The 57671-nt window shown below is 59.9% G+C and carries 45 protein-coding genes (2 of these 45 cut by a window edge); 26 read left to right on the forward strand and 19 right to left on the reverse strand.

Features of this window, described 5'->3' with window-relative positions:
- The 4 genes from CGA21_RS09735 to CGA21_RS09750 form a co-directional block, all read left to right on the forward strand.
- Positions 1-272: the 3' portion of a GlpM family protein gene (locus CGA21_RS09735; RefSeq protein ID WP_177411659.1), read on the forward strand. 58 nt of this gene lie to the left of the window's left edge; only the last 272 of its 330 coding nucleotides appear in the window; the start codon falls outside the window, past its left edge; its stop codon occupies positions 270-272.
- Between the two features lie 143 nt (positions 273-415).
- A complete protein-coding gene (locus CGA21_RS09740) occupies positions 416-1336 on the forward strand; it encodes an arginase (protein ID WP_188264109.1) in 921 nt (306 codons plus the stop codon).
- A complete protein-coding gene (locus CGA21_RS09745; RefSeq protein WP_110752733.1) occupies positions 1333-1707 on the forward strand; it encodes a transporter in 375 nt (124 codons plus the stop codon). The genes CGA21_RS09740 and CGA21_RS09745 overlap by 4 nt, the downstream gene beginning before the upstream one ends.
- Positions 1700-2116 carry an EamA family transporter gene (locus tag CGA21_RS09750; RefSeq protein WP_110752731.1) on the forward strand — a complete coding sequence of 139 codons (417 nt, stop codon included), beginning with the start codon at positions 1700-1702 and terminating at the stop codon, positions 2114-2116. Before CGA21_RS09745 ends, CGA21_RS09750 begins: the two co-directional genes overlap by 8 nt.
- Before the next feature lie 115 nt (positions 2117-2231).
- On the opposite strand, the gene CGA21_RS09755 is transcribed toward CGA21_RS09750, so the two are convergent.
- Positions 2232-2987 carry a MipA/OmpV family protein gene (locus CGA21_RS09755; RefSeq protein ID WP_188264110.1) on the reverse strand — a complete coding sequence of 252 codons (756 nt, stop codon included), beginning with the start codon at positions 2985-2987 and terminating at the stop codon, positions 2232-2234.
- A 218-nt stretch (positions 2988-3205) separates the two neighbouring features.
- Here CGA21_RS09755 and CGA21_RS09760 point away from each other — a divergent pair, with 218 nt between their 5' ends.
- Genes CGA21_RS09760 through CGA21_RS09785 form a run of 6 tightly spaced genes read left to right on the forward strand, consistent with a single transcriptional unit; the run spans position 3206 to position 10470 of the window.
- Positions 3206-3904, forward strand: coding sequence for an MtnX-like HAD-IB family phosphatase (locus CGA21_RS09760; protein ID WP_188264111.1), 699 nt, complete (start codon positions 3206-3208; stop codon positions 3902-3904).
- Positions 3897-5291: an aspartate aminotransferase family protein gene (locus CGA21_RS09765; RefSeq protein WP_110752725.1), complete on the forward strand. Its 1395-nt coding sequence runs from the start codon at positions 3897-3899 to the stop codon at positions 5289-5291. The genes CGA21_RS09760 and CGA21_RS09765 overlap by 8 nt, the downstream gene beginning before the upstream one ends.
- The gene (locus tag CGA21_RS09770) at positions 5288-6178 is read left to right on the forward strand and encodes an alpha/beta hydrolase (protein ID WP_411157066.1); all 891 of its coding nucleotides are present in this window, start codon (positions 5288-5290) and stop codon (positions 6176-6178) included. The genes CGA21_RS09765 and CGA21_RS09770 overlap by 4 nt, the downstream gene beginning before the upstream one ends.
- A gap of 14 nt (positions 6179-6192) precedes the next feature.
- On the forward strand, positions 6193-7320 hold the full coding sequence (locus tag CGA21_RS09775; RefSeq protein WP_188264181.1) for a GNAT family N-acetyltransferase: 1128 nt from the start codon (positions 6193-6195) through the stop codon (positions 7318-7320).
- Entirely contained in the window at positions 7317-9089 is a 1773-nt protein-coding gene (locus CGA21_RS09780) for a sensor histidine kinase (protein WP_110752721.1), read from the forward strand. The genes CGA21_RS09775 and CGA21_RS09780 overlap by 4 nt, the downstream gene beginning before the upstream one ends.
- Positions 9079-10470, forward strand: a complete 1392-nt coding sequence (locus CGA21_RS09785; protein WP_188264112.1) for a sigma-54-dependent transcriptional regulator — start codon at positions 9079-9081, stop codon at positions 10468-10470. Before CGA21_RS09780 ends, CGA21_RS09785 begins: the two co-directional genes overlap by 11 nt.
- Here the strand turns inward: CGA21_RS09785 and CGA21_RS09790 are convergent.
- Positions 10467-11501, reverse strand: coding sequence for an alpha/beta fold hydrolase (locus CGA21_RS09790; protein WP_188264113.1), 1035 nt, complete (start codon positions 11499-11501; stop codon positions 10467-10469). The genes CGA21_RS09785 and CGA21_RS09790 overlap by 4 nt on opposite strands.
- Positions 11502-11705: 204 nt before the next feature.
- Between CGA21_RS09790 and CGA21_RS09795 the strand changes: the two genes are divergently transcribed.
- Positions 11706-16928 carry a dermonecrotic toxin domain-containing protein gene (locus CGA21_RS09795; protein WP_188264114.1) on the forward strand — a complete coding sequence of 1741 codons (5223 nt, stop codon included), beginning with the start codon at positions 11706-11708 and terminating at the stop codon, positions 16926-16928.
- A gap of 41 nt (positions 16929-16969) precedes the next feature.
- Here the strand turns inward: CGA21_RS09795 and metE are convergent, their stop codons facing one another.
- Positions 16970-19282, reverse strand: coding sequence for a 5-methyltetrahydropteroyltriglutamate--homocysteine S-methyltransferase (gene metE, locus CGA21_RS09800; protein WP_188264115.1), 2313 nt, complete (start codon positions 19280-19282; stop codon positions 16970-16972).
- A gap of 109 nt (positions 19283-19391) precedes the next feature.
- Here metE and metR point away from each other — a divergent pair, with 109 nt between their 5' ends.
- Positions 19392-20309 (forward strand): transcriptional regulator MetR, encoded by a 918-nt coding sequence (gene metR / locus CGA21_RS09805; RefSeq protein ID WP_020800752.1) that lies wholly within the window; start codon positions 19392-19394, stop codon positions 20307-20309.
- Between the two features lie 46 nt (positions 20310-20355).
- Here metR and CGA21_RS09810 read toward each other — a convergent pair whose 3' ends face one another.
- The 3 genes from CGA21_RS09810 to CGA21_RS09820 all read right to left on the reverse strand — a co-directional run bounded on the left by CGA21_RS09810 (position 20356) and on the right by CGA21_RS09820 (position 22364).
- Positions 20356-20994, reverse strand: a complete 639-nt coding sequence (locus tag CGA21_RS09810; protein ID WP_020800900.1) for a LysE family translocator — start codon at positions 20992-20994, stop codon at positions 20356-20358.
- A gap of 24 nt (positions 20995-21018) precedes the next feature.
- Positions 21019-21444, reverse strand: a complete 426-nt coding sequence (locus CGA21_RS09815; RefSeq protein WP_188264116.1) for an NUDIX hydrolase — start codon at positions 21442-21444, stop codon at positions 21019-21021.
- Positions 21445-21542: 98 nt separating this feature from the next.
- On the reverse strand, positions 21543-22364 hold the full coding sequence (locus CGA21_RS09820) for a carbon-nitrogen hydrolase family protein (protein ID WP_188264117.1): 822 nt from the start codon (positions 22362-22364) through the stop codon (positions 21543-21545).
- A gap of 118 nt (positions 22365-22482) precedes the next feature.
- Here CGA21_RS09820 and CGA21_RS09825 point away from each other — a divergent pair, with 118 nt between their 5' ends.
- Together CGA21_RS09825 and CGA21_RS09830 are read left to right on the forward strand one after the other, a co-directional pair.
- Complete coding sequence (locus tag CGA21_RS09825) at positions 22483-23286, forward strand: helix-turn-helix transcriptional regulator (protein ID WP_188264118.1); 804 nt, start codon at positions 22483-22485, stop codon at positions 23284-23286.
- 224 nt (positions 23287-23510) lie between these two features.
- Positions 23511-25130: an FMN-binding glutamate synthase family protein gene (locus CGA21_RS09830; RefSeq protein ID WP_188264119.1), complete on the forward strand. Its 1620-nt coding sequence runs from the start codon at positions 23511-23513 to the stop codon at positions 25128-25130.
- Positions 25131-25154: 24 nt separating this feature from the next.
- On the opposite strand, the gene CGA21_RS09835 is transcribed toward CGA21_RS09830, so the two are convergent.
- From CGA21_RS09835 to CGA21_RS09845, 3 genes are read right to left on the reverse strand one after another with little or no spacing between them, the layout of a single operon-like run.
- The gene (locus CGA21_RS09835) at positions 25155-26663 is read right to left on the reverse strand and encodes a glucosyltransferase domain-containing protein (RefSeq protein ID WP_188264120.1); all 1509 of its coding nucleotides are present in this window, start codon (positions 26661-26663) and stop codon (positions 25155-25157) included.
- Positions 26664-27605, reverse strand: coding sequence for a glycosyltransferase family 2 protein (locus tag CGA21_RS09840; RefSeq protein ID WP_110751715.1), 942 nt, complete (start codon positions 27603-27605; stop codon positions 26664-26666). It abuts the gene before it with no gap.
- The gene (locus tag CGA21_RS09845) at positions 27602-27976 is read right to left on the reverse strand and encodes a GtrA family protein (protein ID WP_020800893.1); all 375 of its coding nucleotides are present in this window, start codon (positions 27974-27976) and stop codon (positions 27602-27604) included. Before CGA21_RS09845 ends, CGA21_RS09840 begins: the two co-directional genes overlap by 4 nt.
- A 249-nt stretch (positions 27977-28225) precedes the next feature.
- Between CGA21_RS09845 and CGA21_RS09850 the strand changes: the two genes are divergently transcribed.
- Positions 28226-29350: an OpgC family protein gene (locus CGA21_RS09850; RefSeq protein ID WP_110751713.1), complete on the forward strand. Its 1125-nt coding sequence runs from the start codon at positions 28226-28228 to the stop codon at positions 29348-29350.
- A 139-nt stretch (positions 29351-29489) separates the two neighbouring features.
- Here CGA21_RS09850 and CGA21_RS09855 read toward each other — a convergent pair whose 3' ends face one another.
- Entirely contained in the window at positions 29490-30911 is a 1422-nt protein-coding gene (locus CGA21_RS09855) for an amino acid permease (protein WP_188264121.1), read from the reverse strand.
- A 556-nt stretch (positions 30912-31467) separates the two neighbouring features.
- On the opposite strand from CGA21_RS09855, the gene CGA21_RS09860 reads away from it, so the two are divergent.
- Both CGA21_RS09860 and CGA21_RS09865 read left to right on the forward strand, forming a co-directional pair.
- Positions 31468-31926 carry an REP-associated tyrosine transposase gene (locus CGA21_RS09860; protein ID WP_188264122.1) on the forward strand — a complete coding sequence of 153 codons (459 nt, stop codon included), beginning with the start codon at positions 31468-31470 and terminating at the stop codon, positions 31924-31926.
- A 148-nt stretch (positions 31927-32074) separates the two neighbouring features.
- On the forward strand, positions 32075-35200 hold the full coding sequence (locus tag CGA21_RS09865; RefSeq protein WP_188264123.1) for a transglycosylase domain-containing protein: 3126 nt from the start codon (positions 32075-32077) through the stop codon (positions 35198-35200).
- 74 nt (positions 35201-35274) lie between these two features.
- Here the strand turns inward: CGA21_RS09865 and CGA21_RS09870 are convergent, their stop codons facing one another.
- The 7 genes from CGA21_RS09870 to CGA21_RS09900 form a co-directional block, all read right to left on the reverse strand.
- Positions 35275-36492 carry a hypothetical protein gene (locus tag CGA21_RS09870; RefSeq protein ID WP_188264124.1) on the reverse strand — a complete coding sequence of 406 codons (1218 nt, stop codon included), beginning with the start codon at positions 36490-36492 and terminating at the stop codon, positions 35275-35277.
- 38 nt (positions 36493-36530) lie between these two features.
- Complete coding sequence (locus CGA21_RS09875; RefSeq protein WP_188264125.1) at positions 36531-37778, reverse strand: hypothetical protein; 1248 nt, start codon at positions 37776-37778, stop codon at positions 36531-36533.
- A 24-nt stretch (positions 37779-37802) separates the two neighbouring features.
- Entirely contained in the window at positions 37803-38303 is a 501-nt protein-coding gene (locus CGA21_RS09880; protein WP_188264126.1) for a CS1 type fimbrial major subunit, read from the reverse strand.
- A gap of 3 nt (positions 38304-38306) precedes the next feature.
- Entirely contained in the window at positions 38307-39047 is a 741-nt protein-coding gene (locus CGA21_RS09885) for a molecular chaperone (protein ID WP_188264127.1), read from the reverse strand.
- 41 nt (positions 39048-39088) lie between these two features.
- The gene (locus CGA21_RS09890; RefSeq protein WP_188264128.1) at positions 39089-40372 is read right to left on the reverse strand and encodes a hypothetical protein; all 1284 of its coding nucleotides are present in this window, start codon (positions 40370-40372) and stop codon (positions 39089-39091) included.
- Positions 40372-42894, reverse strand: coding sequence for a TcfC E-set like domain-containing protein (locus CGA21_RS09895; RefSeq protein ID WP_188264129.1), 2523 nt, complete (start codon positions 42892-42894; stop codon positions 40372-40374). The genes CGA21_RS09890 and CGA21_RS09895 overlap by 1 nt, the downstream gene beginning before the upstream one ends.
- 110 nt (positions 42895-43004) lie before the next feature.
- The gene (locus CGA21_RS09900; RefSeq protein WP_188264130.1) at positions 43005-43490 is read right to left on the reverse strand and encodes a CS1 type fimbrial major subunit; all 486 of its coding nucleotides are present in this window, start codon (positions 43488-43490) and stop codon (positions 43005-43007) included.
- Positions 43491-43980: 490 nt separating this feature from the next.
- On the opposite strand from CGA21_RS09900, the gene CGA21_RS09905 reads away from it, so the two are divergent.
- Together CGA21_RS09905 and CGA21_RS09910 are read left to right on the forward strand one after the other, a co-directional pair.
- Entirely contained in the window at positions 43981-44556 is a 576-nt protein-coding gene (locus tag CGA21_RS09905) for a PadR family transcriptional regulator (RefSeq protein ID WP_110751694.1), read from the forward strand.
- Positions 44553-45344, forward strand: a complete 792-nt coding sequence (locus CGA21_RS09910; protein ID WP_188264131.1) for a siderophore-interacting protein — start codon at positions 44553-44555, stop codon at positions 45342-45344. Before CGA21_RS09905 ends, CGA21_RS09910 begins: the two co-directional genes overlap by 4 nt.
- Positions 45345-45482: 138 nt before the next feature.
- Here the strand turns inward: CGA21_RS09910 and CGA21_RS09915 are convergent, their stop codons facing one another.
- Entirely contained in the window at positions 45483-46118 is a 636-nt protein-coding gene (locus CGA21_RS09915; protein WP_223194090.1) for a Pr6Pr family membrane protein, read from the reverse strand.
- Position 46119: 1 nt separating this feature from the next.
- Positions 46120-46350, reverse strand: a complete 231-nt coding sequence (locus CGA21_RS09920; protein WP_110751689.1) for a VF530 family DNA-binding protein — start codon at positions 46348-46350, stop codon at positions 46120-46122.
- A 232-nt stretch (positions 46351-46582) separates the two neighbouring features.
- Here CGA21_RS09920 and CGA21_RS09925 point away from each other — a divergent pair, with 232 nt between their 5' ends.
- The 7 genes from CGA21_RS09925 to CGA21_RS09955 all read left to right on the forward strand — a co-directional run.
- Positions 46583-47950 carry a carbohydrate porin gene (locus CGA21_RS09925; RefSeq protein ID WP_188264132.1) on the forward strand — a complete coding sequence of 456 codons (1368 nt, stop codon included), beginning with the start codon at positions 46583-46585 and terminating at the stop codon, positions 47948-47950.
- 188 nt (positions 47951-48138) lie between these two features.
- Positions 48139-50547 (forward strand): glucose/quinate/shikimate family membrane-bound PQQ-dependent dehydrogenase, encoded by a 2409-nt coding sequence (locus tag CGA21_RS09930; RefSeq protein ID WP_188264133.1) that lies wholly within the window; start codon positions 48139-48141, stop codon positions 50545-50547.
- 328 nt (positions 50548-50875) lie between these two features.
- Complete coding sequence (locus tag CGA21_RS09935) at positions 50876-52927, forward strand: putative bifunctional diguanylate cyclase/phosphodiesterase (protein WP_110751683.1); 2052 nt, start codon at positions 50876-50878, stop codon at positions 52925-52927.
- A gap of 231 nt (positions 52928-53158) precedes the next feature.
- Positions 53159-54514, forward strand: coding sequence for an imelysin family protein (locus CGA21_RS09940; RefSeq protein ID WP_188264134.1), 1356 nt, complete (start codon positions 53159-53161; stop codon positions 54512-54514).
- Positions 54515-54774: 260 nt separating this feature from the next.
- A complete protein-coding gene (locus CGA21_RS09945; RefSeq protein WP_188264135.1) occupies positions 54775-56202 on the forward strand; it encodes a di-heme oxidoredictase family protein in 1428 nt (475 codons plus the stop codon).
- Between the two features lie 26 nt (positions 56203-56228).
- Entirely contained in the window at positions 56229-57293 is a 1065-nt protein-coding gene (locus CGA21_RS09950; RefSeq protein WP_188264136.1) for an imelysin family protein, read from the forward strand.
- A gap of 14 nt (positions 57294-57307) precedes the next feature.
- On the forward strand, positions 57308-57671 hold the start of the coding sequence (locus CGA21_RS09955) for a DUF1513 domain-containing protein (RefSeq protein WP_110751676.1). 737 nt of this gene lie beyond the right edge of the window; only the first 364 of its 1101 coding nucleotides appear in the window; the start codon lies at positions 57308-57310; its stop codon lies off the right edge, out of view.

The following is a 57671-nucleotide window of genomic DNA, read 5'->3' on the forward strand; positions in this document are numbered from 1 at the left end:
CCAGAAATTATTACATCGCCGGATTGGTGCCACTGTTTCCAACCTTTGCACTGATTGCCCATTACATTGTCGGCAAGGGTCGTTCGCTGGAAGACTTGAAGACCACCATCGTGTTTGGCATGTGGTCGATCATTCCTTATTTCATCTACCTGGCAACCCTCTATGTGCTGGTCGATCGCATGCGCCTCGAGGCATCGCTGGCCGTGGCGGCGGTGGCGTGGTTGATCGCGGCGACGGCGCTGGTCAGCGTCTGGGTTCGCCTGCACGGCTGATCAAAACCTCTTGTTACAGCTGCTCAGGATTGCCCGCAGTTGCTGGCCCGTCCCTTGCACCTACCCTCTAAAGCCCCTCGGCCGGCCCTCATAATCGATGAAGCCGGTGTCCGGGAGGGGTATGGCAAGGGTAGATTCCGACCTTGAACATTCTAGACCTCGACCACAGCCTGACTGCCCAAGCACCGATTGCGCGGTTGCTCGACAGCGGCCGCGCCAATCGCCTGGACCTGCTCGACCTCGGCCCCAAACTGCGGCTTTGGTCCAGCGAGCGAACCTGGCGCCGTTTTTGCGAACGCTTGCGACAACGCCCCCAACACAGCGGCCCGCAGCCGGAAATCTTCTTCGTCGGCTCCGGCGACTACCATCATTTGACCCCGGCCTTTCTCACCGACTTGCCGGAACCCATTAGCCTGATCCACTTCGACAACCACCCCGACTGGGTCCGGTTCGCGCCGCGCCGGCATTGTGGCTCATGGGTCAACCAGGCACTGAAACTGCCGAACATCCAGCGTATCGTCACCCTCGGCCCCTGTAGTGACGACCTGAAAAGACCACAACTCAAAGGCGGCAACTTGCGCGCGCTGCGGCGCGGCGTGCTGCAAATCTTTCCCTGGCAGCACGAGCCGTCCCGAATCTGGGGGCTGATCGGCGATGGTGCCGGGCATCGTCAACAGGGAAACCTGCTGCATTGGCACAACCTGGCCGGGCTGGACTGGTCGGCGTTTCTCCAGCAACTGATTGCCAGCCTGCCGACACCAGTGGTGTGGATCACTATCGACAAGGATGTACTGGCCAGTGAGGACGCCGCGACCAATTGGGACCAGGGCGCAATGCGCCTGACCCATCTGCTGCAGGCGATTCGCATGCTGGCCGCCGACAAGCGCATCCTCGGCATCGACGTCTGCGGCGATTACGCCAGACCGGGCTTCAGTAATGCCCTGAAACGCTGGGAAGCCAGGTCTGACCAACCCCCGGCCGAGCGCTGGAGCGAAGCCGACCTGCTGCGCAATGCCGCGACCAACCAGGCCTTGATCGAGTTGTTGGAGGAGCTGTTCCCATGACCTTCACTGTGATCGTGCTGGTGGCCATTTCCATTGTGCTGGACGTGATTGGCCAGCTCTGTTTCAAACTCGGCCTGGACCGATTGCCGGCGCTCGAAGGCGGTTTTCGGCTGAATGCATTCTGGGGCCAGGTGTTCAGCGCGCGACTACTGTGGTGCGGAGTCGGCGCCTACGTGATCGAGTTTTTCATCTGGCTCGAAGCCCTGTCCAGGGCACCACTGAGTTTGTTATTTCCGGCGGCGGCGCTGGCCTATTGCGGCGTGGTGCTGGCGGGCAAGCTGATCCTCGGCGAATACGTCAGCCGACGACGCTGGCTCGGCACGCTGGTCATTACGGCGGGCGTCATGCTCGTGTGTGCCGTCCATGCATGAAGAACCCACGACGATCCGTATCAAGACCGACTGGCTGCATGAACGCCTCGGCACTCTTGTCCTGTGGGTGCTGTTGATCGGGTTGGAAAGCGCAGGCCAAATCGCGACCAAGGTCGGCGGCGATGAACTGGGGCAAATGGACTTCAACCTGCAGTGGCTGGTGGCTGTGGCAGGAAACACCGGGGTCTGGCTGGCAATTGCCTGCTACGTCTGTGCGTTCTTCGTGTGGATGCTCATCCTGCGCCGCAGCCAGTTGTCCCTGGCGTTTCCCTTGAGCTCGCTAGTGTTTGTTGGCGTATTGCTGGGTTCCTGGCTGTGGTTGGGGGAACACATCAGCGTGCTGCACTGGGTAGGCGTGGCGGTGATCATGGCAGGGATCGTGATGTTGGCCGCAGGTGAGGAAGCCTGATCCCAACCATTGTCATCGCCCCTGCAGGAGCTGACTTGCCCGCGAAAGCGGCGTGCCTGATACGGCGTGTCGTAGGGTTCGCCGGCAAGTCTGGCTCCTGCAGGCGATACGGGATTCACTCGAATTTATAGGCAAGTGCCGCCTGAACTTCGCCCTGACGTCGGGCGCCAACGGCCTTGACGATACTGCTTTGCGCTGCACTACCTTTCAGGTGAGTCCAGCCGGCGCTGCTCAGCAGCGACCAGTCCGGCGCCAGGGGAAACTCGAAGTTCTGGCTCAGGGTCACTTTCTGCAAGCCGCCACCGGCGCTATACGGGGCAATCCCCGAGGCACGAGCCTCATCGTCATCGACGCCAAAAAATGTCTGGTTGTGCCGGGCATTGGCGAAGTGCGCGGTCAAGTTATTACTGCCGATCATTGCACCACCCAGTGGATAACCCACTTCGCCCCCGACCCTTCCCAACACTCCCCTGCCACGCCTGCCCACCGTCTGACCGACAAAAGCGAATACCCGCCAGAAATCAGCCGGGGCGTATTGCACAAACCCGCCCGTCACCGCCCTGTCAGGCACATCGCGCAAACCCTGCAATTGGCCGTTGGCGGTGCGGCCAGGAAGGTAATTGACGAATGGACCGACGCTCAAACCGCTGGCGCTCAACGCGTCCCAGGTCATCCCGTCATCGCTGCCCAGGCTGAGTTCACCCCAATCCAGATCGAGGTACGGCACCGGGCGGGTCTGGTACCCACTACCACTCGGTTCGCGGGGCTGATAGCTGAAGCCAGGACCGGCTTCACCGGTGACGCCATCGGCCATGACGCTGCCAGAAAGGCAGGCCAGGGTGTTGATCAATACAAAAGCAATCCTCGACATGAGGCAATTCCTGGTGCGGGACATGCGCGCATCAATCCCCGGATTGCCCTGGCCACGCAAGCACTCATGTTGATTGTAGGGACCTACAAAAATTGTAGCTGCGCCCACCACAAAACCTGGCAAACCCCCTATGCCACGGGGCCGGGCACGATTGGCACAGTCCCTGCTCTACCCCTTGGAAAGCGCGCAGAGCGCACCCTGCCCAATAGGTACAACAGATGATTGACTGGCATATCGTGTGTGATTTCGACGGGACCATCACCCGCACCGACGTGATCGACAGCATCCTCCAGCGTTTCGCCGACCCGAGCTGGGAAGCGATCGAAAATGCATGGCTCGCGGGCGACATCGGCTCCAGGGAATGCCTTGGCCGCCAGCTTTCGCTGGTCAAGGCCACGCCAAGCGAACTGCTCAACCTCTTCGACAGCATCGAAATCGATCCGCACTTCCCCGACTTCGTCGACCACGTCATTGGCCTGGGCGCATCCTTGGAAGTGGTCAGCGACGGCATCGAACAAGCCATCGCAAGGATCCTGGCGCGCCACTACGTCAGTCTCCTGCCGATCCTCGCCAACCGCTTGCGCCAGGTCGACCACAGCCACTGGCGCATCGACTTCCCCCATGCCAATGACGCCTGTCGCGCCGCGGCCGGCAATTGCAAGTGCAGGTCTGCACCCGTGGCCCGCCGGATCCTGGTCATCGGCGACGGCCAGTCCGACCTGTGCGTGGCTGCCACCGCTGACTTCGTGTTCGCCAAGGATCGCCTGGCCGAGCACTGCGAACGTCACGACATTGCTCACGCACGCTTCGACAGCTTTGCCGAACTTCCAGCCCTGCTGGCCCTGCTGCCCAGCGTCAGCGCCGCCAACGCCACCTCTTTCAAATTCGACGCACAGGAACTCTTCCACCATGTCTGATATTCGCATCGCCACCGCCGAAGACCAGGTCCTTCTGCATAAAGAAGCCCGCTATTGCTCCTACGGCGACACCGTTCACTACATCGAGCCACCGCGTATTTTCAGCCGCTGCCAAGGTTCCTATGTCTGGGACACCAGCGACCAGGCCTATCTCGACCTGCAGATGTGGTACTCGGCGGTCAACTTCGGCTACGCCCACCCGCGCCTGAACAATGCGCTGAAACAGCAGATCGATGCTCTGCCGCAAATCGCCAGCCAGTATCTGCACAAGGGCAAGATCGAGCTCTCGGAGATGATCGCGGTCGATGCAAAGAACAAATTCGGCCTCGACGGACGTGTGCACTTCAATGTGGGAGGCTCGCAGTCCATCGAAGACTCGTTGAAAGTCGTACGCAACGCCTCCCAGGGCAAAAGCCTGATGTTCGCCTTCGAGGGTGGTTATCACGGCCGCACGCTCGGGGCTTCGTCGATCACTTCCAGCTACCGTTATCGACGCCGCTACGGCCATTTCGGCGAACGCGCCAGTTTCATCCCGTTTCCGTACCACTTTCGCGGCCCGAAAGGCATGACCAAGGAAGAGTACGGCAGCCACTGCGTGAAGCAATTCGCCCGGTTGTTCGAGACTGAATACAACGGCGTCTGGGACCCGAAAGTCGGTCAGTGCGAATACGCGGCATTCTACGTCGAACCGATCCAGGGTACCGGCGGCTATGTCATTCCGCCGATGAACTTCTACAGCGAACTCAAGCATGTACTGGACCAACACGGCATCCTGCTGGTGGTCGACGAAATCCAGATGGGCTTCTACCGCACCGGCAAGCTGTGGTCGATCGAACATTTCGACGTCAAACCGGATGTGATTGTCTTCGGCAAGGCCTTAACCAACGGCCTAAATCCGCTCGGCGGCCTGTGGGCCAGGGAAGAGCTGATCAACCCGACGATTTTCCCGCCGGGGTCGACCCATTCGACTTTTGCTTCCAACCCGCTGGGCACGGCAGTCGGCCTGGAAATGTTCAAGATGACCCGCGAAGTCGATTACGGCGCGATGGTCATGAACAAGGGCAAATATTTTCTCGACGGTTTGAAAGATTTGCAGAAACGATACCCGATCATTGGTGATGTCGATGGTCTCGGGCTGGCCCTGCGTTGCGAAATATGCGGTCCGGACGGTTTTACACCGGACAAGGAAACCCTGGACTTCATGGTCGAGGAAGGCATGAAGGGCGACATCGAAATCGACGGCACACGGCTGGGCCTGATCCTCGATGTGGGGGGCTACTACAAGAACGTGATCACCCTGGCGCCATCGCTGGAAATCAGCTACCCGGAAATCGACCTGGCCATCGCCCTGCTCGATCGCCTGCTGCATCGGGCGATGCACCGATGAACGCCACGCTGTCACCCGCAGCGATCGACGTCGGCGAAGGCAACCTCGGTTACATTCTCGGTAGCGGAAAGGTCGCGGTGTTGCTGATTCATGGCCTGACCGGCACCCCGAGGGAGCTGCGTCGCGTGGCCATGGGCCTGGCGGAAGCGGGATATACCGTCTACGTGCCGACCCTGGCCGGCCACTGTGGCAACAACGCCGACCTGCAAGCCACGCGATGGCACGACTGGTACGAGAGTGCACGCAACACCTACCGCGGCATGCGCCATAAACACGAACGGGTTTTCGTCGGTGGTTTGTCCATGGGCGCCGTGCTGTCGATGTACCTGGCGGCCGAACACCCGGGACAGATCGAAGGCTTGCTGCTGTACTCGACGACCTTGCGTTACGACGGCTGGAACATGCCCAAGGCGGCTGTCCTCACGCCGTTGCTGATGGCGATCCCCTTTGGTGTACACCTGTGCCGCTTCAATGAAAAATCCCCCTTCGGCATCAAGGACGAACGCCTGCGGGCAATCGTCGAGCGGCAAATGAAGGCAGGCGAAAGTGGGAATGCCGGGCTGTTGACCATGTCCGGGGTCAGTGTTCGCGAATTGCACCGATTGGTCGCGGCAGTGAAAAAACGCATGCCGCAAATCACCACCCAGGCACTGGTGGTGCATTCGCGCGAAGACGATATCACCAGCCGCTGGAACGCCGACTATGTGGAACGCAAGCTCGGTGGTCCGGTGGTGAAAATACTCCTCGACGACTGCTACCACATGATCACCGTCGACCTGCAGTATCGACGGGTGGTGGAGTTGAGCGTGGATTTCATCCAGCAACGTTTCAAGCAGCAGTCCAGCACTGCGCTTGCCACGGGCCAGGCTTTTCGGCCATGGGTATGAGGCAAGCCCCCCCCGTGATCACCGGCCATGCCTTTTCGACCATTGAGGACATCGACCGTGGTGCGTGGAACGACTGCTTCCCTGCCGAGCTGGAGGACTGGGATTACTACCGGGCCGTTGAACAGGCAGGCATTGCCGACTTTCAATGGCGCTATCTGGTTTTGTATGAGCACCAGAGCGTGGTTGCAGCAGCGGTGGTGTTCACCACCGCCTATTCACTGGACACCACCGTTCAAGGCCTGGGCAAACGCATCTGCGAGCGACTGCGCCGCTGGCGCCCGGGACTGCTCGATATCCCGCTCTACGCCTTGGGCTCACCGGTCTCCGAGCGTTGCCATGCGGGCACGGCCCGGCATATCGAGCCTGCCCGGCGCCCCGCCCTGCTCGGACAATTATTGATCCTGGCCCGTGACGATGCGGACAAGGCCGGCATTGGCCTGTTGGCCGTGAAGGACGCGTCGCACAGTGACCCGCAGTGGTTGCAGGCTTGCCAAGACGCAGGCCTGCACAGCATGCCCGGCTTGCCCGGCGCCGAACTGCCCATCTCCTTCAACAGCCTCGATGCCTACCTCGGCACCCTCGGCAAATCCACCCGCAAGGACCTGCGCCGCACCTTGCGCACCCAGGGGCCCAGTATCGAGTGGCGACGGGAAGTGGAGGACTTGCTGCCGGTCATGATGCAACTCTACGAAGCCACATTGAACCGCAGCGACCTGAAGTTCGAACGCTTGCCTGCGGCCTATTTCCGCCAGGTGCTGGAACAACTCGATGAACGAGCCGCCTGCGTACTCTACTGGCTTGGCGAAGACCTGGTCGCGTTCAACCTGGTATTGCTGGATGGCCAGCGACTGGTGGACAAGTTTTTCGCCCACGACCTCAGCCGCACCCGCCAACACAACCTCTACATGCGCAGTTGGCTGGCCAATGTCGACTACTGCATTGAACATGGCCTTACGATCTATGCATGCGGCCAGGCCGGCTATGCCGGTAAGCTGCGCCTGGGTTGCTCGTTCACCGGAAACACCGTGTTTTTTCGCCACCGAAACCGCTGGATCAACGGCTTGTTGCGCGGGTTGAAAGTGTTTATCCGTCCTGACCGATCCGACCCTGCCATGGCTGCTGCGATAAGCGAAACCCGATGACCAAAGCCCCACGCCCCACCCCCCGAACTTTCGCCCTTTCCGACTGGAGCCTGCAGCGCAAACTGGTGCTGGCTTTCTGGCTGGTCAGCGTAATACCGACAATGATCGCCGCCGAACTCGCGGCCACCACGTTGTCGCAGATCTTCGACAGCAACGTGCGGATCTGGCTGCAGGAATCGACCCGGATCGTCGAGGACGAAATCAGCGAGATCCTGCGCGACCATGCCCGGGCTGCGCAGTTGTTCTTGCGCTATACGCGCCCGCCCACCGACCGGCTGTCGACCCGACACGACAAACTGACCACTGACATCGCCGAGTCAATGGGCATCGACGTGGTGGCGCTGGTTCGCAGTAACGACCACCAAGTGGTGTTCAGCAGTGTCGCCGACGATGTGATTCGCCAGATCAGCACCGCCCCCAGAGCCGTGCTGCAAACCTTGCAAGTCGCAGGCGTAGCGACCGGCACCGTGGTTTCGACCTTCGAGACCGAGCAGGACGGCCTCCAATACCAACTGGTGATCGCCACCTACCTGGACAACAGCTTCCTCACCAGCGTGGCCGATGTTCATTCCCTGGACCTGCGCCTGTACCTGGCCAAGGCCGATGATTTCCCGGAAATTTTCTCGACCCAACGCTTCCAGGATCATCCCCTGAAGGTGCCGGCAAAAATCGAACAGTCGATGCGCCTGAGCAAACAGCCCATCGAGCAATTCACCAGTCGCTACAGCGGAATCTACCAACCGATACTCAATGATAACGGCGAGCTGCAAGGCGTGATCTTCAGTGGCTTGTTGCGCCACAGCAGCCTGGTCGGGCTGGTGAACCAGAGCAACCTGTTCATCCTGATTTTCCTGCTCAGCTCGGCGGGCTCGCTGGCGGTCGGCTGGCTGGTTTCGCAGCGTCTGACCAAACCCCTGCGCGGTCTGTCCAAGGGCGTGCAAGCTGTCATTGCCGGGGATTACCGCCAGCGCCTGGTCGTGACCGGCGGCGACGAACTGGCGGAATTGAGCAGCACCTTCAACCACATGAGCGAACGCCTTGGCCAGCTGCAACATCTGGAATCACAGCTGCGTCGCCGCGACCGACTACACGCCCTGGGCGAAGTAGCCATGGGCCTGGCCCATGAAATCCGCAACCCCCTGGGCATCATCAAGACCGCGACCCAACTGCTGCATCGGCGCGCCGATCTGCCGGAGGCCGACAAGCGCCACCTGGAATACGTCGTCAGCGAAGTCAGCCGGATCAACGACCTGATCACCGACTTCCTCGATTTCGCCAAACCCGGCGCGCCCCTGCGATCCATGCAAGCGGCACGGCCGCTGGTAGAGGAATGGATGGGTTTCTGCGCGCCAGAGCTGGCCAACCACCAAATCGACGCGCACATTGACGATCAGGCCCCCGGCGCCACCCTTTACGCCGACGCGCGGCAACTCAAGCAGGCCGGCCTTAACCTGATCGTCAACGCCATCGACGCCATGCCCGACGGTGGGCACCTGACGCTTGCGATCAGCAGCGATCCGCCATACACCGTGATCAGCATCCGCGACACCGGCCCGGGCATCGAACCGGACATGCTCGAGCGTATCTTTACGCCGTTCGTCACCACCAAGGCCTCGGGTACCGGCCTCGGTCTGGCGAAGGTGTACTCGATCATGGAAAGTCATGACGGGCGCATCGAGTGCAGCAGTGGAAAAAACGCCGGCGCTACATTCAGCCTCTACATTCCGGGCAATGGCGACGAGTCCGATGAGGCCAGCGATGACGCATAACGTACTGGTGGTCGACGACGAACCCAAGCTCTGCGACCTGCTGGCGTCGGCGCTGGGTCAGAACGGCATCACGGTGTTCACCGCGGGCAATGGCTTGCACGCCCTGAAGGTACTGGAGGTCGAAGACATCGACCTGGTCATCAGCGACTGGCGCATGCCCGGCATGGACGGTCCACAGTTGCTGGGGGAAATCAAAAACCGCTTTCCGCAGCTGCCGGTGATCGTCATGACGGCCTATAGCACCGTGAAAAACGCCGTGCAGTCGATGCGCAACGGGGCATTCGACTATATTGCCAAACCGTTCGACATCGATGAGCTGGATATCACCGTCAGCAAGGCCCTGCAATTTCGCGACATCCTCCAAGACAACCAGCGCATGCGCGCCGAACTCGACGAACACCAACAGATCGACAGCCTGATCGGCGACAGCCCGAGTTTTCGTCGGGTGTTGCAGGCGATCGATTCGGTGCGTGAAAGCAATGCGACGATTTTGCTGACCGGCGAAAGCGGCACCGGCAAGGAAATGGTCGCCCGGGCAATCCACAAGCACGGCAATCGCGCCGACAAGCCCTTCGTCGCGGTGAACTGTGCGGCCATCCCCGAAGGATTGCTGGAAAGCGAAATGTTCGGCCATCGCAAAGGCGCGTTTACCGGAGCCGTCGCCGACCGCGTCGGACGCTTCCTGCAAGCGGACAAAGGCACGCTATTTCTCGATGAAATCGGCGAAATGCCGCTGGCCTTGCAGGCGAAGATCCTGCGGGCGCTGCAGGAGCGTGTGATCGAGCCGGTGGGCGATCCTCGCGAGCGCAAGGTGGATGTACGAGTGATTGCGGCAACCAACAAAAACCTGCTGGACGCGGTGGCCAACAAGGAGTTTCGCGAAGACCTCTATTACCGCCTCAACGTCTTTCCCATCCCCCTCCCCGCCCTGCGCGAACGGGTTGAAGACATCGCCCCGCTGGCCCGGCATTTCGCCCAAATCCTGGGTGCCACGGCCGGCAAGCGCATCAGCGGTTTCAGCCCCGCGGCGTTGCAGGCCATGGCCCATTACTCGTGGCCTGGCAACATTCGCGAACTACAAAATTGCGTGGAACGCGCGACCATCGTCGCGTCTGGGACGGTCATCGACGACGACGATCTGCCGGCGTACCTGTTTGCTGCATCGGCGGCCACCTGCAGTGCCATTCCCAATGAAGGCATGGGTGTGCCGTCAGACCTCGAAGCCGCACTGGCGCAAGTCGAAAGGAATTACATCCTGGCAGCCCTTGAGCAGAGCAACGGTGTGCAGGCCGCGGCGGCGCAGTTGATCGGCATCTCCGAGCGCAGCTTCTGGTACCGGCTGAAGAAACTGGGCATTCACGTGGACAAGATCGTGCGTTAAAGCAGGTTGTGATCAGACACCGGCTCAATCTGCGCCCAATGCGAAGTGTCCTCTCGATGCGCCCGTAGATATGGCAACACCGCCGCCAGCAACGGCGCCTTGAACGCTTCCTGAAACCGATGAGCCAACCCCGGTATCAACTTCAACTGGCTGCCACGCAGATGCGCCGCCAGGTGCACGCCGTGCATCACCGGCAATAATGGATCGGCCGTGCCATGCACCACCAGCGCCGGCACCCGTAGCTGGTTGAGCAGTGCCACTCGGCTCGGCTCGGCCAGGATCGCCAGGATCTGCCGTTTGGCCCCCTCGGGATTGAATGCCCGGTCATACGCCAGTGCCGCCTGATGCAGCAGTGCCTGACGATCATCGGTTACCGACGGACTGCCCAGTGCCGCCAGCAGGTCCGCCTGTTGCTCAAGTGCGATTTCACGGTTGGGCGCCCCCCGGCGCGCCAGCAACTGCAGCAGCGCCGCACTGGGTGCGGGTAAACCTTCGGCGCCGGAAGTACTCATGATCAGGGTCAGGCTTTCCACCCGCTGTGGCGCCATCGCCGCCATGTGCTGGGCAATCATCCCACCCATGCTGGCGCCCAGTACATGAAATTGCTCGATGTGTAACGCATCCATCAGGCCCAGGGCATCATCTGCCATATCGATCAGGGTGTAAGGCGCCGACACGGGCAAGCCGAGCTTATAGCGCAACACTTCGAAGGTCAGGTCGGCCTCGACCGGGGGTTGCCGCCAGGTCGACAGGCCGACATCGCGATTGTCATAACGAATCACCCGGAACCCTTGCTGACAGAGCGCAACCACCACTTCGTCAGGCCAATGAATCAACTGCCCACCGAGGCCCATCACCAGCAGCAATGCCGGGTCCGAAGCGCGACCGATGCTCTGGTACGCCAGGCTTACCTGATCCAGGTTGACCCGCTCGGTGGCCACATTGACGTCACAGCGGGACGCCGAAAAAGAAGGAAAACTCAACAACAACGAGGCCAAAAAGGCCGCTGTCGATAAAAATCGTGCACGCATGAAAAACACCGAAACGCAGAACCCCAGTAGAGCGCGAGTCTGATGATGTTTGTTCAAGCGCGCTGCCACAAATGCATGACAGTTTCGTGAACGCCGCCCAGTGGTCGATGCGATAACTATGTAGTGCCACAGGCCCGGGGCATTTTTTTTTAATGGCTTGATCCGGAGTGGACCCGCCGCTCCCCAGGAAAGAGCCCCGTCACCATGACCGAAAGACTGCTGCCGACACTGCTGCCACCCTCCCTCTCCACCCCATCGCCAATCGTCATGCCCGAGTTTTCAACGCTGCCGGGCACCATCGATCAGACCCTGCTGCAACGTGCCTTGAGCCGTTGGCAAGCCTGCCAGGAAGGTTTGCAGTCACTGTTCGCGGACGCGCCGCCGAACGTTGGCGCTGATGCCTATTGGAATGCCCGCGCCCCCGGTACACCGCTGTCGCGGCGTGATCGGGCCAGTCAGTTGTACCGCGATCATATCGAAGCTACGGCCCACGCGGGATTCGCCCTGGGATCCCTGAGCGCCGAACAACTGAAGCCGCTGTGGCAGGTTCTGGACGCCGAAACTGCGGCAATGGGTCTGGACGATCAGTTGATCCATTGCGAACACCTGGCGCTGAAGTTGAGCGACAACAGCATCCGCAAACTCCCCGCGGCCTGGGTGATCAGCGTGGGCAACCAGCAACCTGCCGCGCAGTTGCTGTACCTGCCCTCCCGACCGATTCCGGTCCAGGCCTTCGACGAACGTGGCGACATGGAGCATTGGTTGTCCGCACAACTACTCGCTCCCCCCGAGCTGCCCAGTCATTACAGGTTTGAATACACGGCCGGCACCGGCCCTTTGACGACAGGCATCGCGCAGCTGTTTACGCCCGGGGTGCAGCCCCGCATTGCCGAGGTGTTCGCCCAGGCGCCGACCCTTGCGAACCTGGAGCTGACTGAGGGCCTTGGCGATGAAGACCAATCATCGCCCTTCGATAGCCTGTCTGCCGATATTCCCCGGGCACTGCGCCAGGCCTCGCTGGGCAAACAGCGAGCAGCGCTGGAAACACTGCTGGGCGAAGCATTCGACAGCGACCGCCAACAGGCGCTCGACGACACACTCAAGGCGTTGGAAACCGCAGCGCTTGCGGCAGATACGGGCGCGTCCACCGTGCTCTACCGATCGCGCACGCTGGACCTGATAACGTTCAATCGTGGCTTCAACGCGCTTTACCAGGCGCACAAGGACGGCTTGAAGGCCGAAGTTGAACTGCAACGCACGCTCAATCAGCTCGACGACACTGAACTCGATTGGCTCAAGGTCCTGCTGGACACGCCAGACACCGCCGAACACGACCCTGACGCTGCCTTCGCCAGCCTATCGCTGAGCATGGCAACCGACACCGGTGAACCTTTGCGCCATGAACTTGACGGGGTGTTTGTCATTGCCTGCTCGCAAGCCCTGTCCGACCCGGATTCGCCCCACAGTCTGTTGCTTTATTGGCCCGGCATCGGCGGCGGCTTGCAACGATTCGCCAACCGCAAAGACCTGGAACAGCAGTTGTTGAAAATCCAGCGCCAGGACCCGGTGCTGGCCCTGCAACTGACGACCATCTCGACAGATCCGCTGCGGTACAGTCTCAATCGACAGATCAGCCATTTCGAAGAACAGGCTGCGCAAATACGCCGACGCTATCCTGACAGCACGCCGGCATCACAACGTGCGCAGGAACTGGAAAAGCTGCGCAGGCAAACATTGGCATTGCTACAGGTCCCGGTAAACGCGGCAAGAAGCCTGGCGCTTACGCACCTGCAGGAACAACGCCGCAGTGCCTCGATGGTTGCCCGTCTTCCCACCTGGCTGGCCACCCTGGCAGCACCCGACGCTGCCAGGCTCAAAAGCCTGACCAGCGCCTGTATCCAGGCCCTGCAGCGCAGCCACGAGCAACTGGAAACAATCCTGATACCTCGCACCACATTCACCCGTCGACACCTGCAGGCGCAGCTGCGCAAAGACTTTTCACTCAAAGGAGACTTCGACGTCCAGCTCGACTTGCCCGATTCCGTCACGCTGCAAAAACAACTGACCGACGGTGCGGCTCCCGGCACCCCGCAAAAACTGGTGGCGGTACCCAGTACCGCCAGAAGCAAGATGACCCTCGAGGAACTGGCCCAGCTCAACATCGACAACACCCCGTCGATGCAGCTTGAGCCTTTGTCCTTGCGCCTGGGTTTCATGCGTGTGGAAGTCACGACCCTGGACGACAGTGAACGCCGGACCCTCACAACCGGCATCACCCATGCCTACCTGCGCAAGACGCTACCGGCGCTGAATCTGCCCAAGACCTACGAGCAACTGATCCATGACACCTTCATGGGCAGTCACAGCGAGCCGCTGTTTGTCAGGGAACATCGCCGGGAATGCCTGATCGAACCCTGGCGCCAGACCCTCAAGCTGCAAGGTGAGTGCGCACGCCTGCAAAGGCAGATCAGTTTTACCGACCTGCAGATCCTCGACATCGCCATCGACGCCGATACCCCGCAAGCCTGGCACGCGGACGGCAAGCGCATCGAGATCTTGCCGGCCTACCTGAATGCGGGCGGCAAGGACACCCCCAACGAAGGCCCGGTGACCTTGTCCGGCGTGACGTTCATTCAGGAACAGGTCAGCGGCGTGACGTTGCTGTACCTGCCCGACAGTCCCGACGGCCAGTGCCTGCGCCGTTACGGCAGCCTCGAACAGGCGCGCAAGGCCCTGTTCAACCTGTGCCTGAACAGCGAGATGGTCAGCTATCTGGCCGGTCGCGCCTTGCAGGGTGACGTGCGGGCTCATGAAAGCCGGATCAACCAGGCCGTCCTCAAACACTTCGACGCCATGATCGGTGTCGGGATGCGCTGGCCGGCACTCACTTCGCTGGCCGCGCACCTGCTCAATACCCAGATGGGGCGCCTGGTCGAAGCCCATCGCGGCACATCGCGGTCCAACGATGCGTTATTCCTCGAACGCTACGCACTCAGCGGACCCAAGGCGCTGAACTACATAAAAATGGCCGTGGGGGTCGTGCCTTTTGTCGGCACCGCCGTTTCTCTCTACGATGCCTGGAGCAGTGCCAACCAGGCCGTCGCGGCGCTGTTACGTGCCGACGTGGGTGAAGGCCTGGCTGAGATCGAGTCGGTGCTACTGTCTCTGATCGATGCGGCCATGGACATTCTTCCCGGTACGTCGGGCACCAGAACGGCCACGGGCGCCCGCGCACTGACGCGCGCTCGTCAGTTGGGGGCGCTCGGCAACGGCGCCATGGCCTTGCCACAGACATCCAGGCACCAGGCGCGGCACATTGCCGAACGCTTCGCCGGTTATGAGTACGAGAAACCGATATCCCTGCTCGGGTTGAAACCGGCCAGGCACGGTATCTATCGCAATGTCTACCGACATGCCGACGGTGATTTCATCACTCGCCAGGGCCGTATCTTCCAGGTTGAACCGAGCAAGGACTCACGTGGCTGGCGGCTGAGCGGTACTCGTAAAAAAACCTACAAGCAACCTGTCGCTCTGGATGAAGCAGGCCGCTGGGACACCTGGTTCGGTGTCTACGGGTCGACCTTCGAGGGCGGCGGGCTGGGGGGTGGTGGCGCACTCGGGCATCTGGCCGACACCCTCGACCCGCTCTGGCCGGCCACCATTCGCGAACGACTGCCACGTTGGTGGGCCGATCGGGTGTTCCGCCGCAACACCGCCTTGACCAGCACCGCCGACAACCTGGCACCGCAACTCGACAGCCAGGTCCAGCGTACCAACGCGGCGCTGGAGCACTATAACAACAGTTCCGTGCAAGCCCGCCCGGCCCTGCTGCCGGCTACCGAAGCGGCCTGTATCGGCGATATCGAACTGGCCGGCAGACACTACCAGACGCTGGTCGAACTGACGCCCCTGACCCACGGCAACAAACGACGCGCGCTCAAGGACATGCAAAGTCATGACGCCCTCGTGATCGCCGACAGGCAAAAGCAACGGGTGTTTTTCGCCAACCATCGGGCTGATCCGCTCATGGGCAAGATCGACGCCTTAGTCGACCAACTGGACGCACTGCCGGACAATGCACTCGCCGAACGCATTCGGATCCTGCACGACATCCGCAAGCTGCGCGTGGAATTCATTGGCCATCTGGAGCAGATGGAAACGGCAATGCGCGAGCTCAACCGGTGGTACGAGCGCATTACGGTCAGCAGCGAAAAGGCCCAGCTGACCCCCGAAGTAACGATGTTGAACGGACGCCTGAGCGAATCCAATCTGCTTTACCTGAAAACCGGTCATCTGCTGGAAACCGTCAAGCGCTTCGACACCACCAAGGATCTTTCCTGGTTCCATCTACAGGCCCAGGCCGACAGCCTGCGGACCAAGGTCGACCGTGCCTTGTTCACCCAATACAGCCTGGCGGAAGTCAGCGCCACTCGGGCCCAGCGCAATCAGATCCTCCAGGAATGCCTCGAGCACTACCGGCAATTCCGCCGGGGCATGAATGCCTGGACCGCCAGCTATCCCCAACACTTTCATCTCGACGCGGTGGGCCCCTTGCTGGAGGGTATCGAGAAAATGGCCGAACGGGCACGCAAGGCCATCGACCTGCCGGCTCCCGTCATGCCAGCCGGGCAACGCAGCAAGAAAGTCTTCATGACTGAAGACGACCACTTGTTGATCGGGGTGGAACGCTGGGAACCGACTACCCAGAAGCGCCAATACATCCTGACCGGCCAGGGTGGCGTCAAGGAAATATGGGAACAGGCTGCAAACGGCAAGTTTCGCCTGCTCAACCCACCGCAGCCGACCGCTCGCCCCGCGCACAGGGACCCGGGTGCCATGGTCGAAGAGGCCCGTAGCCGCCTGCAGTCGCAGCCGGCCTACCAGGCGAAGATCGAAGCCTATGCAGCGCAAGACATGCTCCCGGTTGATCTGGAGCACATGATGGTCAGTGAGGCCGGCGAACTGTCGCGCCGAGCGCTCGATATCGAAGCCGTTGCCCCACAGAGTCCCGTCATCGCGCAACTGCGTAACAAGGCGACCGAACTGATTTCCACCGGACGCCTGATGCGCACCCGCCAGTCACTGAGCAGCAAGAACCCTACGGATGGAATGCTCGATGACCTGATCAGCCAAAACGCGGTGGAGATACGTAAAACCAGCCCGATAAAAAGCCTGCGAAAACGCCCTGATGGCCGAGCCGATTACTTGCAGGAATACGAAATCTGGGACCGCACCGCCATGCCGCCCAATGTGTTGTGGTATGCCCATTTTCATTACGGCAAGGCGGCGTCCGCCTTCGCCGAGTTCGAAAAGGCACACCTGAAGCTGCCGCAGTATCGATTCCTGACCCACGCCGATGACGCCACCCTTCCCTACGCCGACATCGGCAAACGGTCACCGGTATTGCGCCATTTCGATCAGGTCTGACAGGAAAAACGGGAGCGGCCGGTCCTCTCCCGTTGATGTCCTCAAGCCAGTTGACTGCGCAGTTGCCGTGCCGCGGCGACCATGTTCACCAGGGCGGCTTCGGTTTCCGGCCACGCCCGGGTCTTCAAACCGCAATCGGGGTTGACCCACAACCGCTCGGCCGGGATCCACTTGACGGCCTTGCTGATCAGTTTGACCATTTCGGCGGTGTCCGGCACCCGTGGCGAATGGATGTCGTAGACACCCGGACCGATATCGTTCGGGTAGTCGAACGCTTCAAAGGCTTGCAGCAACTCCATGTCCGAACGCGATGTTTCAATGGTGATCACATCGGCATCCATCGCCGCTATGGCTTCAATCACATCGTTGAATTCGCTGTAGCACATGTGGGTGTGGATCTGGGTTTCGTCGCGCACACCGCTGGCGCTCAAGCGGAATGCCTGCACCGCCCAGTCCAGATATTCCTGCCATTGCGCCCGGCGCAGCGGCAGGCCCTCGCGAAACGCCGCTTCGTCGATCTGCACGATCTTGATGCCGGCGGCCTCCAGATCCAGCACTTCGTCGCGCAGGGCCAGGGCCAGTTGCTGCGCCTGCACTTTGCGGGACACGTCTTCGCGGGGGAACGACCACATCAGCATGGTCACGGGGCCGGTGAGCATGCCTTTCATGACCTTGTCGGTCTGGCTTTGCGCGTAGCTGATCCAGTCAACCGTCATGGCTTTGGGACGGCTCAGGTCGCCATAGATGATTGCCGGTTTCACACAGCGCGAACCGTAGCTCTGCACCCAGCCGAAGCGGGTGAAGGCATACCCGTCAAGCTGCTCGGCAAAGTACTCGACCATGTCATTGCGCTCGGCTTCGCCATGCACCAGCACATCCAGCCCCAAGCGTTCCTGAATCTGCACGGCATGGCGGATTTCGTGGTGCATGGCATCGGTGTAATCGTTGGCCGACAGCTTGCCTTGCTTGAAGGCCTGACGCGCCAGGCGAATCGAGCCGGTTTGTGGAAACGAGCCGATGGTGGTGGTCGGGAACGCTGGCAACTTCAAGCGTGCGCGCTGTTGCTCGATGCGTTTGGCAAACGGTGAATGACGCTGGCTGTCCGTGGCAACGATGGCGTTGATCCGCGCCTGTACCTGGGCCTTGTGAATACGTGGCGACTCGGCGCGGCTGGTCGCAATGGCACGGCTTTGAGCCAGCGCCGCTTGCACTTTGGGTGCTTGCGGATCATTCAAGGCATCGCGCAGTACCGCGATTTCGCCACATTTCTGCACCGCAAACGCCAGCCAGCTTTTCAGTTCCGGATCAAGCTTGTCTTCACGCTCCAGGTCCACCGGGCTGTGCAGCAGCGAACAGGAGGTGCTGACCCACAGGTTGTCGCCAAAACGCTCCTGGGCAAATTGCAGTTGCGCCAGCACCGGTTCCAGCTCGCAGCGCCAGACGTTGCGGCCATTGACCAAGCCCACCGAGAGAATCTTGTAGGTTGGCAGCCGATCGAGCACGTGCAGCAGTTGATCCGGCGCACGCACCGCATCGATGTGCAAGCCTTGCACCGGCAGGCCGACAGCCAGGCCGAGGTTGTCCTGCAGGCCGCTGAAGTAAGTGGCCAGCAGCTTTTTCAGCGGCGAGTACTGCAGGATGTGGTAGGCCCGTTCAAAGGCGTTTTTCCATTCCTGCGGCAAGTCGAGGGTCAGGATCGGTTCATCGATCTGTACCCACTCCACGCCTTGGGCAGCGAGACGCACGAGGATCTCGTTGTAGACCGGCAGCAGGCGTTCCAACAGGTCGAGTTTATCGAAGTCCTGGCCTTTGACTTTGCCCAGCCACAGGTAAGTCAACGGGCCGATGATCACCGGCTTGACGGTGTGCCCCAGGGCCTTGGCTTCATCGACTTCATCGAACAGCTGTTCCCAGCTCAGCGTGAACTGCTGGTCAGCGCTGAATTCCGGGACCAGGTAGTGGTAATTGGTGTCGAACCACTTGGTCAGTTCCTGGGCGTATTGCTCTGAGCCCTGCTCCGAGCCGCAGCAGCTCGCCGTGGCGCCACGCCCCATGGCGAACAGCGTGTCGAGGGTCGGCAGGCCACGCTCATCCCGGGTGTTGTCGAAACGCTCGGGGATCACGCTGAAGGCCAGGGAATGAGTCAGTACCTGGTCGTACCAGGCAAAGTCGCCGACCGGCAGCAGGTCGATACCGGCGTCTTTCTGCAATTGCCAGTGGCGGGCGCGCAATTGGCGACCGACGTTTTTCAGCGCCTGTTGGTCGATGTCGCCCTTCCAGTAGGATTCGAGGGCTTTTTTCAGTTCGCGGTCGGCACCGATGCGGGGAAAACCAAGGGTGTGGGCTACGGCCATGTCGAATTGCTCCTGGGTAAAAGATGGCGCTATTGTCGACAGCGAAGCCATCATGAGACAAACTCAACCTTTTCGTGTTGATCACAAGTTTTCCTCATGGAGCCCCACGGTGCTTGAAATCCGTCACCTGAAGACCCTGCACGCCTTGCGCGAAGCCGATAGCCTGGTGGATGCAGCCGACCGCCTGCACCTGACGCAATCGGCGCTGTCCCATCAGTTCAAGGAACTTGAAGAACGCATGGGCATGCCGTTGTTCGTGCGCAAGACCAAGCCGGTGCGTTTCACCAGTGCCGGCTTGCGCCTGCTGCAACTGGCCGATGCCACCTTGCCGCTGCTGCGCGCCGCTGAGCGCGACATCGCGCGGCTGGCCGGCGGCACCGCGGGACGCTTGCACATGGCCATCGAGTGCCACAGTTGTTTCCAGTGGCTGATGCCGACCATCGACCAGTTCCGCGACGCCTGGCCGGAAGTCGAGTTGGACCTGGCCTCGGGCTTCTCCTTCGCCCCACTGCCCGCCCTGGCCCGTGGCGACCTGGACCTGGTGGTGACGTCCGACCCGGTGGAACTGGTAGGGATCACCTATGTGCCACTGTTTACCTATGAAGCGATGCTCGCGGTGGCGAATCAGCACCGCTTGGCCAGCAAGGCCTACATCGTCCCGCAAGACTTGCTCAGCGAAACCCTGATCACCTACCCGGTGGAACGTGACCGGCTGGATATCTTCACGCGTTTCCTGGAACCGGCCGACGTCGAACCGGCCCAGGTCCGCACCTCGGAACTGACGGTGATGATGATGCAACTGGTGGCCAGCGGGCGCGGCGTGTGCGGCATGCCCCATTGGGCGCTGCATGAATACAGCTCACGGGGCTATGTGAAGGCCAAGCGCCTGGGCGAGAAAGGCCTGTTTGCGACGCTGTATGCGGCGATCCGGGCCGACATGCTCGATGCGCCGTACATGCGGGACTTCTTGCTGACAGCCAAGGACACGTCGTTTTCGACGCTGGATGGGGTTAGCGCGGTGCGCTAGAACACCTCTGTGGCGAGGGGACTTGTCCCCTCGCCACAAAAGCTGTTCAGGCCATCCGTTTTTGCTCGAGCATCAAGCGCAACGCCAGTGCCGACAACACAAAGCCCATGAAATAACGTTGCAATGCCAGCCAGGTCGGATTGCTGACAAACCATGACGCGATGCCCGACGCGAACAGGGCGATCATCAGGTTGACGCAGAAACTGACGCTGATCTGGGTCAGGCCCAGAACGATACTTTGAGTGAACACCGAACCGTGCTCAGGGGTGATGAATTGCGGAAACACCGACAGGTAGAACACCGCAATCTTCGGATTCAGGGCGCTGGTGAGAAACCCCATGGTGATCAACTTGCGCGACGAATCCGGTGGTAGTTGTTGCGCTTCGAACGGCGAACGCGCTCCCGGCTTGACCGCCTGCCAGGCCAGCCACAACAGGTACAGCGCGCCGGCCCACTTCAACACTTCGTAGGCCATCGGCACCGCCAGGAACACGGCGGTCAACCCGGCCGCGGCGGCGAACAGATGCACAAAGAAACCCGCGACCACGCCGAGCAACGAAGTGACCCCGGCCTTGCGGCCCTGGCAAATCGAACGGGAGATCAGGTAGATCATGTTCGGCCCCGGTGTCAGCACCATCAACAACGCGGCAGCGGCGAAAATCAGCAGGTCTTGAAGCGGGATCATGGGCGAAGTCCTTTGCGTAAATGATCAGGCGGTCGCGGTCAGCGAAGCTCGATAAAACGGCAGGATCAGGTCCCGTGTCAATGGCGCCAGAACGACACCACCGTCGGCACCTGGATCAATCCAGAGCACCTCTTCGATCTCGGCGGCCGGGGACACATCGGTATCGATGGTCAGCAGAAACAGTTCGGCCTGTACGACAAACCCTGGCTCATTGGCGGCAGGGGCCGAGAACTGTCCGAGGAAAGTGGCTTGCGTCGGATCGATGACCAGCCCCAACTCTTCTTCCAGCTCCCGGGCCAGCGCGCTGGCCGGTTGCTCATGGGCCTCGATTTTGCCGCCCGGTTGCATGAATGCCTGGGTGCCGCGCTTGCGCACCAGCAGGGTGCGGCCGTCGGGGCCGATCAACAGGGCGGCGGCGATGTGGATAAGTTGGGCGGGAAACGTCGACATGAAAAGAGGCCTTTGACTCAAAGCGGCAAGGATCACATGTCCGCCATCGATGATCAAAGGCTCCGGGTTTGATCGTTCCCACGCGTGGGAACGATCAGTTAACGCGCAGGAATCATCAGCTCCCGCAATCCACAAGCATGTTCGACCAATTCCCCCGGCAACTTCAGCCGCTGATCCTCCAGGTATCGATAATCCCGACGCGCCACCGTCAACCGCTCAAGGTCCAGCTCCAGCGCAAACTGCCCCTCGTCACGCCCGGCCTCGAACAACAGCGTGCCCAAGGGATCGACCAACGCACTGCCGCCTGCGAACAACACACCGCCATCGCCCTCTTCCACCCGGTTGACCATCAGTGCAAACGCCTGGTTTTCCTGGGCTCGGGCCATGATCGCGGTGCGGTGAGTCGGACCGTAGGGGTCCATGTTGCCATTGGTCACCAATAACAATTCGGCACCCAGTTGCGCCAGGGCGCGTGCGGTTTCCGGGAACTCGATGTCGTAGCAGATCAGCAAACCAACACGCACCCCGTTCCACAGGCAGGTGGCGAAGCGATCACCGGCTTCATACACGCCTCGCTCCGACGGCCACAGGTGCGTCTTGCGATACTTGAGTGCGATACCCTCTGGGGTAATCAGCAACGTAGTGTTGTAGAACCGGCCGTTGTCGCGCTCGCTGGTGCCGATGACCACGGCAATGTTGCGTTCACGGGCGGCGGCGACGATCGCGCTGACGGTCGGACCCTCCAGCGATTCGGCAACCTCGGCCACGGACTCCGCGCACGGGAAGCCCATCAGGTGGCTTTCCGGGAACATGATCAGTTGCGTATCGGCAGCGCAGGCGTTGATCGCCGCCAGGGCTCGTTCGAGGTTGTAAGCCGTGTCATTGTCACGGCCTGCCAATTGGGCGAGTTCGACTTTCATGGGGAGTCCTTGTTCTGAACGCCGGAAAGATTGCCCGGTCGTTGTGTGTGCGCCAGTATGCGCAGCAAGCACGCGGTCGAAAATCACGCCGCCGGGGTAACACGATAGGGGTAGAGGCATGACACTCGCGTTGGACGACATCGCCTGGCACCGCTCGGTCGGGCAATTGATCGATGCCTTGGACAAGCCCAATTTCTGGACGCAGTTGGTGCGCTTGCTGGATCAATACGTGCCCTGCGACAGCTGGGTGGCCCTGCTGTTCAGCGCCGATCAGCACCCACAGGTGTTCGCCGAATGCCCAGGCATTGACGCCAGCCCCGACCCGCTGTTCCAGGATTACCTGCGCGGCCTGTACCTGCTCGATCCGTTCTACATCGCGAGCCGCGAGCAGTCGCGCAGCGCTTTGTATCGCCTGTCGGAAGTCGCGCCGGAGCATTTCGAACTCACCGAGTACTATCAACGATACTTTCGTGTGAATGTCGTGGCCAACGAAATACAGTTTAATTGCCAATTGGAGGGCGATCGTACCTTGTGCCTGTCACTGGGCAGCCAGCAACGCTTCAGTGCGCAGCAGATTGCCCTGCTTTCGCTGATCCAGCCATGGGTACTCGGGTTGATGCGCCAGCGTCTGCCCCACGAGACCAACGAAGTGCTGGCGGCCTCGGCCCCCGCGCCGGTACAAGGCGACTGGCGCGTGCAGCTGGAAGCTTCGGTGCAACAACTCATGGGCGCACAATTGACCGCCAGGGAGCTGGATGTCGGACGCTTGATGCTCAGCGGCTGCTCCAGCAAGGAAATCGCCCGCAAACTGGAAATCTCCATCGAGACTGTGAAAGTCCATAGGAAACACATGTACAGCAAGCTGGGGATCAAGTCCCAGTCCGAGCTGTTTTCGATTTTTCTCCAGGCCCAAAACGCCTGACATAGCACTGAAATGCGTTCCTATGGAATAGATTCCCAGTGGCGAGGGGATTTATCCCCGATCAGCTACGAAGCAATCACAAAGCTAATGCAGGCGGTATTTCAGTTAAAACCGCAATGAATGGTTTTGGGGCGGCTTCGCCACCCAACGGGGATAAATCCCCTCGCCACCAAAGCCCATGCCACAGGTTTGCAAACCATTAAGTCCGAACCCAAGGAAACCGTATGAGCCTGTCACTCCTGAGCCGCTACGCCTTCTTTGCCGTCTGCGTAATTTTCACCCTCGCCAGCCTGCCCTTCCTGGAGCACGACTGGCTCTGGCCAATCACTGTCGTCACCGGCATCCTCAGCCTGATCGGCATTTTCGATCTACTGCAAAGCCCCCACGCGGTGCGCCGCAATTACCCGATCCTGGGCAACATCCGTTACCTGGTCGAAGCGATTCGCCCGGAAATCCGACAATACCTGCTCGAATCCGACAGCGACGCCCTGCCCTTTTCCCGCGCCCAGCGCTCGCTGGTCTATTCCCGGGCCAAGAATGAGAGCGCCGACAAACCGTTCGGTACATTGATCGACGTGTACCAGTCCGGCTTTGAATTCATCGGCCACTCGATGCGTCCCGCCCCCTTGAGCGACCCCAGCGGTTTCCGCGTCACCGTCGGCGGCCCGCAGTGCACCCAGCCGTATTCGGCGTCGGTGTTCAACATCTCGGCCATGAGCTTCGGCTCGCTCAGCGCCAACGCCATTCGCGCGCTGAACCAGGGCGCCAAGCTCGGCAACTTCGCCCATGACACCGGCGAAGGCAGCATCAGCCCCTATCACCGCGAACACGGCGGCGATCTGACGTGGGAGCTGGGCAGCGGATATTTCGGTTGCCGCACCGCCGACGGGCGCTTCGACCCGGAACGCTTCGCCGCTCAAGCACGAACACCTCAAGTGCGGATGATCGAAATCAAGATGAGCCAAGGCGCCAAGCCGGGCCATGGCGGGATCCTGCCCAAGCACAAGGTCACCCGGGAGATCGCCGACACCCGCGGCATTCTGATGGGCGAAGACTGCATCTCGCCGTCGCGCCACAGCGCGTTTTCCACGCCGATAGAGCTGATGCATTTCATCCAGCAATTGCGCGAGTTGTCCGGCGGTAAACCGGTGGGCTTCAAATTTTGCCTGGGGCATCCGTGGGAGTTCATGGGCATCGCCAAGGCCATGCTCGAGACCGGCATTCTTCCGGACTTCATCGTCGTCGACGGCAAGGAAGGTGGCACCGGAGCCGCGCCCGTGGAATTCACCGACCACATCGGCGTGCCGATGCGCGAAGGTTTGTTGTTCGTGCACAACACCTTGGTGGGCTTGAACCTGCGGGACAAAATCAAGCTCGGCGCCAGCGGCAAGATCGTCAGCGCGTTCGATATCGCCAGCGTGCTGGCCATCGGCGCCGACTGGGCCAACTCGGCGCGCGGGTTCATGTTCGCCATCGGCTGCATCCAGTCGCAAAGCTGCCACACCAACAAATGCCCGACCGGCGTCGCCACCCAGGATACGTTGCGCCAGCGCGCGCTGGTGGTGCCGGACAAAGCCCAACGTGTCTACAACTTCCATCGCAACACCCTCAAGGGCCTGGCTGAGATGCTTGCCGCCGCGGGCCTTGAACACCCATCCCAGCTGTCAGCCAAGCACTTGGTACGGCGCATGTCGGCGACCGAGATCAAGTTGTTTTCACAGCTGCATGTGTTCCTCAAACCGGGGGAGTTGCTGACCGGTGAAATCAATGGCGAGTTCTACTCACGGATGTGGCAGATGGCGCGGGCGGACAGTTTCGAGCCCAATGAGGTGGCGGCGGCCTGACCTTCTCGGCCTCGACATTGCGCGTCACCAACGCAGCGATTTGATCGGGGCCGGCTCCTTCATGACGATGAAGCCGTAATCGCCAATCAGGTAAATCCGGTAGAACTGGCTTTCCACCACGGGTGTGTAGTCTAGATAACCCACCCGTGTCGCGTTGCGTCGCTCCTTCTCCGCGATCACGTTGGTGATGCCCACTTTCGGCAGGTTTTCAGCCAGCATGTAGAAGTCGACGTTCAGCAGATAATGCAGCACCGGCAGTTGCTTGAACGAACCCGCGGCTCCCAGCAGCCAGTGATCGGAATAGGTCACCGACATGTAGATGCGCTTGGCGTCACGCAAGGATTGATGACTGGCGATGTCGCGTTCAAGGCTGTTCAGCGCACTGCTGGCGAAGGCCTTTTGCACCGTCAGGACCCGGCCATAGGCAAACGACAACGACAGCATGGCCAGCAGCGGCACCAGCAACAACAGAGGCAGGCGTTCATGAAGCATTGCCAGCGCCAGATGACTCAAATAGAACAGCAGCACCAGCAACACCGCAAACCCCATCAAGGTCCTCGCGCCTTCGTTGAAGTCGCGAAAGAACAGCGCGACACCGGACACCAGCAACACCACGACCGGTACGGTCAGCAGACACAGCAGGCCGATCAGGAGCTTCTTCGATCCGCTGTCCTTGCGCCTCATAATCTCCAATGCCAGGCAAACAGCACCGGCAACGGCGCACAGCAACAATCCGGCAGACACCCAGGCAAATCCGCCATGGAACAGCAGCACGACTTTCTCCAGCACTCGCGCGATGTTCATGTGGATTTGCAGCAAAGGCTGCGCTTCCCCGTTGAGCAACAACGTGCGGCCCTGTCCCATGAAGGGAAATGCACTGACGCCGTAAATCAGCCAGCCGAGAAGCAGTTGGGCAATCCTCCAGCCGATCAAGCCGCCCCACCGCTCCCAGCCCACTTGGTCGTTGACCGCCCTGAGTACTTCCAGACAGCACAGGCCAAGAAACACATTGATGCTGACTTGATACAGGCCCAGCGCCAGTGCGATCAGGAAGGAAGGCACCAGCCATTGCAAAATGCGTGAAGGGTGATGAAACGTGATGGCGTAGATCACCGCCACCACGCTCAAGGTCATGATCGGACCGTCGTATTGATAGGTCAGGTTTTGCAGGAAGAACGGATTATAAAAAAGCGGTAACAACACCAGGCAGCAACTGATGGTTGGCTGGCGGAAGTGATGAAAGGTCAGGCTGGTCAGTGCCCAGGACATGGCCAGGGTGGCGATCAACAGCGGCAGGGGAAAGATGTTCGGCGCGCCGTTGCTGAAGGTCAGCGCTTTGTAGAACAACTCGGCGAACAATCGCCCTTCCTTTGCCCAGGCCATACCGGCCGAGAGCGAACGCCAGTTGTCATCAATGTAGGGAAAATCCGCGAGGATCAGCGGCAGGACATACACGAAGGTCGCGAACAGAAAAAACAGCCAGGCCTGGCGTCGAGTGAGTTCCTTGATGAAGAAATCGCTGAACCTGCCCATTTAGGGTTTGCGCCTGTCTTTGCCGCCGACGATGTCCTTCACCACATAACGCGGCCGGTGCTTGGCCTCTATGTAGATCCGGCCAACGTATTCGCCGAGGATGCCGATGCCGATCAGTTGCACACCGCCGAGAAACAGGATGGCAGTCATCAACGAGGGGTAACCGGGCACGCTGTTCCCAAAGAAAATCTTGTCCAGCACCATGTACACCGCGTAAAGCACCGCAAAAATCGAAATCCCGCCGCCGACGTAAGTCCACAGGCGCAGCGGCACAGTGCTGAACGACGTCACACCCTCCAGTGCCAGGTTCCACAATTTCCAGACGTTGAACTTGCTGCTGCCTGCCACGCGCTCGGCCCGCTCGTATTCCACCACCACCGTGTTGAACCCGGCCCAGGACAGCACGCCTTTCATGAACAATTGATGCTCGGGCAAGGTGCGGATCACGTCCACCACCTTGCGGTCCATGAGCCGGAAGTCACCGACGTTCTCTTCGATCCGGGTGTAGGAAATTCGATTCAACAGGTGATAGAACAGCGCCGCGCTGTGGCGCTTCAAGTAACTGTCGGAGGTGCGGTCGCGGCGCTTGGCCAGAACCACGTCCGCGCCTTGTTGCCATTGCTCGATCAACAGCGGGATGACGCTGATAGGGTCCTGCAGATCGACGTCCATCGGGATGACCGCATCGCCGCTGGCATATTCCAGCCCGGCAAACAGCGCCGGCTCTTTACCGAAATTGCGCGAGAAATTGATCAGCATCACCTGTTCGTCCCTCTGCGCCAGGGCCGCGGCCTGTGCGGCAGTGCCATCGGTGCTGCCGTCATTGATAAACACGATCTCGACCTCGGCACCGTCGAGTTTCAATTCGCGTCGTACCGCCTCGTAAAACAGATTGATTGCCTGTTCTTCGTTGAACACCGGGACGATAAGCGAAACCTTCATGAATCACGCTCACGAAACACCACGTATTTGGAAAACAGGAAACCCAGCACCAGGCTCAGGCCGGAAAACAACGCCACGGTCAGCAGGCCATGCAAGCGCCAGACATCGCCGGCATGACCGACGCCGAAGCTGAGTGCCCCCATCGCCAGCATGAACGACAGGTAGCCGCCAACCGACGCCTTGGCGTCAAAGGTATAGAGCGCGTTCATATAAAAGGAAAACGAGGCCGCCACGCAAAAGGCTGCCAGGTTACTGGCCGCTTGCGTGAAGCCGGCAGCCACGCTCAAGAGAAAAAAGATCTGCCAGTGAATCAGCGTATTCGCAACGCCAATCACCGTATAGCTGGACAAGCCTTTGCATGAAAGCCTCATGTAACGCTCCTGCGACAGAACGCTGAACACACAGGTATTTGAGCTTGTCTACTGTCAGAAATCGCAGGTCGACCAACCTTTCAGACCAGCGGTCGGGACTAGCAACCAGGGCAGGAGACATTCCGAAATACCCCGCCTTTGCAATTGCCGGCGAATCAGTCCACCCTGCGCGCCGCCAATATGCGGCGCGCAACTTTTTTGCGCCTTCGGCTAATCCTTTGTTCAATACCTGTCTACGAGACTGACGTCATGACGCTAGCGCGCGATCATCGGATCGATTTTTTTCGCGGCCTGGCACTGATCTTCATTTTCTGGGATCACGTGCCCCACAACCCATTGGGTCAAATCACGCTGCGCAACTTCGGCTTCAGCGATGCCGCCGAAGTCTTCGTGTTCCTCGCCGGTTACGCGGCCGTACTGGCCTACGGCAAAGTCCTGGCGCGCGAGGGCTTTTTGATCGCTTGTGTGAAAATCCTGCGCCGCGCCTGGGTGCTCTATGTGGTGCACATCTTCCTGCTGGCGATGCTGATGGGCATTGTGTTCTTCGCCAACAGCCACGTGGAAACCCGCGACCTTGTGGAAGAAATGGGCATGCATCATTTCATCAGCGACCCTCAGCAGGCCCTGATCGATGAATTGTTGCTGCGTTTCAAGCCGAACCTGATGGACCCGCTGCCGCTCTATATCGTGCTGCTGGCGGGCTTGCCGCTGGTGCTGCCGATATTGGTACGCAAGGTCTGGCCGGTGGTGGCGGTGTCCTTTGCGCTGTACATGACTGTGCCGTTGTTCGGCTGGAACCTGGCGGCGATCAAGGATGGCGTCTGGTACTTCAACCCCGTGGCCTGGCAACTGCTGTTTGTCCTGGGCGGTGCGGCAGCGATGCATGCTCAACGCCCTCGCGTGCCCGACATCCGGCCGCTGGTGCGCCAGCCGTTGTTCATGATGGCGGCGGTGTATTGCGTAATCGCCGCGGTGCTGACCATCGCCTGGCGCTGGCCGCAGATCCACGACGCCCTGATGCCCGCCAGCCTGGGCAATCTGCTGTATCCGATCAGCAAGACCAACCTGTCGCCGGTGCGTCTGCTGCACTTCCTGGCGCTGGCCTACGTCACCGCGAAGCTGTTGCCAAACACCGGCTGGACGCAAAACTGGCTGGCGCAGCAGAGCTGTCGCATGGGGCGTTTTTCATTGGAGATTTTCTGCCTGGGCGTGTTGCTGGCGCCTCTGGCGGACATGCTCAACGCGCTGACCGACGATGCCTTCGCCATGCAAATCTTCACCGCGTTGGTAGGGGCCGGGTTGATGGCGTTGCTGGGGGCGTGGCTTGAGTTCAACAAGCGCTTGAATCGACCGGCTTCGGCGGTCGCCGCCTAGTAGGAGCTGGCTTGCCAGAGAAGGCACCCGAAAGTGCGGCGCAATGCCCAAGGACGCCTTCGCCGGCAAGCCGGCTCCTACAGGATGAAAAAAAGCCCCGATCATTCGATCGGGGCTTTTGCATTTCAGGCGTTACGATTTACGAAGCCGAACGCACCGCACCCTGCGCGATATTGGTCGGTTGCAGCTTGAACATGTAGAACAACACTGTCAGCAGCACCAGGAACGCAGGCCCCACATACAGCGCCACGCGCGTGTCCGGGAAATACGCCATCAGGCCGACCACCAGCACCAGGAACGCCAGCGCCAGGTACGAGCTGATCGGGAACAACCACATGCGGTATTTGAGGCCGGCACGCTCGCTGGCGCTCAGACCTTTGCGGAACTTGAGCTGGGCCAGCAGGATCATCACCCAGGTCCAGATTGCGCCGAAGGTGGCAATCGCCGTCACCCAGACAAACACTTTCTCAGGCACCAGGTAGTTGAGCAACACGCCCAGCAGCAGGGCACCAATCGACAGCAGCAAGGCCCGACGCGGCACGCCATTGCTGGAAGTCTTGGCAAAGCCGGCCGGGGCCTGGCCATTCTGCGCCAGGCTGTAGAGCATGCGCCCGGTGCTGAAGATACCGCCGTTGCAGGACGACAGCGCGGCAGTGATCACCACGAAGTTGATGATGCCCGCGGCAGTCTTGATGCCCAGACGCTCGAAAGTCATCACGAACGGGCTGCCCTGGGTGCCGATTTCGTTCCACGGGTAGATCGACAGGATGACGAACAGCGCGCCGACGTAGAACAGCAGGATCCGCCAGAACACCGAGCCGATGGCGCTGGGGATGGTCTTCTGCGGATTCTTCGCTTCACCGGCGGTCAGGCCGATCATTTCCACGCCGAGGTAGGCGAACATGACCATTTGCAGGGACATCAATACGCCCTGCACACCGTTTGGCATGAAGCCGCCGTGGGTCCAGAGATTGGAAATCCCCAGGGCCACACCCTCGTTGCCGAAACCGAATGCGATGATGCCGATACCACCGAACACCATCGCAATGATGGTGACGATCTTGATCAGGGCGAACCAGAACTCGAATTCACCGAAGGCTTTCACCGCGATCAGGTTGATCGAACCCATGCTGACCAATGCCGCCAGCGCCCATATCCAGCGCGGCACATCAGGGAACCAGACGCCCATGTACACCGCCACGGCAGTGATTTCCGCGACACAGGTCACCAGCCACAGGAACCAGTAGTTCCAACCGGTCAGGAAGCCCGCCAATGGGCCGAGGTAGTCTTGGGCGTAACGGCTGAACGAGCCGGCGACCGGGTTGTGCACGGCCATCTCGCCGAGCGCACGCATGATCACCAGGATGGCCAGGCCGCCGATGATGTAGGACAGCATGATGGCCGGGCCAGCCATTTCAATGGCCTTGGCCGAACCCAGAAACAGACCGACGCCGATACAGGCACCGAGTGCCATCAAGCGAATATGCCGTTCGCCGAGTTCACGTTTGAGCGGGCCGCCCTGAGCGGTCTCGCCGTGGGGCAGGTGATTGCCTACGGGCATGGGGTACAACCTCGTCTTGTTATTGGATATATCCACCGAGTGGCGAAGCGTTGACCGATAAGCCATCGCCTGCCTTGACCGACTCTGCTTCGTGGGCAGGGCCGTCTTGCAGGAAAACCTGCGAGATCAGCGGGGGCAGTAGTATAAAAAGCTGATGGTAGAGATTTTCACTCTATAAACAACAAAAATCAGGAATAAATCTCGGCAAAAACCCCATTCACGGAGATGAATTATCTGATCCTTGTAGGATTTTTCGCTTTTGAAACGATGCCGAATATTGCGCGGTATTCGGCACAGCCGTGGCGAGGGGATTTATCCCCGCTGGGTCGCAAAGCGGCCCCTGCGCCCATTCAGACAGATTGAGTTGTCAGAATTTACGACTGCTGCGCAGCCGAGCGGGGTGGTGCGGCATTCCGATGAATCCCCTCGCCACAGGGGCAACCTCACCAATCCTTCATGACAATCAGAATATTCACTCAACAATTGAGGACCCAAAATGCCTGGCGAGATCTAGCCTGATAGCGTCGCCCGACAATCACGCTAAGGAGGCAATGGATTGCCTACTCGTCCAAATTCACATCGCCTGCGCTCCGGCCGGAATTCCGAACACGGTCGCGCTTATCTCATCACGACAGTCATTCACAAGCGTCAGCCCATCTTTTCCGATTGGCGTATAGGGCGATTGCTTGTTGCGCAATTTCGTCGAGCTCATGACTCGGGGCTAGTGAGCTCAATTGCCTGGGTTGTCATGCCCGATCACTTTCATTGGCTGATGCAGTTGCATGACGGCAATCCAGGGAGCGTTATCGGCGCCACCAAGGCCCGCAGCACCCAAGCCGTGAACAACATGACTGGTCGGTGTGGCCCACTCTGGCAAACCGGCTATCACGATCGGGCTATCCGCGATGGTGAAGATCTCTTGCCGTTCGCACGCTATATCGTTGCCAACCCATTGCGTGCAGGATTTGTAGAAAAATTCGGCGACTACCCGCTTTGGGATGCCAGTTGGCTGTGATGTATCACTTACGTGACAAACAAATTTTTTATGGTGGAGATGAAAGTGGATCCACGATGATTGGGGCTTCACTATTTTTTCACCAACGCCAACCACCGACTAAGCTTCAGTCAAGTCCGATCAATCTGCGTGAATGGATCAATCGACTATGGGCGCTTTACAGCAAACCGATTCGAGTACAACCGTGGTCCAGACTGAACCCGTGGATGAAGCGCCATTACCTGAAAAACCCCCTCGCAGCCGCGTCAAGCACGGCTGGAAAGCGTTTTGGCTTTTGTTGGTCATCATTGCGATTGTCGTGGGTCTGGCAGCGTCCAAGGAGATGCGCACCTCGAGGTTTCAAGCCAGGGAAGTCAGCAAGTTTGCCAAAACCCTGAACTATGAACTCAAACCCGGCCCCAGCGACGCCATTCACTACCCTGGCGCGGGTCCATTCGACGTGCGCCTGGGTTATAGCTCGCTGGACGAATTTCTCCCGCGGCTGCTCAAGCGTGACTACGTCATTTCTGCCCAGACCCGGTTTTCCAAGGCTTTGATGGACTACACGGACAAGGGCCTGTTCGTGCCCTATGCGGAGAAAATCCAGGCAGGGCTGTCAATCACCGATTGCCGCGCCAACCCCTTGTACCAATACAAGTATCCGCAACAGCTCTATTCCAGCTTCGAGGCGATCCCGCCGGTGGTGGTCAACAGCCTGCTGTTCATCGAAAACCGGTTTTTGCTCGACCCTCGCCAGCCTCTTGCCAACCCGGCCGTGGACTGGCCGCGGTTCGGCATGGCGGCCTATACCCAGGTCGCCAAGATGCTGCACCTGCCCGGTCAATCGGCAGGTGGCAGCACCCTGGCCACGCAACTGGAAAAGTATCGGCATTCACCCGATGGGTTGACCGTCTCGGGTGGGGAAAAAATTCGCCAGATGATTTCCGCCACCGTGCGCGCCTATCAAGATGGTCCGCAAACGCTCAAGGCCCGGCAGAACATAGTGCGCGACTACCTCAATAGTGTGCCGCTGTCGGCGGTACCGGGCCACGGTGAAGTCCATGGCATGGCCGAGGGTTTGCGCGTGTGGTATGGCGCCGATTTCAACAAGGCCAACGAAACCCTGGCGAGCGACGCCACGGATCCGAAAAGCCTGGCGGAAAAAGGCCTGGCCCTGCGCGAGATGCTGTCGTTGATGATTGCCCAGCGCCGCCCGTCCCATTACTTGACCAAAGGCCACGATGAACTGGCCGAGCTCACCGACAGCCACATTCGCCTGCTGGCACAAAACGGCGTGATCGATGCGCCCTTTGCCGCCGCGGCCCTGGCCAGCAAAGTCACGTATCGCGACTGGGCGACCCAACCGACCATTCAACCGATCGAAACCAACAAAGGCATCAGCGTGGCCCGCAGCCGCCTGGCCGGGTTGCTCAATCGTCCGTTGTACGATCTCGATCGGCTCGACCTCTCTGCCACCAGCACCCTGCAAGGCGAGCTGCAAACCCAGGCCACCGCCTACCTCAAACGCCTGGCCGACCCGGCCTATGCCGCTGAAGTCGGCTTGATGGGCGAACGCTTGCTGACCCCCACCAGCACCGCCCAGGTGCGCTACAGCTTCACGCTGTTCGAGCTGACACCGGATGGCTCACGGGTGCGAGTCCAAACCGACAGCACCGATCAACCGTTCGACATCAATGAAGGCAGCAAGCTGGAACTGGGCTCCACGGCGAAAATGCGCGTGCTGACCACTTACCTGCAGATCATTGCCGAGTTGCATGACAAATACGGCGAGATGTCCGTCCCGGACCTGAAGAAAGTCGAGATACCGGAACAGGATCGCCTGAGCCGCTGGGTGGTCGATTACTTGATCCAGAACAAAGACCACAGCCTGCAACCCATGCTCGGCGCCGCGCTGGATCGTAAGTATTCCGCCAGCCCCGGCGAAGCGTTTTTCACCGGTGGCGGCTTGCACACGTTCAATAACTTCCGCAAGGAAGACAATGGTCGCAACCCGACCCTGCGCGACGCCCTGCGCGAGTCGATCAACCTGCCGTTCATTCGGCTGATGCGCGACCTGGTGCGCTACACCACGTATTCCGGCCCCAACAACCGGGCCGAATTGCTCAAGGACGACCGCGACCCTCGGCGTCAGGAATACCTGGCCTCGTTTGCCGACCGCGAGGGCACGTCGTTCCTGCTCAAGTTCTGGAAGAAATACAAGAACAAGGACACCCAGGCGCGACTCGAGACCTTCCTCGACAGCATGCGCCCGACCCCGATCCGCCTGGCCGCCGTGCACCGCTACCTGCTGCCGCAGGCCAGCCAGCAGAGCTTCAACACCTTTGTGCGCTCGCACCTCACCGGCGAAAAATCCAGCATCGACAAGGAAAAACTCACCGACGAGCGCCTCGAACGCCTGTACCTGGCTTATGGACCCGGCACCTACGACTTGCCCGACCAAGGGTTCATTGCCAAGGTCCACCCGCTGGACCTGTGGCTGATGGGCTACCTGCTGACCCACCCGGACGCCACCTTCAAGGACATCGTCAAAGCCAGCCAGTTCGAGCGCCAGGAAGTCTACAGCTGGTTGTTCAAGAGCCGGCACAAGGGCGCACGCGACAACCGCATCCGCACCATCCTGGAGATCGAAGCCTTCCTCGACATCCACCAGCGCTGGCAGCAAGTCGGCTATCCATTCGATCACCTGGTGCCTTCGCTGGCCACCGCCATCGGCAGCTCCGGTGACCGACCGGCCGCACTGGCCGAGCTGATCGGCACCATCCTCAACGACGGGGTGCGCATGCCGACGTTGCGCATCGACAGCCTGCACTTCGCGGCGAACACGCCCTATGAGACCAAACTGATCAATGACCCGGACGTTGGCAAACGGGTAATGCCGTCCGAGGTTGCCAAGGCCATGCGCGAAGCCTTGTCCCAGGTGGTCGACGCCGGTACGGCCAAGCGCGTCGCCGGCAGTTTCATCACCCCCGATGGCAAGCCGTTGGCCATGGGCGGCAAGACCGGCACCGGCGACAACCGCATTGAAGCGATCGGTTCGGGCGGACGGATCCTGAGTTCGAAGTCGATCAACCGCACGGCAACCTTTGTGTTCTACATCGGCGACACCCACTTCGGCACCTTGACCGCCTTCGTGCCGGGGCGCACGGCCGAGGCCTTCAAGTTCACCTCGGCGTTGCCAGTGCAAGTGCTCAAGGGCATGGCACCGATCCTGACGCCATACCTGCAACCGGGAAGTCACACCGAGTGCCTTCCTGTTGAAGTCGCCCGACGCTAATCCCGGGTGATAATTCATTGTTGTCGGCAGAACTCGCCCTGAAGGCTTCACGCCTTCAGGGCAGGCGTTTTGCATCACACTTCGGAATCCCAAATCACGATGATGTTGCCACTGTATTGTTTGGAGGGTTCGCCGGGCTTGATCATGTAGTCCACGTAGTAAGGTGAAATTTCGAAGTGCAGGGTGCCGGGTGCGCGATCCACATAAAAACCGGGGTTGAATGTCTGGGCATTCGCCTGCCCGACATGCAATGGACGCCGCGTGACCGGTTGCCCGAAGGTATCCGTCAAACCGTTGGGCAAGGTGACGCTCAGTTTCACCACGGCAGCTCGCTGTGAAACGGGGTCGCGAATCATGCAATCGGTTAATCCGGTGATTTGACACTGAAGCTGCATCTTGAAACGGCTGGACGAAGAAATGTTGAAGGTTTGATCACGAAACAACCGGGTCGGTTTTCGCCCCTGGGTCAGCCAGGCCTGCCATCCCCCTGGCGGAACAAGCTCCACTTTGTCGCCGCCTGGGGGAATATCCACCTTCAAGGTGTGCTCGACATCCAACGTGAAGTTGAGGGTGATCAGATCGTCGTCAGGCAACATGACATCGCCCATGTCGAAATCCTGATGTGGCCCGACGGTGTAATTCAGTACGCCACGATAGGTGCCTGCCGACATCTTGAGCGGGTTGGGCGTGGCCAGCTCGTAGCTGAACCCGGTGTTTTCATAAGCGAACTGGTAGTCCTGGGTGATGTCTTTTTGTGCCTGCTTGGCGCACACCCCCGCATTGGCCGGCACTCGCCAGAAGAACGCATAGTACAAGGCAGTGCCATACCCCACCCCGCCATATCCACAGGGGGGCGGCGCATTGACCCAGGTACTTTGCCAGATCCCCGTGGGCAGAGGCTTCTTGATCGTGTACGCGGCCCCGATCCCGTTCACGCGTATCCTGAGCGTCTCGGACTCTCCGGTCACGTCGTGCACCACCGTGACGTCTCGCCAGGATGAAGGAACCCGGAACATCGGGCCCCGACGCTGCTCATGCATCGCCGGTATGTCTGCCGCCACCCGGAAGCGAACGGGCAACAAAATGCTGAAAACGCCCGCCTCGCAGTACTCGGGGTGATCTCCGCAATACCCGCCCTGAGGGGTCGTATTGATAAAGGTGTTTTGCATCGGCTTCGCCGGATCGGGACGAAATACCGCGGTCATTTCAACGGTGCTGGCGAGCGCGCTCTGCATGAGCGCACCCGCCAGACCCACCCCGGTCAGCTGGATGATTTTCCTGAGTATTTCCATGATTGCTGCACTCCTTTTCACTGCATTGGCGCAAGACACTAAACTTCTGAATCCCATATAACCGTCACGCGTCCCGAATACCGTCGTTGTTGTCCGGGGCGAATCATTTCTGCCACTTCACTGGCGGGTATTTCGAAATGCATCGTTCCCGGTTTGCGATCCACATAAATCCCTGGCATGAACAACTGCGTGCCACTGCCGTCCAGGCGCAATGGCCGACGATTGACAGGTTGGCCGCCCGCGTCCGTCAAGCCATGGGGCAGACTGACGCCAACGTTCAATGGCACAAAGTCGCCGGACAACGGTTCATTTAGCGAGCAGGTATTGCCCAGGACGTACTGGCACTGCAACTGCATCTTGAAACGTGAACTGGCGGAAATATTGAAGGTCTGGTCGCGGAACAGGCGCGTCGGTTTGCGCCCTTGCGTCAACCAGGATTGCCAGCCACCCTGCGGGACCAGTTCAACACGGCTTCCACCAGGAGGCACCTCGACCTTGAGGGTGTGCTGTACGTCCAGGGCGAAGTTCAACGTCAATGAAGGACTGCTGGGCAGCATGATGTCGCCCAAGTCGAAATCGCCGTGGGGGCCGATCGTGTAGGTCAAGTTACCTAGATATTTTCCCGAGGACATGCCCAAAGGGTTAGGGGTCACCAATTCATACGCAAAATCGACATATTCGTAACGCATCCACGGCACGTCGAATTTCGCCTGTTTCTGGCATGAAACTTCAGAAGGTGTTTTCCAGAAAAAACGATACCTTTGTGGCGCAAAAAAACCCACGCCACTGTATAGGCAGGGTGATGGCGCATTCACCCAACTGCTGCCCCACAATTTATTATGGGCCTCTCGATAATCGTTACCTGCGCCCACCAGCTGAATCACATCGTCAGTGACATAAGCAGAGCCGAACCCGGCGATTCGAACCTTCACTGTTTCCGGTTCGCCAGTCGTTTCATGAATGACCGTCAGCTCTCGCCATTGTGCCGGGACCTTGATCATCGCGCCTTGCCGGGCATCACCATGATTGGCCACGATTGGCCCACTGGAGTCGAACTCGATGGGCACCCGCAGGCTGAACATCCCGTTGTCCCGGCATTCGCTGGGATAGCTGGCGCAGTAACCACTGGGAGGGGTGTCATTCTGGAATTGGTTACGCTGCGGATTCGCCGAGTCCGGCTTGAACGAGGCTTGAATTTGTACCTCTTGCGCCCATACCGATGACAGCGATCCCAGGAGCACGGCCATTGCGCCCGCCCATGGTTGTAACGCTTGAAAACGAATCATCCCTTGCGCCCCACACAATCGGTATCAGGCATCCGGCATCACCGCGTTGAAGATCATGTTGACGCTGCCAAAGTAATTGCCGGGCTTGTAAACCCCATCGGCAGGTGGCGTCGGGAGGATTTCCAGCAACACGCGCTTGCCAGGCGCCGCCTCGGCCAGGGACACCACCTCGCTGCTCTCGAGCTCGTTCAACTGTTTGCCGTTGAACAGCACCCGCAAGGCAATGTCATGAGCGTCGGTGCCGTTGGACAGATACGGTCGTCCTTCCAGCCGCGCCTCGATCGAGCCCGCTTCGTTCTTCACATCGAAGTACTTGCGCAAGCCACCCAGTGTCGACGACGACAAGTTCCAAGGCAGTTGCTGTTCGCGATGGATCCAGCCCGGGTCCGATGGAATGACATAAAACGCCTGGGTCGGAATCGTCACGAACACCTCGAAGGTGTGCTCTTCCCGGGCGGCGAAGAGATTGGCGCTCGTGCACATGGCAACAACCGACAACAAGACCTGGGTCAGCTTTGTGCTCATGGGTTATCCCTTCACGTCCAGTTTTTTACTGCGCTCACCTTCCACCAGGGTGAATTGATACTCACGACCGGCCTGTTTTTCGAACTCAAAGGTACGGCCCGCGAGGATGTGATGCTTGGTGGTGGGCTGGCAGTCCTGTTCGTTTTTAACCGAACAATCCTTGAACTCATCGACCACCACCACGCTGTTGCCGTTGTTGCGGATCCGATACGTGCCTGCGTTGTTTTCAATCGCACTGTCGAAGCGTGTTTCCTTTGGCCGTACGAAAAACACCGCGCCGTAACCTGCCAGTACGGTGACCCCGGCCGACAGGGACTTTTTGTAGTCTTCCCGTTCTTCGCTGGACACCGCGAATTCATCCTCCTTCTCCGGCACCACGGGTACGAATCGCACCCGGAAATAACGCTCCCTGTCCCGTTCGCCCATGAACAGCAGACGGGTGCCCTGCATGCCATTGGCCGGCACGATCAGTCGCGCGGGGCTTGCCATCAAACCATCGCGACCGCTGCCATCGGCATTGGTTTTAAGCGGCACTTCCTGTGACTTGCCATCGGCATCGTAGAGAATTTCGAGAATGTTGACCTTGACGAACGCCGTACTGTCGCCGCCATTGAATACTCGCTTCAGATAGGTGCTCTTATCACCGTCCAGATAATCGTAAACGGTGCCGATATTGATACTCGGTCCGGCATGAACCGTTTGGGTGAACAAACAAAAACCCATTAAGGCTAACAAACGCTTCATGTTTCAGTACCTCACTTAATAAAAATGAATATCGAAAACAATCAAACTTCCGAATCCCAGATAACCGTTACATTGCCGGAATAATATCGTGATCGGCCAGGGCGAATCATTTCAGCCACTTCGCTGGATGGGATTTCGAAGTGCAGAGTCCCCGGCCTGCGCTCCACATAAAAACCGGGTTGAAACAGCTTGGTACCGCTACCATTAAGAAGTAGTTGTCGGCGGGTCACGGGCTGCCCACTTGCATCGGTCAAGCCATGAGGAAGACTGACGCTGATATTCAATGGAACAACGTGGCCCGAAATCGGCTCTTGCAAAGAGCAGGTATTGCCATCCTGGGTGTACTGACACTCCAGCTCCATTTTGAAACGCGAACTGGCCGAGATATTGAACGTTTGGTCCTTGAATAAACGCGTCGGCTTTCGGCCTTGTTGCAGCCAGGATTGCCAGCCACCCTGCGGGACCAATTCCACACGATGACCACCGGGTGGAACTTCAACCTTGAGCATATGCTCAACGGTAAGTGTGAAGTTCAGCGTTAGGGAGTCCTCACTGGGTAACATGACATCACCCATATCAAAATCCTTACCGGGGCCGACGGAGTACTGAATACTTCCGGTGTAAGTGCCCTGCGACAACTTCAAGGGCTCAGGGGTTTGAAGCTCGTAAGCAAAGTCAAAAGACTTATAATCAAACTCTGGAATAATGTAGTTAGGTGCTTTATGACAAGCGCTACCCGCCGGAGTAAGCCAGAACGTTTCATGCTCCCTCGTATTTGTACTAGCCTTTATCGCCCACTGACAGGGTGACGGAGGACTCAACCATAGCCCTCCTTGCCATAGAAGTCCGTGAGCGGCGTTAGAACCCAAATCTGGACGCCCAACCAAATCGCGTGCATCGTGGCTGAGGCGATAGTTAACCGCGAAACCAGGCATACGTACTTTCACTTCCGCCGTTTCAGTGCTTGCACCCCCCATTTTGGTAACTGTCAATGTTCGCCATTCCGCCGGGATGCTGAACATTGCGGCTTCACGGCGATTGGTCTCATGGACCCGGATGGGTCTGGTTGCAGTGAATGTAATGGGTGTCCTGAAACTGGACAGTCCTCGTCGCTCACACGCCGGTTCGTTACCCTGGCAGAACCCGGTGAACTTCGTTGTATTGATAAATTTATTGACCAGCGGGTTGGATGGATCCGGACTGAATTTCGCTTCTATCTCCATGACAGCCGCTTCGCTCACTGCCCCCAGCAATCCAGACAACATCAAAACGTTGGCCGTCTGTTTGAGTAGGCGTATCACGCTGATTTTATCCTCCACGCCCACTAACCCCGACCTTCAGATAGATAAGTCGCATCCGCCAACGTATCCGGCGTACAGCGCAAATCGCCGATCATCAGTACGTTGTTTTCGGTGTGCCCACTGTTCGTATCCAGGCGGAACTGGCACAGCAACTGGCTGCCGTGGCGCACTTCCAGGGTTGGCGAACCGGCGTTCATTTCCATGGAGAAGAAGCCGTCCACTTCACTCACCCCGCGACTGGCGTGGTTGATGATGTGGTGGCCCTTGAGCGGGTTGCCCTGGGGATCGATCAGGCGCCCGAGGACGGTCAGGGTTCTCATCACCTTGACCTGGCGATATTCCACGCCCCCCTTGTTCAGGTGATAGCTGGAACGCGACGGCTGGATGGTGGCCGCGGGTACGTGGTTGCCCTCGAAATCAAAACTGACCGAGCTGCTTTTGTAGGCGGTGATCGGCACGAAATTGCGCCCGGGCTTGAGTATCGCGCTGCCGCCGCTCAAATCATCGGCGCGCAAGGCGATGTCCTCGATGTCCGACTCCACGTCAATGATCATGCCGGCGCCGTTGCGGTGGAATTGGCTGGTCATGACCATCTTTTGCCCGCCGACGGCCACGGTGCTATCGAGGTTCAGGCCCCCGGTGAGGTCGTTGTTGAAGGATGAACGCTGGATGAAGCCGTCGCCGTTGACCAGGTCGGAGCCCATGGTCGCCATGGCATTCAAGCCGATGCCGTAGGTGTCGGTGATGGCCGTGGCGGAGACGCTTTGCAGCACATGGTCCTGCAGGGTTTTGCGATAGGTGATCGAGGCATTGTTGTCGCGCCCGCCTTCCCTCGCGGTGCGGGTGCCAATGCTGCCGGAAAGCTGTTCACCGGGGCCGCCCAACGCGATATTCACACTCAAGTCGATGCCGCGATTGCGGTCGTCTCCCGAGCTCACGCTGCCCGGTCGATCGAACAGCGACAGGCGCCAATTGGCATCGCTGCCAAACAGTTGGGTACGCTGGGTCCAGCCCAGGTCCACGCCCGTGCCGTTGGTGTTGCCTTCGCTGTGGGACACCCGGGCATTGACCGAGCTTTTGCTGTTGAGTCGATGGTTTATCGACAGCGACGAGTTGCTGGTCTGGCCAACGAACACGTTGCGCTGACGCACCCGCGTGCCATCGGGCAATGTGTCGTACAGCCGGGTGGTGTCCAGCCAGCTACGGTTATGGCTGGCGACGATGCTGCCGCTGCCATAGGAATACAGCCCTTGCACGTCGAGGCCGGTACCGTAATCCTCGGTCTTGTAGACGTTGGCATAAAGGCTGGCGTTGTTGACGATGGCCCAATCGACCGACGTCCCGTATTGCAGGGAGTCGCGCACCTGTCGAGCCGAAAGGCCCAGGATGACTCGCGGGTGCCACAGGAAGTTGAGCGCGGTCCCCGCCGTCATGTCGCCGTCGGCCTGCTCTTCCCAGTTGCTGAGCAGTTTCGATTCACGACCGGCGAACAGGTTGTAGCGCCAGCGCTCGTCGTGGTTACGCCAGTTGTTGGGTTTGTAGACCAGCTCTTGAGTGCTGGAGGTGATCTGGCCGTCTTCGATCAGACGCACTTCCACTTCATAAATACCGCCGGGCAGCGGACGCGTATCGAGGGTCTGCAACCCGGCAGGCACTGCCTGGGTGTTGATCAGCAAACCATCGCGGTAGATCTCCACCGAGCCCTGTCGATTGGCGGTGACGTAGATCGGATAGACCGCCGGTTTCGGGTTGTTGATGGCCAGGCTGTCGGAGCTGCCGTACATGACCCCCAGCGCGGTGTCAGGGGTGGCGCCAAAAGCCCGTGGCTGGCGGGTCAGGCCTTCGGACGTCGGCGTGAAATAGCCCAGGCGCAGAAAGCTGCCCTGCAGCTCGCGCTGGGTAAAGAGTTCGTATACGGCGTGATAAAGCTTGTTATCCAGACCACCGAGTCGAGACAACTGCGTGTTGACCGTTTGGGTCCAGTTGCCCAGGCTGCTGCTGGCTTCCAGGCCGTAGCGTCCGCCCAGGTCCTGATTCTGCCCGCCGTTGAGGTTCAACTGGTTACGCACGATCAACCCGGTGCTGCCGCCTTCGGGCAAGTTGTAGTAATGCTGTACCTGATCGTCGCGCTCAGCGTTTTCAGTGAGGATCGACACCAGTGAGTTTTCAAGGCTGTAGTGCACGGCCAACAGCTGCTCGGGACATTTACCCTGGCAGCCGCCCAAGGCTACGCCTTGTTTCAGATAATTAGCCCAGATCTCGCGTTCACTGGGCTTGATCGTACTGTCGCTGACATCCGCGAAGTCAATCAGGGTGATTCGATCATCGCGAGACAACACGACCATCGCCTCACCAAGATACCGTTGATCAAGTTCCACGCGCACCGCCAGTGGCACATCAAAGAAATGTTCTTCGAACTCGCTCGGCAAGCCTTTGGCCTGCGCCAGCAAACTTCGAGGTGTGTGGCTGTTATCCATGGGCGCGGCCACGGCAGTTGCGCAAAAACACAGGACAAGCGCCGTCGCGATGGGAGTCATCGGGAACATGAACGAAATACTCTGAGAATAAGTGCGTTAAAACCCGATCGACAGGCAGTCATTGCCCATCGACCGGTAAGTGTTAACGAATAAGGTCGAGCCTTAAGTCAGCGCTTGTCTCAAATGCGCGGGATAGCATCGAAGATCACGACTGGAGTGGCCGTGAACACGCCAGTTTGTGTAGCGGTGGGTTTGGCCGCAGCAATCACCAGATCTGCCCGCATGCCGCCGTTGGATTCGGTATCGCCAACCACTTCCTGAGAAACACCGGTCAAGGTGACACCATTGAAGCTATAGGTCAGAGCGATGTCGCTGCTGCCGTTGAAAAGGGGTTGCGGCCCGCCTTCCACATAAGCACCGACCGAACCGTTGGTGTGTCGAATATCGTAAGTCGCTCGCAGTGGTTCCAAGGTGCCATCTGCCAGGCGGTAGGCCATTTTTTCATCTTTACCGAAGTCAGGATTCACCGGTTGGGCATGAAAAACCTGGGTAGGAACGGTAGCGCTGATGTTGATGGAGGTGCGCGCTTCTTCCGCCGCGAACGCCATCGAAGAGCTGAGGGCCAGGAGGGTCATCGGGACGGCGATTGCAAACTTCTTGAACATTGTTGAGTACCTGTTTTTTTCAAAGGATTGGTCTGTGGAAAGTTTTAGTGATCCGTGCCAGCCACCAAAGTGATGGCGTTTCGGTTCAACTTTCGACACCAACAATGATCGACCAAATTCCTAGGAAAGTAAGTACGAAAACGCCATGAAACATGTAGTTAAAGTGCCCCACGCACCTGTAGAAAAATCAGCGAAAACAACAAAGTAAGATATTTAACTATCAGCCATATCCTACACACAGTTTTAGTTAAAAAAGCACACAGACAAGAACTAAAACAACTTCTGTAAGACCTGTACTACTTATTCATCAACTCACTACCAACAACAGCGGGAGAATGATGATTAGTTTAATTACTCTAAAATTACCAGCACTCCCTTCTCCCGCCAGACCAGCGGGGGGGTTCTGGCTTACCGACCGTCGGTCAGTAATGCTTGCGCACCTCATAAGATATATCTTACGTTGTATCTAGAAATCACAGGAGAAGGAAAAATGAGAGACCCTCATTCCCCGCACCGCGAACACGGCGACGGCCGTGACGGCTTCGAAAAACGTCCCGGGCGCGAACGGGGCGGCCGCGGCCCTCGGGTGTTCGCCCCCGGCGACCTGAAATTGCTGCTGCTGGCGCTGATTGCCGAGCAGCCTTGCCACGGCTATGACTTGATCCGCCAGATCGAAGGCATGTTCGACGGCGCCTATAGCCCCAGCCCAGGGGTGATCTACCCGACCCTGACCTTTCTGGAAGAGAGCGAAATGATTCAGGGCGATGCCGAGGGCGGGAAAAAACGCTACAGCGTGACCGACGCCGGACGCCTGTCTTTAACCGAACAAGCGATTGCCCTGGACGGCGTGCGCACACGCATCGATGTGAGCAAGCGCTCGTTGCGCGGTCACGATCGCCCGCCGCAGATCCACGAGGCGGTGCATAACCTGCGTCATGCCTTGCAACTGCACCATGGACGCTGGAGTGCCGAAGAGATCCAGCGTGTCGCCAACCTGCTCAACAACACCGCCAAAGCCATTGTCGACGGCCCCGCCGTTCAATTTGCTCAGGAGCCAGCCGAATGACCGACGTTATCGTGCCTTCCCAAACCATTCACCGCGTCATGCATGAAATAAAACGGCGGCGCCTGGAGGTGCTGCGGGTGGTCGACCTGACGCCTCGCATGCGTCGCATTACCCTGGGCGGGCCTGAGCTGGCCGGTTTCGTAAGCCTCGGCACCGACGACCACGTCAAGCTGCTGTTCCCGCAGAACGCGGAGCAACAGGCGGCGTTGGAAACCCTGGTGCTCGGCGCCGGCAAGGACAACGGCCCGATGCCTGCCATGCGCGACTACACCCCGCGGCGCTACGACCTGGACACTCTGGAGCTGGATATCGATTTCGTGCTGCACGGCGACGGCCCTGCCTCGACCTGGGCCGAACAGGCCCAACCCGGGCAGTTCCTGCACATCGGCGGGCCCCGGGGCTCGATGATCGTGCCGGATATCTTCGACAGCTACCTGCTGATCGGCGACGAAACCGCCCTGCCCGCCATCGCCCGACGCCTTGAAGGCCTGGCGGCCAATCGCAAGGCGCTGGTGGTCATCGAAGTGGAAAATGGCAAGGAACAGCAAGTGCTGCAGAGCGCTGCCGAGGTCAATGTGATCTGGGTGCTGCGCGAAGGGGGCAAAGACCATTTGTTGAGCACCGTGCGCCAGATCCAGGTGCCAGCCGGCAGCCTGTACGCGTGGGTGGCAACCGAGAGCAAGGTGTCGCGGCAGATACGTCGGGTGTTGCTCGACGAGCACGGTTTGAACGAACAGTTCGTCAAGGCCGTCGGCTACTGGCGGCGGGACGACAGCGACGAGGAATAATGAGGCATGAACTGTAGGAGCGAGCATGCTCCGGGCGGCGTTCCGACGATGGTCGTCAACGATGACGCTGGGCACCAGACACCCCACGGTGCTCTTATCGCGAGCAAGCTCGCTCCCACAGTAGATCGGGTACGGTGGTCACCGCCACCGACGATCCAGCGCCATCAACAACAAAGCCATCACTACAAACCCCATCAGTAATCCGCCGGCATTCAAAAACACCTGTGGATAACCCAGCTTGTCCACATCTATGAACGGATAGGGATAAGCCGCCAACAGGTGCCCGCGAAGCAGTGTGTAAGCGAAGTACAGCAACGGGTAAATCAGCCACAGCGCAATGTGCCGCAGACGCAAGGTGCCTTTCGGCACACAGAACCACCAATACAGCAGAAACAGCAGCGGCATCACGTCGTGCAACAGCTCATCGGCCAGCCATTGCCAGCCTTGCGGATGCCACAAATGCCGCAACAGCAGGTTGTAGGCCAGGCTAACCACCGCGATGCTCACGGCAATGCCGCTACTGACCCCCGGCTGCAGGAACCAGCGACGCGCCGCCGACTCGCGGGACGTGGCCGCACAGGTCAGCACGGTCGCCACCAGGGTGTTGCTCAGCACAGTGAAAAAACTGAAAAAACTGATCAGCCCGCCCAGCAGACTGGCGCCGATACTCCAGCGCGCAAAAAAAATCAGGTACAGCTGAATACTCAGCCCGGCCCAGCCCAGCGCGGCCGCCAACGTCATCAAGCGTCGCTGCACGCCTTCCTTGGGTGGCATGTCAAACCGGGCGCTTGGTGCGCATCAGTTTCACGTACAAGCGCTCCACTTTCTCCCGTGCCCATGGGGTCTTGCGCAAGAACGTCAGGCTCGACTTGATGCTCGGATCGCTCTTGAAGCAACGGATATCGATGCGCTCGGCCAATCCCGACCATTCGTAATGGGTCACCAGCGCATTGAGGATCTGTTCCAGGGTGACGCCGTGCAGCGGATCGGGGGTGTGTTCGTTCATGCCAGGCCTTCGAGCAGGAGTGGGAATTGGAAGCCGCGCACCTTACGTTAAATGTAGGTGAAACGGAAAAGACTGTTACCGAATCCGAAAGGCTGCATGACAGGAAAAGACCTTTCTCTATTTGTAACAGAACATTATCCTTACGCCTGCTTTAGCTGAAACGTTTCCTCCTCTGCATTGCGTCTGCCGTTTTACGTTCATTCCCCAGAAAAAAATCAAGAATTTCTTCCTTATGCCTGATTTACAACTCTCCAAAGACAGCGCTGTCTTCAAGACGACTGTTTGCCTGCTCACAAGCCTTGGCGCTTTGAGTCTCGCCACGTGCACCCAGGCGGCGCCCGCCTTCGACAGCGACTCCCCGTGGATGCTCGGCGACTGGAACGGCACCCGCAGTGAACTGTCGGCAAAGGGCTACGACTTCAAGATCGACTACACCGGTGAAATGGGCAGCAACCTGCATGGCGGCTACGACCACGATCGCACCGCTCGCTACAGCGATCAGTTCGCGCTTGGCACGCACCTGGACCTGCAGAAAATCCTCGGCTGGGACGATGCCGAGTTCCAGCTGACCATCACCAAGCGCAGCGGCAACAACATCAGCAACGACCGGATCAATGACCCACGCGTCGGTGGATTCACTTCGGCGCAGGAAGTCTGGGGTCGTGGCCAGACCACGCGCCTGACGCAGATGTGGTACCAGCAGAAGTTCCTCGACCAGACACTCGACATCAAGGTCGGCCGTTTCGGCGAAGGCGAAGATTTCAACAGCTTTCCCTGCGACTTCCAGAACCTGGCGTTCTGCGGCTCCCAGGTCGGCAACTGGGTGGGCGACATCTGGTACAACTGGCCGGTCAGCCAGTGGGCGATGCGGGTCAAGTATCACCTGACGCCCGAGCTGTACGCACAGGTTGGCGCCTATGAGCAAAACCCGTCGAACCTCGATCGCGACAACGGTTTCAAGCTCAGCGGCAGCGGCACCCAAGGGGCCATCCTGCCGGTGGAACTGGTGTGGACGCCCAAGCTCAACGGTCTGCCGGGTGAATACCGTGCCGGCTATTACTACAGCAACGCCGACGCCACCGATGTCTACAAAGACAGCCACGGCCAGCCCGCCGCCCTGAGTGGCGAGGCTTACCGCAGCGCATCGAGCAAGCACGGCGTGTGGCTCGGCCTCCAGCAGCAAGTCACCAGCATCGCCAGCGACCATTCCCGCGGCCTGAGCCTGTTCGCCAACGGCACGATGCACGACAAGAAGACCAACGCCATCGACAACTACGTACAGGCCGGCCTCGTCTACAAAGGCCTGTTCGATGCCCGCGCCAGGGATGACATCGGTTTCGCCATGGCCCGCGTTCACGTCAACCCGGCGTACCGCAAGAATGCCGAGGCGCGTAATCAGGCCAATGCTGTCTTTGACTACGACAACCCGGCCTACCTGCCGCCGCAGGACACCGAATACAGCGCCGAACTCTATTACGGCGTGCACATCACGAACTGGCTGACGGTGCGCCCGAACCTGCAATACATCCGCCACCCCGGTGGCGTGAACGAGGTCGATGACGCGCTGATTGGCGGGATCAAGATCCAGTCGTCGTTCTAACCAACACCCCCCACCTCTGTAGGAGCCGGCTTGCTGGCGATGGCGTCCGAGAGATCACTATCACCAGCAAGCCGGCTCCTACAGGGGGGCTATCAACCAACCGGTTTTATATGAACAACGCCCCCGCGGGATCGTCATCTACAGTGAACCTGCGCGGGACCACTTGAAACGTCACGGAGAACCACACTATGAGCACTGAGGGTGCTTTGAGTCGAAGCCGTCTGTTGCCGACCCTGCTCGGCATACTGCTTCTGCTAATGGGCCTGGCCATGCTGGCCGGCGGGATCAAGCTGAGCATGCTCGGCGGCTCGCTCTACTACCTGCTGGCCGGTATCGGTCTTGCGCTGACCGGCATCCTGCTGATCGCCGCGCGCCGTGCCGCGCTGGGCCTGTACGCGCTGGTACTGTTCGCCAGCACCGTTTGGGCACTGTGGGAAGTCGGCCTCGACTGGTGGCAGCTGGTGCCGCGCCTGGCGATGCTGTTCGCGCTGGGCCTGGTCATGTTGCTGCCGTGGTTTCGCCGTCCGCTGCTGCGTGATGGCGCCGCCCCCATGGGCACCGGCGCACTGAGCGTGGCTGTGGTCATCGCAGGCGCGACCGCCCTGGCCAGCCAGTTCACCAACCCGGGTGAAATCAAGGGCCAACTGGACCGCGACAGCGTGCCGGGCATGACCAACACCGCACCGGCCATGCCCGACGGTGACTGGAACTCCTACGGCCGCAGCGCCCACGGCGACCGTTACTCGCCGCTGGCGCAGATCACCCCGCAGAACGTCAACAAACTGGTACCGGCCTGGACCTATCGCACCGGTGACCTGCCAGGGCCGAACGACCCGGGCGAAACCACTGCCGAAAACACCCCGCTGAAAGTCAACGGCATGCTCTATGTGTGCACGCCGCACAGCCAGGTGATCGCCCTGGACCCGGACACCGGCAAGGAAATCTGGCGTTTCGATCCGAAGCTGTCGACGCAGAATGCGGCGAACTTCAAGGGTTGGGCGCACATGACCTGCCGTGGCGTGACCTATCACGATGACGCGGTGTATGCCTCCGAACAGAGCCCGACCGGTTCGGCCAGCCCGGCCCCGGCCAGCGCTTGCCCGCGCAAGATCTTCCTGCCGACCGCCGACACCCGCCTGATCGCGCTGAACGCCGACACCGGCAAAATGTGCGAAGACTTCGGCGACAAGGGCCAGGTCGACCTGCGCGCCAACATCGGCGGTTTCACGGCCGGTGGTTACTACTCCACCTCGCCACCCGCGGTCACCAAGGACCTGGTGGTGATTGGCGGCCACGTCACCGACAACGTCTCCACCGACGAGCCAAGCGGCGTGATCCGCGCGTTCGACGTGCACACCGGTAAACTGGTGTGGAACTGGGACAGCGGCAACCCGGACGACACGACGCCGATTGCCGAGGGCAAGACTTACACCCGCAACTCGCCAAACATGTGGTCCGTGTTCGCGGTCGATGAAAAACTCGGCATGCTGTACCTGCCGATGGGCAACCAGACCCCGGACCAGTTCGGCGGCGCGCGTACCCCTGAATCGGAACTGCACGCGGCCGGCCTGACTGCCCTGGACATCGCCACCGGCAAAGTGCGCTGGCACTTCCAGTTCACTCACCATGACCTGTGGGACATGGACGTCGGCGGCCAGCCGACCCTGATGGACCTGAAGACCGCCGACGGCGTGAAGCAGGCCGTCCTGGCGTCGACCAAGCAAGGCAGCATCTACGTGCTGGACCGCAGCACCGGCCAGGCCATCGTGCCGATCAACGAAGTGCCGGTACCGCAAGGTGCGGTGGAAGGCGACCACACCTCGCCGACGCAACCCAAATCCGACCTGAACCTGATGCCACCGCCGCTGCAAGAGCGCGACATGTGGGGCGTTACGCCGTTCGACCAACTGATCTGCCGGATCGACTTCAAATCCTTGCGCTACGACGGCCCGTTCACCCCGCCATCGCTGCAGGGTTCGATCGTCTATCCGGGCAATTTCGGTGTGTTCGACTGGGGCGGCATCTCGGTTGACCCGGTGCGTCAGATCGCGTTCGTGAACCCGAGCTACATGGCGTTCAAGTCGAAAATGATCCCGGCCGCCGACATCGCCGCCCAAGGCCCGCGCAAAAGTGAAACCGAAGGCGTGCAACCCAACAAGGGCGCGCCGTACGGCGTGGTGCTCGAAGCCTTGCTGTCGCCAATGGGCCTGCCGTGCCAGGCGCCAGCGTGGGGCTACGTGGCCGCGATCGACCTGACCACCCATGAAAAAATCTGGATGCACAAGAACGGCACCGTGCGCGACAGCTCGCCGGTTCCGATCCCGCTGAGCATGGGCGTACCGAGCCTGGGCGGCACCTTCACCACCGCCGGTGGCGTCGGTTTCCTCAGCGGCACCCTGGACCAGTACCTGCGGGCCTACGATGTGAAAAACGGCAAGCAACTGTGGGAAGGTCGCCTGCCCGCAGGCGCGCAAACCACGCCGATGACCTACACCGGCAAGGACGGCAAGCAATACGTGCTGGTCGTGGCTGGCGGCCACGGTTCGCTGGGCACCAAACAGGGCGACTATGTGATTGCCTACAAGCTGTCGGAATAAGTAACAACCGTAGCTAGCGCCAAGGCGACTCCCGCAAGGGGGTCGCCTTTTTTGTGGGCGAGCTACCAGTCCAAAAGCAGCGCCCGGGGCCTTGCCTCAACGCCACAGCCGTCTAACATCAAACGAAAGGAAATTTTGTCCCAATCCCCTCAAGTTGAAGGACTCGACTACCGACACAGTACTGACCGGGCAATTGCCCCAGACAACAGCAAATCGGCCAAGCTGCTGGCATTATCCCGCAGGATGGATTGTCCCTTTGACTGCCATCACGGGATTGCCAATACTCATGGCAACTTGATGCTACCCGCACGGAACAAGGAATTACCCTTTGAAGCTGGAACTCAAGAACAGCTTGTCGGTGAAGTTGCTCCGGGTCGTGCTCCTGTCGGCATTGATCGTCGGCGTGGTCTTGAGCTGCGCGCAGATTGTTTTCGATGCCTATAAAACACGCCAGGCCGTTGCCAGCGATGCCGAACGCATTCTCGACATGTTCCGCGACCCCTCGACCCAGGCCGTCTACAGCCTGGACCGGGAAATGGGTATGCAGGTGATCGAAGGCCTGTTTCAGGATGACGCGGTGCGTCAGGCTTCCATAGGCCATCCCAACGAAGCCATGCTGGCGCAAAAATCCCGTGAGTTGCAGCAGTCCAGCAGTCGCTGGCTGACCGACCTGATCCTCGGCAAGGAACGCACCTTCACCACCCAATTGGTGGGGCGCGGCCCTTACAGCGAGTATTACGGCGACCTGAGCATTACCCTCGACACCGCCACCTACGGCAAGGGCTTCATTGTCAGTTCGGTGATCATCTTCATTTCCGGAGTATTGCGAGCCCTGGCGATGGGAATGGTGCTGTACCTGGTCTATCACTGGCTGTTGACCAAACCCCTGTCGCGGATCATCGAGCACCTGACCGAAATCAATCCCGACCGCCCCAGCGAGCACAAGATTCCATTGCTCAAGGGCCACGAGAAGAACGAACTGGGGCTGTGGATCAACACCGCCAACCAGTTGCTCGAATCCATCGAGCGCAACACGCACCTGCGCCACGAAGCGGAAAACAGCCTGTTGCGCATGGCCCAGTACGACTTCCTTACCGGCCTGCCGAACCGCCAGCAATTGCAAACGCAGCTGGACAAGATTCTCGTCGATGCCGGCAAGTTGCAGCGCCGGGTGGCGGTACTGTGCGTCGGGCTCGATGACTTCAAGGGCATCAACGAACAGTTCAGCTACCAGACCGGTGACCAACTGCTACTGGCCCTGGCCGATCGCCTGCGCGCGCACAGTGGACGCCTGGGCGCCCTCGCCCGCCTGGGTGGCGACCAGTTCGCCCTGGTGCAGGCCGATATCGAACAACCCTACGAAGCCGCCGAACTGGCCCAAAGCATCCTCGATGACCTGGAAGCGGCGTTTGCCCTCGATCATCAGCAGATCCGCCTGCGCGCCACCATTGGCATCACCCTGTTCCCCGAAGATGGCGACAGTACCGAGAAGCTGCTGCAAAAAGCCGAGCAGACCATGACCCTGGCCAAGACGCGCTCGCGCAACCGCTATCAGTTCTACATCGCCAGCGTCGACACCGAGATGCGCCGCCGTCGCGAGCTGGAAAAAGACCTGCGCGACGCACTGGTCCGCGACCAGTTCCACCTGGTCTACCAACCGCAGATCAGCTACCGCGACCACCGGGTCGTTGGCGTCGAAGCGTTGATTCGCTGGCAGCATCCCGAGCACGGGCTGGTACCACCGGACCTGTTCATTCCGCTGGCCGAGCAGAACGGCACCATCATCGCCATTGGTGAATGGGTGCTGGACCAGGCCTGCAAGCAATTGCGCGACTGGCACGACCAGGGCTTCAGCGACATGCGCATGGCCGTGAACCTTTCCACCGTGCAGTTGCATCACGCCGAGTTGCCTCGGGTGATCAACAACCTGATGCAGATGTATCGCCTGCCGCCACGCAGCCTGGAGCTGGAAGTTACCGAAACCGGCCTGATGGAAGACATCAGCACCGCCGCCCAGCATTTGCTCAGCCTGCGCCGCTCCGGTGCGCTGATCGCGATCGACGATTTCGGCACCGGTTATTCGTCACTGAGTTATCTGAAAAGCCTGCCGCTGGACAAGATCAAGATCGACAAGAGCTTCGTCCAGGACCTGCTCGATGACGATGACGACGCAACCATCGTTCGCGCCATCATTCAGTTGGGCAAGAGCCTGGGCATGCAGGTGATCGCCGAGGGCGTTGAAACCCTGGAGCAGGAGGCCTACATCATCTCCGAAGGCTGCCACGAGGGTCAGGGCTACTTCTACAGCAAGCCCCTGCCGGCCCGGGAGCTGGTGGCTTATCTGAAGCAGGCCCAGCGCAGTAACGCGGCTATCTTGTAAAAGATCAAAAGATCGCAGCCTGCGGCAGCTCCTACAGGAATCAATGCGTCCTTAGGAGCTGTGTAGGAGCTGTCGAGTGAAACGAGGCTGCGATCTTTCCCCCCCAGCCCCCGTTAATAAGAAATATTTCCAGCCACAACCCTTTACACAGAATGCGAAAGATTTGCATTATGTGTCACTTTTGCGCGCCGGACGCGTTATTCCACCCCCTCTCGAAGCAGGATGTTCGCCATGATTCGTATGCCTCTGGCTACCGCCAGTCTGTTGGCCATCGCAATTTCCCTCGCCGGTTGCGGTGAAGGCAAAGACAAAGAAAAAGCGGCCGCTCCTGCGCCAGCGGCCAGCACTGCCGCCGCCCCAGTCGCACCCGCTGCTGCACCTGCCGCTGCCAGCAAAGTCGACGAAGCGGCTGCCAAAGCCGTTGTCGCGCACTATGCCGACATGGTTTTCGCCGTTTACAGCGATGCCGAATCTACTGCGAAAACCCTGCAAACCGCTGTCGACGCCTTCCTCGCGAAGCCGAACGCCGACACCTTGAAAGCCGCCAAGGCCGCCTGGATCGCTGCTCGCGTTCCTTACCTGCAGAGCGAAGTGTTCCGCTTTGGCAACACCATCATCGACGACTGGGAAGGCCAAGTGAACGCCTGGCCACTGGACGAAGGCCTGATCGACTACGTCGACAAATCCTACGAGCACGCACTGGGTAACCCTGGCGCCACGGCCAACATCATCGCCAATACGCAAATCCAGGTTGGCGAAGACAAGGTCGACGTGAAGGACATCACCCCGGAAAAACTCGCCAGCCTGAACGAGCTGGGCGGTTCCGAGGCCAACGTCGCCACCGGCTACCACGCCATCGAATTCCTGCTCTGGGGCCAGGACCTGAACGGTACCGGCCCTGGCGCCGGCAACCGTCCAGCTTCCGACTATCTGGAAGGCAAAGGCGCCACTGGCGGCCACAATGATCGACGCCGCGCCTACCTGAAATCCGTGACTCAATTGCTGGTCAGCGACCTGGAAGAAATGGTCGGTAACTGGAAGCCGAACGTGGCCGACAACTACCGCGCCACCCTGGAAGCGGAACCGGCTGAAAGTGGCCTGCGCAAAATGCTGTTCGGCATGGGCAGCCTGTCCCTGGGCGAACTGGCGGGCGAGCGCATGAAGGTTTCCCTGGAAGTCAACTCCCCGGAAGACGAACACGACTGTTTCAGCGACAACACCCACAACTCGCAGTTCTACGATGCCAAAGGCATTCGTAACGTGTACCTGGGCGAATACACCCGCGTCGACGGCAGCAAAATGACCGGCGCCAGCCTGTCGTCCCTGGTGGCCAAGGTCGATCCAGCGGCAGACACCGCATTGAAAGCCGACCTGGCTGCCACCGAAGCCAAGATGCAGGTCATCGTCGACCACGCCAACAAGGGTGAGCACTACGACCAGCTGATCGCTGCCGGCAACACCGCCGGCAACCAGATCGTCCGTGACGCCATCGCATCCCTGGTCAAGCAGACCGGTTCGATCGAAGCCGCCGCTGGCAAACTGGGCATCAGCGACCTGAACCCGGACAACGCTGATCACGAGTTCTGATCAACGCTGGCGCTTCGATTGCCGATCGTTCCCACGCTGATCATTCCCACGCTCTGCGTGGGAATGATCAGCGTGGGACACTCCGCGTCCCAAATCAAAAGCCGAACGCGGAGCGTCCGTTGAGGCATTCCCACGCCGAGCGTGGGAACGATCAGCGTGGGAACGATCAGTTGCTCAAGCGAACGATAATTCCTCTTATTCAAATTCCCATCCCCTGTTAGACTTTGCGCCCTTGTTTGGCTCGTCTTGCAGGATGTCTGATGCCCTCGCTGCCTCTTCGCTTGTCTGCACTGTTGCTGGCCCTGGGCCTGAGTGCATGCGATGACGCCCCGAAATTCACCCAGGCCGAACCCGGTGAAGCCCGCTCCGGCGGAGGCACGACCGTGCGCAAGACCGATCAGAACGCCTTTTCGCTGCCCTCCGCCAACCTGCCACCATCGCGGCGTGTGGATTTCAGTGTCGGCAATAGCTTTTTTCGTAATCCCTGGGTGATCGCTCCGTCGACCACCACCGCTCGCGACGGCCTCGGTCCGCTGTTCAACACCAATGCCTGCCAGGGCTGCCATATCAAGGACGGCCGCGGTCACCCGCCTGCGCCAGATGCGCGCAATGCCGTGTCGATGCTGATACGCCTGTCGATTCCCGACACCCCGGCCTACGCCAAGGTCATCGAGCAACAGGGTGTCGTACCGGAGCCCGTGTATGGCGGGCAGTTCCAGGACATGGCCGTGCCCGGCGTGACGCCGGAAGGCAAGGTGCGGGTCGACTACTCGCCGGTGAGGGTTCGCTTCAAGGACGGCACCGAAGTGGAACTGCGCAAGCCGAGCCTGAACATCACCCAGCTGAACTACGGCCCGATGCACCCCGACACGCGTTTCTCGGCACGGGTGGCGCCGCCGATGATCGGCCTGGGCTTGCTGGAAGCCATTCCTGAAGAGGCTATCCTGGCGAATGCGCACGCGCAGGCCAAAGCCAAAAACGGCATCGCCGGGCGCCCGAACCGGGTCTGGGATGATGTGCAGCAGAAAACCGTGCTCGGGCGATTTGGCTGGAAAGCCGGGCAGCCGAACCTCAATCAACAAAATGTCCATGCGTTTTCCGGTGACATGGGCCTCACGACCCACCTGAGGCCCTTTGACGACTGCACCGACGCGCAAACGGCCTGTAAGCAGGCACCCAATGGCAATGGCCCCGATGGCGAGCCGGAAGTCAGCGACAACATCCTGCGCCTGGTGCTGTTCTACACCCGGAACCTCGCCGTACCGGCGCGCCGCGATGTCGGCACGCCGCAAGTGCTGGCCGGCAAGACCCTGTTCTACCAGGCCGGTTGCCAGTCCTGTCACACACCCAAGTACACCACCGCCGCCGACGCTGCCGAACCTGAATTGGCCAATCAAGTGATTCGCCCCTACAGCGATCTGCTGCTGCATGACATGGGCGATGGCCTGGCCGACAACCGCACTGAATTCCAGGCCGGAGGGCGCGACTGGCGTACCCCGCCGTTGTGGGGCATTGGTTTGACTCAAGCCGTCAGTGGCCACACCCAGCTCCTGCACGACGGCCGCGCCCGCAACCTGCTCGAAGCCGTGCTCTGGCATGGCGGCGAGGCAAAAGCGGCGCAACAACAGGTTTTGTCTTTCAATGCCGAGCAGCGCGCTGCGTTGCTGGCGTTCTTGAATTCCCTTTAATACCCATCTTCCCGCGGGAGCCCGACATGTTCCGTCCCAAATTGTTGTTCACCAGCCTTGCCGCGCTAGCCTTGGGCGCCTGCTCGCCACAGGACCCGCAGGCCGTCACTTCGGCTGCGATCGCCAAGTCGGTGATTCTGCCGACCTATACCCGCTGGGTTGAAGCCGACCGCCAACTGGCCGTCAGCGCCCTCGCCTACTGCGAAGGCAAGGCAAATCTCGAAACCGCCCGCGCCGACTTCCTGCACGCGCAAAAAGCCTGGGCCGAACTGCAACCGCTGCTGATTGGTCCACTGGCCGAGGGCAACCGTGCCTGGCAGGTGCAGTTCTGGCCGGACAAGAAGAACCTGGTCGGCCGTCAGGTCGAGCAACTGGTCACCGCGCAACCGCAGATCGATGCCGCCGCGCTGGCCAAATCCAGCGTGGTGGTCCAAGGCCTGTCGGCCTACGAATACATCCTGTTCGACAGCAAGCCTGATGTCGCCAGCGCCGAACAGAAGGCCAAGTACTGCCCGCTGTTGATCGCCATTGGCGAGCGTCAGAAACAGCTGGCCGAAGAGATCCTCAAAAGCTGGAACAACACCGATGGCATGCTCGCGCAAATGAGCAAATTTCCGAACCAGCGGTACGCCGACTCCCATGAAGCGATCGCCGATCTGTTGCGCGTGCAGGTGACCGCCCTCGATACCTTGAAGAAGAAGCTCGGCACACCGATGGGCCGCCAGAGCAAAGGCGTGCCGCAGCCGTTCCAGGCCGATGCCTGGCGCAGCCAGTCGTCCCTGACCGCCCTGGAGGCCAGCCTCGCTGCGGCCCGAACGGTATGGGAAGGTGTCGACAACAAAGGCCTGCGCGGCCTGTTGCCAAGCGAGCAGAAGCCATTGGCCGACAAGATCGACGCGGCCTACGCCGCCTCGTTGAAACTGTTCGCCAGCAGCCAGCGCTCGTTGACCGAAATGCTCAACGACGACGCCGGTCGCCAGCAACTCAATGATCTCTACGACAGCCTCAACGTGGTCCACCGCCTGCACGAAGGCGAGCTGGCGAAGGCGCTGGGCATCCAACTGGGCTTCAACGCCAACGACGGTGACTGATGAGGGCGAGTTCCATGCTGCGACGCCAGGCTCTGAAATTAGGGAGTTTGCTGCTGGGTGCGGTGTCACTGGGCGGCTGGACGCTGTTCAGGCACAAGGATAAAAGCCCGCTGCTGCTCTCGGCGCGGGACGATACCGACGGCAAGCACTACGCCGTCGGTTACCGGCTGGACGGCACCCGGGTGTTTGCCACCCGGGTCGGCCAGCGCTGCCATGACATCATCAATCACCCGACGCTGCCGATCGCGCTGTTCGTTGCCCGGCGTCCGGGCACCGAGAGCTACCTGATCGACCTGCGTGACGGCACGCTCCTGCAAACCGTGACGTCGCAGCCAAACCGGCACTTCTACGGTCATGCGGTGATTCACCACAGCGGTG

This window comes from Pseudomonas sp. PSB11, from assembly GCF_014596605.1.
GTDB lineage: Bacteria > Pseudomonadota > Gammaproteobacteria > Pseudomonadales > Pseudomonadaceae > Aquipseudomonas > Aquipseudomonas umsongensis.

What these genes read in the sequence shown, in the direction of transcription:
- CGA21_RS09855 (WP_188264121.1), bottom strand. Translation starts at nt 30,911, where the DNA reads ATGCCCGTAGGCAATCACCTGCCCCACGGCGAGACCGCTCAGGGCGGC.
- CGA21_RS09755 (WP_188264110.1), bottom strand. Translation starts at nt 2,987, where the DNA reads ATGTCGAGGATTGCTTTTGTATTGATCAACACCCTGGCCTGCCTTTCT.
- CGA21_RS09885 (WP_188264127.1), bottom strand. Translation starts at nt 39,047, where the DNA reads ATGAAGCGTTTGTTAGCCTTAATGGGTTTTTGTTTGTTCACCCAAACG.
- CGA21_RS09790 (WP_188264113.1), bottom strand. Translation starts at nt 11,501, where the DNA reads ATGCGTGCACGATTTTTATCGACAGCGGCCTTTTTGGCCTCGTTGTTG.
- CGA21_RS09830 (WP_188264119.1), top strand. Translation starts at nt 23,511, where the DNA reads ATGAGCCTGTCACTCCTGAGCCGCTACGCCTTCTTTGCCGTCTGCGTA.
- CGA21_RS09835 (WP_188264120.1), bottom strand. Translation starts at nt 26,663, where the DNA reads ATGGGCAGGTTCAGCGATTTCTTCATCAAGGAACTCACTCGACGCCAG.
- CGA21_RS09745 (WP_110752733.1), top strand. Translation starts at nt 1,333, where the DNA reads ATGACCTTCACTGTGATCGTGCTGGTGGCCATTTCCATTGTGCTGGAC.
- CGA21_RS09895 (WP_188264129.1), bottom strand. Translation starts at nt 42,894, where the DNA reads ATGTTCCCGATGACTCCCATCGCGACGGCGCTTGTCCTGTGTTTTTGC.
- CGA21_RS09815 (WP_188264116.1), bottom strand. Translation starts at nt 21,444, where the DNA reads ATGTCGACGTTTCCCGCCCAACTTATCCACATCGCCGCCGCCCTGTTG.
- CGA21_RS09750 (WP_110752731.1), top strand. Translation starts at nt 1,700, where the DNA reads ATGCATGAAGAACCCACGACGATCCGTATCAAGACCGACTGGCTGCAT.
- CGA21_RS09820 (WP_188264117.1), bottom strand. Translation starts at nt 22,364, where the DNA reads ATGAAAGTCGAACTCGCCCAATTGGCAGGCCGTGACAATGACACGGCT.
- CGA21_RS09905 (WP_110751694.1), top strand. Translation starts at nt 43,981, where the DNA reads ATGAGAGACCCTCATTCCCCGCACCGCGAACACGGCGACGGCCGTGAC.
- CGA21_RS09925 (WP_188264132.1), top strand. Translation starts at nt 46,583, where the DNA reads ATGCCTGATTTACAACTCTCCAAAGACAGCGCTGTCTTCAAGACGACT.
- CGA21_RS09760 (WP_188264111.1), top strand. Translation starts at nt 3,206, where the DNA reads ATGATTGACTGGCATATCGTGTGTGATTTCGACGGGACCATCACCCGC.
- CGA21_RS09940 (WP_188264134.1), top strand. Translation starts at nt 53,159, where the DNA reads ATGATTCGTATGCCTCTGGCTACCGCCAGTCTGTTGGCCATCGCAATT.
- CGA21_RS09845 (WP_020800893.1), bottom strand. Translation starts at nt 27,976, where the DNA reads ATGAGGCTTTCATGCAAAGGCTTGTCCAGCTATACGGTGATTGGCGTT.
- CGA21_RS09765 (WP_110752725.1), top strand. Translation starts at nt 3,897, where the DNA reads ATGTCTGATATTCGCATCGCCACCGCCGAAGACCAGGTCCTTCTGCAT.
- CGA21_RS09810 (WP_020800900.1), bottom strand. Translation starts at nt 20,994, where the DNA reads ATGATCCCGCTTCAAGACCTGCTGATTTTCGCCGCTGCCGCGTTGTTG.
- CGA21_RS09945 (WP_188264135.1), top strand. Translation starts at nt 54,775, where the DNA reads ATGCCCTCGCTGCCTCTTCGCTTGTCTGCACTGTTGCTGGCCCTGGGC.
- CGA21_RS09850 (WP_110751713.1), top strand. Translation starts at nt 28,226, where the DNA reads ATGACGCTAGCGCGCGATCATCGGATCGATTTTTTTCGCGGCCTGGCA.
- CGA21_RS09920 (WP_110751689.1), bottom strand. Translation starts at nt 46,350, where the DNA reads ATGAACGAACACACCCCCGATCCGCTGCACGGCGTCACCCTGGAACAG.
- CGA21_RS09910 (WP_188264131.1), top strand. Translation starts at nt 44,553, where the DNA reads ATGACCGACGTTATCGTGCCTTCCCAAACCATTCACCGCGTCATGCAT.
- CGA21_RS09930 (WP_188264133.1), top strand. Translation starts at nt 48,139, where the DNA reads ATGAGCACTGAGGGTGCTTTGAGTCGAAGCCGTCTGTTGCCGACCCTG.
- CGA21_RS09865 (WP_188264123.1), top strand. Translation starts at nt 32,075, where the DNA reads ATGGGCGCTTTACAGCAAACCGATTCGAGTACAACCGTGGTCCAGACT.
- CGA21_RS09875 (WP_188264125.1), bottom strand. Translation starts at nt 37,778, where the DNA reads ATGATTCGTTTTCAAGCGTTACAACCATGGGCGGGCGCAATGGCCGTG.
- CGA21_RS09825 (WP_188264118.1), top strand. Translation starts at nt 22,483, where the DNA reads ATGACACTCGCGTTGGACGACATCGCCTGGCACCGCTCGGTCGGGCAA.
- CGA21_RS09840 (WP_110751715.1), bottom strand. Translation starts at nt 27,605, where the DNA reads ATGAAGGTTTCGCTTATCGTCCCGGTGTTCAACGAAGAACAGGCAATC.
- CGA21_RS09915 (WP_223194090.1), bottom strand. Translation starts at nt 46,118, where the DNA reads ATGCCACCCAAGGAAGGCGTGCAGCGACGCTTGATGACGTTGGCGGCC.
- CGA21_RS09950 (WP_188264136.1), top strand. Translation starts at nt 56,229, where the DNA reads ATGTTCCGTCCCAAATTGTTGTTCACCAGCCTTGCCGCGCTAGCCTTG.
- CGA21_RS09900 (WP_188264130.1), bottom strand. Translation starts at nt 43,490, where the DNA reads ATGTTCAAGAAGTTTGCAATCGCCGTCCCGATGACCCTCCTGGCCCTC.
- CGA21_RS09795 (WP_188264114.1), top strand. Translation starts at nt 11,706, where the DNA reads ATGACCGAAAGACTGCTGCCGACACTGCTGCCACCCTCCCTCTCCACC.
- CGA21_RS09780 (WP_110752721.1), top strand. Translation starts at nt 7,317, where the DNA reads ATGACCAAAGCCCCACGCCCCACCCCCCGAACTTTCGCCCTTTCCGAC.
- CGA21_RS09770 (WP_411157066.1), top strand. Translation starts at nt 5,288, where the DNA reads ATGAACGCCACGCTGTCACCCGCAGCGATCGACGTCGGCGAAGGCAAC.
- metE (WP_188264115.1), bottom strand. Translation starts at nt 19,282, where the DNA reads ATGGCCGTAGCCCACACCCTTGGTTTTCCCCGCATCGGTGCCGACCGC.
- CGA21_RS09870 (WP_188264124.1), bottom strand. Translation starts at nt 36,492, where the DNA reads ATGGAAATACTCAGGAAAATCATCCAGCTGACCGGGGTGGGTCTGGCG.
- CGA21_RS09880 (WP_188264126.1), bottom strand. Translation starts at nt 38,303, where the DNA reads ATGAGCACAAAGCTGACCCAGGTCTTGTTGTCGGTTGTTGCCATGTGC.
- CGA21_RS09785 (WP_188264112.1), top strand. Translation starts at nt 9,079, where the DNA reads ATGACGCATAACGTACTGGTGGTCGACGACGAACCCAAGCTCTGCGAC.